This is a genomic window from Gilliamella sp. wkB308, from assembly GCF_001690185.1.
Classification (GTDB): domain Bacteria; phylum Pseudomonadota; class Gammaproteobacteria; order Enterobacterales; family Orbaceae; genus Gilliamella; species Gilliamella apicola_I.
Map to the genome: position 1 here is coordinate 173,014 of NZ_LZGN01000037.1, position 57,671 is coordinate 230,684.

Below are 57,671 nucleotides of genomic sequence, written 5' to 3' on the forward strand. Positions count from 1 at the left end.
GTTCATCAACAATATTATCAAGCAGATAATATGACGGATACCATCGCTGCATTAACGGTTGCTGTTAAAGCTCAGCTTGATTGTCATCAAGAACTTCTAGCCGATTTTGATAATAAATGGCATCAAGATGGATTAGTGATGGATAAGTGGTTAGCTTTAAATGCATCGAGTCCAGAAAAAAATGTACTTTCAACGGTGAAAAAACTTTTAACGCACCGATCCTTTTCACTCAGTAATCCCAATCGGATTCGCGCTTTAATCGGCGCTTTTGTTAATAATAATCCTGTAGCTTTCCATGCAACTGATGGTAGTGGATATCAATTTTTAGTCGAAATATTAATGGAATTAAATCAAAAAAATCCGCAAGTTGCGGCAAGATTGATCGATCCATTAATAAGATTAAAACGTTATGACCAACGACGTCAGCAACAAATGCGTCAAGCACTTGAAACCTTATTAAAACTGGATCATTTATCAAAAGACTTATATGAAAAAATTAGCAAAGCTTTAGCTGCATAACACTCAACACATCATCCTGTTTTCCTCGAACAGGATGATGTTAAAATTATTTGAAACTTGATATGTTTTTGCTTTATATTCAGACACAAATAAAATATCCAACTTTTTACCATTACTTAACAATATTAAAAATCATGATCAACATAAAATCTATTACACCGACAGAAGTTGCAGAAAAATTAAATCAGAAACATCCTCTATTTTTACTTGATGTACGTGAATCTAACGAAGTAGCCATATGCCGCCTTGAAAATTCCGTCCATATTCCAATGAATCTTATCCCACTTTATTTAGATAAAATACCCGATGAAATCGATATTGTACTTTACTGTCACCACGGAGTTCGGAGCCTTAATGTTGCCAATTATTTAGCTGAAAATGGTTTTGATACTGATTATCTTTATAATCTTAGTGGTGGGATTGATGCTTGGGCATTAACCGTTGATACGCAAATGCCAAGATATTAAATGCCCGCCTTTACAACGGGCACATTTTGGATTTTATTCTTGTGGCATCACCCAATAACCATTTTGATTGTGAGCTTGCATATAATCCTTAAATTGTTGGGATTGATAAATACGTTTAACATCCTGCGCCCATTGGCTGTTTTCATTACCTTCATTCACCACAACCATAATTTCTAAATCGGGGACAATGGTTTCCAAAAGCAATGCTTTGCTTGAATCAATGTTGGCCGAATAAACTATACTCCCCGGAATGACAGCAAAATCAAGCTCATTAAGAACTCTTGGAATATTTGCCGAATCCATTTCGATAATATCGATACCCACTAAGTTTTCAGCAATATCATTTTTACTCGCTAAAATGGGATTAGTATTCGCTTTCAATTTAATCCATCCTGCTTTTTCGAGTAAATTATAAGAACGTGCAGCATTTGAAGCATCTTGAGGAATTGCCACTTTAGCTCCAGAAAAAACCTTATCTAATGATAGATACTTATTAGAGAAAATCGCCGCGGGTACCGATGGCACATGCACAACTGGCTTTAAATTAGCTTTGCGTTGGGCATTAAATACATTCATATAAGCAGTATGCTGTGCAACGGTTAAATCAATGCTTCCTTCACTCAATGCCACATCTGATTCTAATAAATGTGGAAAATTAACCAATTTAACTTTATATCCTTCTGATTCAAGAATAGGTTTTACCGCATCTCTAAAAAGATCATTATACGGGCCGGGTGATACCCCCATACTAATCTCTTTTTTGGTTTGATTATTAGCTTGTTTTGAGGAATTATCACAAGCGCTCATTAAACATGCAGAACTAAATAAAGCCACAATAGCAATATGTTGTAAAAATTTATGTTTGATAAAACCATTTTTCATTTGAGTTACCCTTTATCGGCTATCGACATTTGTTTTACTCTAGCACAGAAATAATGGTTTATTTATTCCAAGTTATTCTATCTTATAACTTTTTGGAATAAGATATAAAAAACGATTATTAGGTTGAAAAATTAAGCTGTGCTAACGTTAAAAACATCTGATAATCATTTTTTGGAAATATTATGCATCAGCCCATTGCAAAAACTATTCATCAGCTTTTTGTTACATTACATCAAAACCCTGAGCTTTCAAATCAGGAGTTCAATACCACTAAAATATTGAAAACATATTTAGAAAAAGCAAACATTAAAATTTTAGAATTAGGTGCTAAAACGGGTGTCATTGCCGAAATTGGAACTGGTTCCCCTATTCTGGCTTTACGAGCTGATATTGATGCGTTACCCATCCATGAACAAACAAATTGTGATTATCGTTCCCAAAATAAAAATGTTATGCACGCTTGTGGGCATGATGTACATGCCTCAATTTTGATGGGAGCGGCTTATCTTTTAAAAGAACACGAAAAAGATTTAATTGGGACTATTCGTTTACTATTTCAACCTGCGGAAGAAAACTTTAGTGGAGCCCTACAATTTATCAAAATTGGGGCATTAAAAGGGGTCGATGCCATACTCGGTTTACACAACAACCCTAATTTAACCATTAATCAAATGGCATCACGAGCTGGCCCTTTTTCAGCTAATGTCGATCGTATCGAAATTACCATAACCGGTGTTGGAGCACATGCAGCAAGACCTGAATCGGGTATTGATCCTATTGTTATTGGTGCACAAATTGTAAACGCTATACAAACTATTTCAAGTCGTTCCGTAAGTGGTCTTGATGCTGTAATTGTCAGCATTACTAAATTTGAAGGTGGAAATACTTGGAATGTGATACCTGAAAAGGTTGAAATGGAAGGCACGGTAAGGACCCTTACACCGCAAATCAGAGCTAAAGTCAAACAACAGTTAAGGTCTATTATTGAACATATTGCTATTGCAATGGGCGCAAAAGCTGAATTAAAATGGTTCGAAGGCCCTCCTTCAATCATAAATATAGAAAAATGGGTCGAGCTTGCAAAAAATATTGCGAGACAAGAGGGTTATGAAGTCATTGATTTTCAGCCTCAATTAGGCGGTGAAGATTTTGCCCATTATTTACATCATGTACCGGGCGCATTTATTAACCTTGGTTCTCAAAGCCCTTATGCACTTCACCACCCTAAATTTCAAATTAATCCTGACATGATAATACCTGCAGCAAACTATTTAGCTAAACTTGCCAAACAAGCGCTTATCCAAATAGACCAAAGTTAATAGGGACACCAAATGATTAGATTTGAAAATGTATCCAAGCAATATGAGCGAAACGGCATCACCACTCAAGCCTTAGATAAGATTAACTTAACCATTGATAAAGGCGATATTTTTGGCATCATTGGTTATAGTGGTGCAGGCAAAAGCACCTTAGTTCGTTTAATTAATTACCTTGAAAAACCGACACAAGGTCAAGTGATCGTACAAGATCAAATTTTAAATCAACTTTCCGGTTCTGAGTTACGCCAAGTTAGGCGAAAGATCGGCATGATATTTCAGCACTTTAATTTACTTGAATCAAAAACCGTTTATGAAAATATTGCTATTCCTTTAATTCTAATCAAAAAAGATAAATATACAATTAAACAAAAAGTAAAAGAATTATTAGAATTTGTAGGATTAAGTGATAAAGCAGATAGTTATCCTAAAGAGCTGTCTGGCGGACAAAAACAGCGAATCGGCATAGCAAGAGCGTTAGCTAACGATCCGGATATTTTACTTTGTGATGAGGCGACTTCGGCACTTGATCCTCAAACTACACGAGCAATCTTAGATTTAATCAAAAAAATCAATGAAAAATATAAAATAACGGTAGTTTTAATCACGCACGAAATGCATGTTATTGAACAAATTTGTCATAAGGTAGCCGTAATGGAAAAAGGTAAAATTATTGAACAAGGTAACGTGCTTGATGTATTTGGACACCCACAACACCAAACAACTCGAAACTTTGTTAATTCAGTCATTAGCAATCAAATTCCAAAGGGTGTCGTTGAAAATTTGTTAGAAGTAGAAGGTAAAAAAGACAATATTAAACTATTTAAACTTGAATTTTTAGGACGTTCAGCCTCAGAACCCGTTATCAATTCGCTTATTTTAAAACAAATTGTTGTGGTTAACATTTTATTTGCCCATATGTCAGAAATTGAAAAAACAGTTTTAGGCAGTATGTTTATTCAGTTAAAAGGTAACGATAGCAATATCCAAGAAGCTGTACAATTCCTTCGAAAACATGGCGTACAAGTTACTGAAATAAATCACTGGGAGGAAAACTAAATGCAATTTTTGACCAATACTCTTGAATATTTCAAAGCTAATTTTTCAACCACCGTGACAGTTGAACAATTTATCCAAGCAAGTTATGAAACATTTTATATGGTGTTTTTTGCTTTAATATTGGGCTCCGTAATTGGTATTTCACTCGGTGTTTGTTTAGTGACAACTCGCCCAGGAGGATTGCTTGAAAATAACCGAATATACCGAATCATGAATCCTATTATTAATTTAGTTCGTTCGCTACCTTTTATTATTTTATTAGTGGCAATTGTCCCTTTTACAAAATTTATTGTGGGTAGCTCGATTGGTACAACAGCAGCTATCGTGCCTTTAACATTTTATGTCGCCCCTTACATTGCCCGTTTGGTTGAAAACTCTTTGCTTGAAGTAAACAGTGGCATTATTGAAGCCGCTGAATCAATGGGGGCATCACCAATCCAAATCATTTGGTACTTTATTTTACCTGAAGCATTTAGTTCATTGATTTTGACCCTAACCACCGCCACTATCGGCTTAATTGGAGCGACAGCAATGGCAGGTGCTGTTGGCGCAGGTGGCATTGGTGACTTAGCCATTTCATATGGTTATCAGCGTTTTGATACCACAGTTACCTATATTTGCGTGGTCATTTTAGTTATTGTGATTCAGTTGGTACAAAGCACAGGTAATTTTTTAGCTCGCAAAGCAAGGCATGAGTAAATCAGAATATGTGTTTATTATTTGAATCGATTAGAAAAACAGCTTAATACCAGACTAAAAAAATGTCTTAACTCGCTAAAACCTCAATTGGTTTTTTTTGACTATTACAAATCAAGATTCAGTGATTTTTAATTAAAAAATGCTTTTTATCTTAAGCATTACCATAATATAAGGATTGACAATATGTTTTATCGATTTCATTATTCGCCATTATCAAGTAAAATAACGTTAATTTTAATTAATTAAGGTAGTGTAGGAATCATAGTGACTGACTCATTACAGCAAAATTTGGTTGAAATTCATGATATGTCTTTTTATCGAGGAACAAGACCAATTTATAAAAATATGAGCTTGAATGTCCCAAAAGGCAAAGTGACAGCGATTATGGGGCCTTCAGGTATTGGTAAAACCACGCTACTGCGTCTGATCGGTGGTCAATTAAAACCACAATCAGGAAAAATATTATTCGATGGTGAAGATATTCCAAGTATGTCTCGCTCCCGACTTTATGAAGTTCGAAAACGCATGAGCATGCTATTCCAATCTGGCGCACTATTTACCGATCTTTCTGTTTTCGATAATGTTGCCTATCCGATTCGTGAACACCTTGATTTACCTGAACCTGTATTACATAATTTAGTATTGATGAAACTCCAGTCTGTTGGTCTTCGAGGCGCTGCACGTATGATGCCGTCAGAATTATCCGGAGGTATGGCAAGGCGAGCCGCGCTAGCCAGAGCTATTGCCCTTGACCCTGATTTAATTATGTTTGATGAACCTTTTGCCGGTCAAGACCCAATCTCAATGGGCGTCATTGTTAAATTAATCTCAGAAATCAATCAATCGCTAGGATTAACCTGTATTGTTGTCAGTCATGATGTGAATGAAGTCCTTAGTATTGCTGACTATGCTTACATCGTTGCTGAACAACACATTATTGCAGGCGGAACATCAAAACAATTACGCGAAAATGACGACTTGCGTGTAAAACAATTTCTTGAAGGCTTAGCTGATGGACCAGTCCCTTTTCATTATCCCGCTGATGACTATAAATTAGACCTAAGCCGAGGTATATAACATATGTTTAATCTGCTTGAAAGATTGGGAAAATGGTTAATTAATCTTATCGCTTTAATGGGGCGTTCAGGAATGATGCTTTTTGGAGCACTCATTGGACGTCCACAATTTGCAAAACAATTCCCATTACTGGTCAAACAATTTTATTTTGTTGGCGTACAATCTCTAACAATTATTATTGTATCTGGACTTTTTATAGGTATGGTGCTTGCACTACAAGGTTATTTTATCTTAACCACATTTGGTGCTGAAGCAAGTTTAGGTATGATGGTTGCGCTCGCTTTATTGCGTGAACTAGGCCCTGTTGTTGCCGGATTATTATTTGCTGGACGTGCTGGCTCGGCGTTAACAGCTGAAATTGGTCTAATGAAAGCTACCGAACAACTATCAAGCATGGAAATGATGGCAGTCGATCCATTACGGCGTATCATTGCCCCTCGTTTCTGGGCTGGATTTTTCTCAATGCCGTTTTTAACGGCTATTTTTGTTGCGGTCGGTATTTTAGGTGGTGTACTAGTTGGCGTTGATTGGAAAGGTATAGATGCAGGATTTTTTTGGTCTTCCATTCAAAGTAATGTTGACTGGTGGCATGATTTAGGCAACTGTTTTGTTAAAAGTTTTGCCTTTGCAATTGCCAGTACTTGGATTGCACTTTTTAATGGTTACGATTGCGTGCCAACATCTGAAGGAATTAGTCGAGCAACTACCAATACAGTTGTTTATTCATCATTAGTTATTTTGGGGTTAGATTTTATTTTAACCGCATTAATGTTTAGTCATTGAGGTCATTAAACATGAGTCGTAAAGTCGAAATTACAGTTGGATTATTCATGGTACTAGTCATTTGCTCGGTACTATTTTTATGTTTTCGCGTTACCGATCCTACATCTTTTACTAGCCATAATTCATATCGAGTATACGCCGTATTTGACAATATTGGCGGATTAAAAGTTAGATCACCAATCAAAATTGGTGGAGTGGTAATCGGGCGAATAAGTAATATTAGCTTAACATCATCAGGAAGTGATATTTATAAACCTTATGTAACAATGGATATCGATAGTCAATACAATAAAATTCCAAGCTCCAGCTCGCTATCAATCAAAACCTCAGGCATTTTAGGTGAACAATTTATTGATATCAATTTGGGGTTAGATCAATCAACCGAATTCGCCATTGACGCATTAGATGCCCCTGATGCCACTAATACAACGGCTCAAAAAAATGACAAACCACCTTATTTTCAAGAAGGATTTGTTGTTAGCAATACTAAACCAGCAATGGTGTTAGAAGATTTAATTGGTCAGTTTCTTTATAGTATGGGTGATTCATCAAATAAAGAAAAGAAACAAAATACGCAAGATACAAATGAACAGTAAGGAGTTGTCATTATGTTAACCAAATTTAAGCAAACTATTTTTTTAATTTTCGCTTTAGCAGTTAGTATGTCAGCTTTTGCTGAAAATAATCCTTATGATGAAATGCAAGTGGCCGCTGACAAAATTTTTAGTACCATGAAAGCACAACAATCAGCAATCAAATCAAATCCTAATTTGCTCAAAGATATTGTGAGATCTGACCTATTGCCTTATGTACAAGTCAAATATGCGGGTGCGCTAATTCTAGGCAACGCCTATAAAGATGCGACCGATGCGCAACGTACAGCCTATTTTAATGCTTTTGAAAACTATCTCGTTCAAGCTTTTGCGCAAGCATTATCTATGTATAATGGGCAATCTTACCAAGTTGAAAAAGCGAAAGATTTAACTGGAAAAACATTAATTTCTATTCGAGTATTATTAAATCAACCAGACAAAGGTCAACAACCATTACGTATTGATTTTCAATGGCGAAAGAACTCGGTGACGGGTGAATGGAAAGCTTACGATTTAATTGCCGAAGGGGTAAGTATGATTACTACCAAGCAAAATGAATGGTCAACTATTTTAAGACAAAATGGTATTGATGCATTAACGAAGCAATTAAATGATCTTTCCAATCGTAAAATAGACCCGAATCAAAAACCTAAAGGTTAACTTAACATGTCACGAATCACAACCGAAAAGCAACAAGATATATTATATCTAAAGGGTGAGCTTGATGCTCACTCCTTAAGTGATATATGGTCAATACAAAATACACTATTAAAAGAGGTGAAAAAAATTGATGTGGCACAGCTGATTCGTGTTGACTCTTCGGGACTTGCCACACTTGTCTATTTTTGTAATAAATATAATGTTACTTTAGACAGTGTGAATCCTCAGTTACTTACTTTAATTGCGCTTTATGATTTACAACCAGTGATACTAAAATAAGTTACGCTCATCTTTAATCAAAAGACAAATTAAGATAATATGAATAATATTCAACATAAAATCACAAAAAATAATGAGTTTTAATAATGGACAAACAGCAAATAATAGATAAATTAAAAAGTTCACTTAATCTTGAGGAAGTGCATGTCATGACTAATGATGGTAGTCATTTTCAGGTCATTGCTATTGGTGAATTATTTGCAGATCTAAGCAGAGTTAAAAAGCAACAAGTTATTTATGCTCCTCTCGCAGAATTTATTAATGATAACCGTATTCATGCCTTATCAATTAAAACTTATACTCCAACAGAATGGCAACGTGAGCGGAAATTAATGGGATTATAGCGCCCTCTTCATCAAAACTAAATGAACGGCTATTTCCATAACCTGATGTTCTATAAAACAACTATATCATTGTACAAAGGTATCGCAACATGACAAACCCATTACTAAAAACTACACCACTTCCTTTATTTTCACAAATCAAGCCTGAACATGTTTTACCTGCAATCCAAGAGGCTTTGAAAAATTGTCGTCATACGATTGAAACCGTATTAACTAAAAATAGTCAATATACTTGGGATAATTTAATTCAACCCATTGATGAAATGGACGAAAAATTTAGTCGAGCATGGTCTCCCGTTAGCCATCTTAATTCTGTAAAAAATAGCCCTGAACTGAGAGAAGCTTATGAAGCTTGTTTGCCATTATTATCAGAATACAGCACTTGGGTTGGACAGCATAAACCGCTTTATCAAGCCTATAAACAGATCAAAGAAAGTGAAGAGTATACCAAACTGACTAAAGCGCAAAAAAAGGTGATCGATAATGCATTACGTGACTTTGAGTTATCCGGAATTGGATTACCTGAAGATAAACAAAAGCGCTATGGTGAAATCGTTGCTAAACTTTCGGAACTCTCCTCTAAATATAGTAATAATGTTTTAGATGCGACCATGGGGTGGACAAAATTAATCACAAATTTAGATGATCTTTCAGGCATGCCAGAAAGTGCATTAGCAGCAGCTAAAGAGCAAGCCAAAGCCAAAGGTCAAGAAGGCTGGTTACTTACGCTTGATATCCCGAGTTATTTACCTATTATGACTTACGGTGACAATCGTGATCTACGTTTTGAGCTTTATCAAGCTTATAATACAAGAGCATCAGACCAAGGACCTAACGCCGGTAAATGGGATAATACTGAAATAATAAAACAAATTTTATCATTGCGTGATGAGCTAGCACATTTATTAGGCTTTGAGACTTATGCTGATAAATCCTTAGCAACTAAAATGGCTGAATCTACACAGCAAGTCATCGAATTTCTAACTGATTTAGCAAGTAAGGCAAAACCGCAAGGCGAAAAAGAACTCGCCGATTTAAAACGTTATGCTTACGAATTTTTTGGCGCTAGTGATATTAAACCTTGGGACATAGCTTATTACAGTGAAAAGCAAAAACAATATCTTTATACCATCAATGATGAAGAGTTACGCCCTTATTTTCCAGAGCAAACTGTTATAAATGGTCTATTTGAAGTTGTTTATCGTGTATTTGGCATTACGGCAAAACAACGACAAGGCGTCGAAGTTTGGGATCCTGAAGTTAAATTTTATGACCTCTATAATACCAATGGTGAATTGAAAGGTAGCTTTTACCTTGACTTATATGCTCGTGAACATAAACGAGGTGGCGCATGGATGGATGATTGTATTGGTCGTATGCGTTTTGCTGATGGTCATGTGCAAAAACCAGTTGCTTATTTAACCTGCAATTTTAACCGCCCTATTGGCGATAAACCTGCACTATTTACACATAATGAAGTCACAACGCTATTTCATGAGTTTGGACATGGACTTCATCATATGCTGACTGAAATTGATGTCTCTTCAGTTGCAGGAATTAATGGTGTGCCATGGGATGCAGTTGAATTACCAAGCCAATTTTTAGAAAATTGGTGCTGGGAACCGGAAGCATTAGCGTTTATTTCAGGACATTATGAAACAGGTGAACCTTTACCTGCTGAAATGCTTGAAAAAATGTTAGATGCTAAAAATTATCAAGCAGCACTATTTATTTTACGTCAGTTAGAGTTTGGACTATTTGATTTTAAACTTCACAGTCAAAAAGATCCTGATATTTTAGAAACATTAAAGCAAGTTCGAGAATTAGTCGCTGTGGTGCCAACTGTTGAATGGGGACGATTCCCTCACGCCTTTAGCCATATCTTTGCTGGAGGTTATGCTGCGGGTTATTATAGTTACCTTTGGGCTGAAGTATTATCAGCAGACGCTTTTTCTCGTTTTGAAGAAGAAGGCATTTTTAATACGAAAACAGGAAATGCTTTCCTTGATAATATTTTATCGCAAGGTGGAAGCGATGAACCTATGACACTGTTCAAAAACTTCCGAGGTCGTGAACCCCAACTAGAGGCTTTACTTCGTCATTATGGTATCCACTAGTACTCATTCTGCTCAGCTAAGTCAATTAGCTGAGAAGTGGTTATCCACACATGCAGATCTTCCATTTGTCCTACTTAATCAAAATGATCAGCTAGCGTTACAAAAAACAGATGAGCCTAAATTAGGTGCTATCACGGTTGATTTTACCTCTGGCGCCATGGCGCATCGCCGTCAATTTGGCGGAGGACGCGGTGAAGCGATAGCAAAAGCTGTTGGGGTAAAAGGTGATTACTTACCTACCGTCGTGGACGCAACAGCTGGGCTTGGACGTGATGCATTTGTATTAGCGGCGATAGGTTGTCATGTCACTATGTTTGAAAGGCATCCTGTCGTTGCGGCTTTGTTAAAAGACGGTCTACAACGTGCTTATCAAGATGCCAATATTGGCAATTGGCTCCAGCAGCATTTACATCTTATCTATCATTCGAGTATTACTGGACTTGAGTCCTATTCAGATAAACCAGATGTTGTCTATCTTGACCCGATGTTTCCACATCGTCAAAAAAGTGCGCTAGTCAAAAAAGAAATGCGTATTTTTCAACAATTGGTGGGTAGTGATAGTGATGCTGATAGTCTACTAGAACCGGCAAGGCGCTTAGCTAAAAAACGGGTTGTCGTAAAAAGACCGGATTCTGCACCTTTTCTAGCCAATGAAAAACCAACCGCAGAAATTAAAACCAAAAATCACCGATTCGATATATATACCCCTGTCAGTGCACTATAGGAATGTTAATATTATGCGATTAGATAAATTTCTCGCTCACCATTTAGGCATTAGCCGTACAATTGTCAATAAAGAATTAAAAGCCAAAAAAGTTACTGTCGATGGTGAGATCATAAAATCAGGGGCTTATCAACTTAGTCCGGAACAACTTGTCGAATACGATGGTTATGAAATCACCCCTATCACCCAAAACCGCTACTTTATGTTGAATAAACCTCAAGGCTATGTCTGCTCGACAGATGATCCTGATCATCCAACAATTCTCTATTTTATTGATGAACCTATGTCTGAAAAACTTCATGCAGCAGGACGACTGGATCTGGATACGACTGGACTTGTGTTATTAACCGATGACGGTCAGTGGTCACATCGCATTACGTCACCTAAACACCATTGCGAAAAAGTTTATCAAGTGACGGTTGAACACCCATTAACCGATAATTTAATTGAAATATTTCACAATGGCATTCAGTTAAAAAGTGAAAAAACACTGACAAAACCCGCTAAACTCACAATCATCGATGAATATCATGCGGAATTAACTATTAGCGAAGGACGTTATCATCAAGTTAAACGGATGTTTGCGGCGGTAAACAATCATGTTACTGCATTGCATCGCAAACAAATTGGCAATATTATTCTCGATGTTCCTGAAGGCGAATATCGTCCGCTTACAGAAGATGAGATTGAATCATTTTGTTAATAGCCAATATAAAACCGTCATTAACTGGTGAATTTAATGATCAAGCAAAATTAAACGTGCCATTATTATCAAAAAGTGACAAGTTAATAACTTATGAAAGCAAACAATCCATGAAGGAATCGCTACGTGCAGCCCTATGACAAACCAGTAGAGATCAACATCTCGAAAAAGGCACTTATTTTTATTCTTGGATTATTATCTATGTTAATGCCACTATCCATAGATATGTACTTACCAAGTATGCCAACAATCGCCGAAAATTTTCATGTTTCTGATGCAACTGTGCAACTCACCATTAGTTGTTATTTATTAGGATTTTCATTTGGTCAACTCATATTTGGTCCTTTAACTGATAGCTATGGGCGTCGTTATGTCTTGATTTTTGGATTAATTATTTTCATATTAGCAGCTGTAAGTTGTGGTATTGCTGCCAACATTCATCAATTGATTACAGCTCGGTTTTTTCATGGTATAGCTGCTGCCGCAACAGCTATCGTTGTGAATGCATTAATGAAAGACATTTATCGTGATCGTGATGAGTTTTCTAAAATGATGTCTTTTGTTATGTTAATCTCAAATGTCGCTCCGTTACTTGCGCCGATTATTGGCGGATTTGTATTATATTGGTTTAATTGGCAAGCCAATTTTTTTGCCCTTGGGTTAATTGCATTGTTGTGTTTGGTATTCGTTTTGACGGCTATTCCAGAAACATTAAGTCAATCTAAACGAGATAAATTTAGTTTAACGCGCATTCTCAGTAATTTCATAACGTTATTTCGGCATAGACAAGTATTGACGTATATGATGATCGGCGCATTTTCAGGTGCTGGATTATTCTCATTTCTTAGTTTAGGGCCATTTGTCTATATGAACTTGCACGGTGTCGAATCGATTCATTTTGGTTATTATTTTGCCCTCAATATTACCGTAATGATTATAATGAATACGATTAATAGCCGTTTTGTTCGCCGTGTCGGTTCAATCAAAATGATGCAATTTGGGCTTTTAATTCAATTTATCATGGCTATCGCACTTGCAGTGGTAACAATAACAGATTTAGGCTTTATCTACTTAGTTATCTGTGTAGCAGGTTATATTGGTTGTATATCAACGATTGGTGGAAACAGTATGGCGGTGGTGTTAGATTTCTATTCTCATATTGCAGGCACGGCATCTTCGCTGGCTGGCACACTTCGATTTGCGGTAGCGGGGGCTATTGGTGTAATACTTTCTACGTTAGTCTCTAATCATACGACGGCAACTGTCAATCATAATATGAGTGAATGGTTTATGGTTGGTTCAATGGTAATTTGTAATTTTATTGCAGTCATTTTATTTTTGCGTATAAAATCTTTCAGAAGGAATTAACGATGATCTATCAATTGGGTGATTTAAAACCACAAATTCATCAGCGCTGTTTTATAGCAAATTCGGCGGATATCATTGGTAATGTAGTTTTAGAAGAAGGCGTTTCAATTTGGTTTAATGCCGTTTTACGAGGTGATATCGCACCTATTCACATTGGCAAAAATAGCAATATACAAGATAATTCAACGATACATATTGAAACGAATATTCCGTGTATCGTAGGTGAATACGTCACCGTAGGTCATAACGTTATTCTTCATAGCTGTACTATTGACAATAATGTTCTAATTGGGATGGGCAGTACCATTTTGAATGGTGCTAAAATTGCCAAAAACTGTTTAGTTGGTGCCAATTCCCTTGTTACGCATAGCTTGCCCTATGAAGAAGGTTGCTTAATTCTTGGCTCACCAGCTAAAATCGTACGTAAATTAACGCAAGCAGAAATCGAAGCCAATATTGAAAATGCACGACATTATGTTGAAAATGGCGAAAGATTCAATAAAACGCTCTATCTTGTCGATTAATTGCAGCCCAATAAATTGTGATTTAAACATATTCACTCTGTGAGAGATTGCAATTTATGGTAAAATACCAACCATTTACTGCGATATTTTTAAGGTACATGTTTGAAAAAGCAAAAAATCACAGGAAAACAGATAATAATTGAACTTATTCTATTAGCTTTAATAGGATTATCCGTTTGCTTGTTTTTATCACTATCGACTTATAACTCATCGGATCCGGGTTGGTCACGTACGGCTTGGCATTATCCAGTCAGTAATTTCGGCGGTTTGATTGGTGCGTATGCCTCGGATATTTTGTTCCAATTTCTAGGCTATATTGCATTTAGTTTACCTGTCATTATTGCATTTATTTGTGTACAGTTAGTTGGTTATTTTTATCGACATGCTAACGAACCAATTAATTATTTCAGTGTTTCTTTTCGGATAATTGGTATTTTAGCCTTTGTTTTTAGTAGTACAGGTTTTTTTGCATTAAATATTAGTGATCCAAGCGAATTTGAAGCGGGTGGTTATCTTGGTTCAATCGTCATAGAAAATCTTTTACCTATGATGAATAACTTTGTCCTTTCTTTGATTCTTCTTGCTGTCTGTTTTGCTTGTGTTACTTTGTTAACGGGACTATCTTGGCTTTACATAATTGAAAAACTTGGTGCTTTTGTAATGTTTTTGCTTACGCCAGTAAAATGGTTATTGCTATCCCGTCGTGTCAATCACGTTAATCAAATCGATACTGAACCCAAAAATCAAAAATTATCTCACGACCAAGAACCTCAAATAACATTATCAATCAATTCAAATAGTAGTCAATTAGATACTATGGATGATTTTCAAACAAATATAGGCAGTGAAAATAGTGAGCCGTCATTAGAAACAAGCATTAATACAATATCCGATAGTTCAACAACAACTTTAGTGGCTAACGAAAATGAACAACTCATCAAAACAGCAACAGAGCTACTACAAACATTAGAAACATCCAAACAAACGCAATCATCCAAAAAAACATTGAGCAAAAAGAGTAGCAATGAACTTAATCAGAGTGATATCTTAGCTCGTATGGAATTGATTTTGAAAAACATCAGTGAACAACAAAATCAAGACCAGTTAATTCAAGCTGACGATCAAGACATTCAAGCTAAAAAGCTTGAAATAACAGAGCCTTTTGAAGAAGATAAATACACGATCACCGATGCGCCGAGCAAACCGTTATTTACCTTAACGCATAATGCGCACGAAGCTAATCCTGATAGTCCAATCGTTGCAACACAAGATGAACTAACGAGAGAAATATCATATTTCAAAGAAATAAATACACCTTATACCACAAAAGTTGAAACTCAGCATAATTTTGAGGTTGAAAACCAAGTAACACAACCACCTGAAGATGTCGATATGGACATTCTTAAACAAGAAAACCCAATTATAGATGACATTTATCCAGAAGAGGTAAGGCTTGATGAGCCTCAAGTACACACTTTAACTTTGCGTGATAGTGATAGTGACAGCGAAGAAGAAGAAAATGATGAGGGTGAAAGTTTGATTCACCCATTATTAAGACGTGATGATAAACCATTACCAAAACCAACCACACCGTTGCCGTCATTAAACTTGCTTACTGCACCACCAACAACACGCATTGAAGTGGATCATGCAGCCTTAAATGCGATGGCAGAATTGATCGAAAAAAGCCTTTCTGACTATCGAGTCAAAGCGAAAGTTGTCGATTATATGCCGGGTCCGGTTATTACTCGTTTTGAAATTGAGCTTGCACCGGGTATCAAAGCTGCTCGTATTTCTACGCTAGATCGGGATTTGGCTCGTTCGCTTTCAATGCCATCAGTCCGTGTGGTAGAAGTCATTCCAGGCAAACCTTATGTTGGCATAGAGTTACCGAATAAAAATCGACAAACAGTCTATTTTAGAGAAGTTTTAGACAGCCCACAATTTAGAAATGCCCAATCGCCACTTACGGTAGTGTTAGGTAAAGATATCTCAGGGCAATCTGTGGTTGCCGATTTAGCAAAAATGCCACATTTACTGGTTGCCGGTACCACGGGGTCAGGTAAATCTGTTGGTGTCAATGCCATGATTTTAAGTATTTTATATAAATCATCACCGGAAGATGTTCGATTTATTATGATCGACCCTAAAATGCTTGAGCTGTCAATTTACGAAGGAATCCCTCATCTATTAACACAAGTCGTCACCGATATGAAAGACGCTGCTAACGCCCTTAATTGGTGCGTTAATGAGATGGAAAAGCGTTACCGACTAATGTCAGCTTTAGGTGTACGCAATATCGCTGGTTATAATGAAAAAATTAAACAAGCAGAAGAAATGGGTAGACCGATTCCCGATCCACTTTGGAAACCAACCGATAGTATGGATCTCAATATGCCAACATTGGAAAAATTACCTTATATTGTCGTTATGGTTGATGAGTTTGCCGATCTTATCATGGCGGTGGGTAAAAAAGTCGAAGAATTAATTGCAAGGCTTGCTCAAAAAGCACGGGCTGCCGGTATTCACCTTGTTTTAGCAACCCAGCGCCCATCCGTAGATGTAATTACAGGTTTAATCAAAGCCAACATTCCTACGCGTATCGCTTTTACGGTATCGAGTAAAATAGATTCACGCACTATTTTAGATCAAATGGGGGCTGAATCGTTACTTGGTATGGGAGATATGCTTTATCTTGCACCTAATAGTTCAATTCCAATACGTGTTCATGGTGCGTTTGTCCGTGATGAAGAAGTCCATGCCGTCGTTCAAGATTGGAAAGCGCGTGGTACACCAAAATACATTGAAAATGTCACCGTAGCTACCGATGACGGTGAAAGCGGTAGTTCAGATAGTCTGGACGAAGAACTGGATCCCCTATTCGATCAGGTTGTGGAATTTGTTGTTGAAACTCGCCGAGCTTCAATTTCAAGCGTTCAGCGAAAATTTAGAATTGGTTACAACCGAGCAGCAAGAATTGTGGAGCAAATGGAAGTCGAAGGCATTATCAGTGCGCCAAGCCACAATGGAAATCGTGAAGTACTTGCTACATCATCGCATAATGATTACTAGTTCTCCAATTACCAATCTATTTTTAAATAGATTGGTAATGTGACGGTTTAACTCATGCAATTACATTTTCTAAAAATTTCAACAAGATAACCAAGTTTGACATTTCATATAGGTATTAATCAATAATGAACGATTATTCAAAGCAAGTGGCATTCATAGAATCAAAACTGATTAAAGATCAGCAATCTTTACCAGTCCAATTTGCCATTAAAGCTTTAATCAGAGAGATATGTTTATCGCCCAAACCCGGGCTGGTTGATATGAACAATAACGGCGCTCACCGTGATATGAATTTTCAAACTTTCATTGCAAGTATTGAGGCAATATCCTGTTGGTTTGAACCCTTCTATCAATATGGAATAGATTCAGCAAACAAAGATCCTCATCTTTTTCTAACTGATATAAGACCTATCGGGATACAGTGTGAACAAGCAATGTACCATGCCACACATCAAATTAATACCCATAAAGGCGGGATTTTTGCTTTTGGTTTGTTACTTGGCGCTATCGGTAGACTAACGAAACAACAACGACAACTCAATATTCAAAGTATCAGCCACGAAGTGTCGACAATTTGCCAAGGTATTGTTGATCATGAGCTTAAACAGAATCATCAAATAAAATCTGTTGGTGAAAAGTTATTTAAACTACACAATCTATCTGGCGCACGAGGAGAAGCAGAATCCGGTTATGCTACAGCAATAAATATCTCGCTCCCTATTTACAAACAGATGCAACAAAATGGTTATAGTGAAGAAGATTCGCTATTACAAGCATTATTGTATTTGCTTGCCTATAATCAGGATACCAATTTGGTATCAAGAGGTGGGCTTGAGGGTTTAAACTTTGTCAAACAACAAGCTAAGCAGATTATTTTGCAAGGTGGCATTACACACCCAGATGGCATTCAGCTGTTAACTCAACTTGATGATAAGTTGATTGAACGCAATTTAAGTCCTGGTGGTTCTGCTGACCTTATTGCAATAACCTGGTTTTTATCTCAATACTAGCAGAAAATGATATTAATCAAAAAAAATTTAAAATAATATTGATTATCATTACTAATAATATATTATTTCACCTCCAAAGTATTAAATTAATTTAAAAAAACAATGAAATTGAAATCAATATCTTTATTAGTAATCAGTGCTTTTAGCGCCAATTGTGTACAAGCTTACAATCATGATGTGACTACAGACACCGTCTTCCCTTTCAACCAAATCGATGAACGTTATTTTTTAACAAATAGCAGCACTACGCCAGTGAATATTATTGCAGAAAATGGTTTAACGATTAAAGATGAAGCATCTTTCCATTTGGGTTTTAGTGGCAAAACAGCCACCGAATCCGCCTCAAATGCACAAGGTGACATTAACATGTTCATCAAAGGCAATTTTCAAATTTACAATGACACGTGGATTGGTAAATTTGATACCAAATTCTTCACCCAATATTTAGGATTACACAAGGATTTTCCTTTTGATCCTATAGAGCACGATATTAACGTTCATGTTTCAGGTGATATTAATGTTGAGTTAGGGGCAGATAAAAAACGAGGTGGTTTGATGATTTTAGCCGGTAACGTTATGCGCACCGGTACAAATGCCACAGGAAAAACAACGGTTATTGTTGACGGTGATACGAATATTCGCAGTGGTGATAATCATCTAGCGGGCACCGCCTCTGCCCCAGCCAGACTGACCACCCGTACCTTTAATTTAACGGGTGGAGACATTGAAATTATTGGTGCAAAAACAGTATTAGAAACGACAAACAATGATTCAAATCGCTCTTCTGTTTTAATTGGTAAAACAGGCAAAATGATTGTCATGCGTGAAGGAACGGTTGATGTCAGCCGTGGTGGTAATTTTGATGTCGTAGATCAAGCCATATTGAGTGCAAGTCGTGGTAATGGTTTTATAAAACTGGCATCAGATGGAAAATTAAATGTTGGTAAAAATGCGACAATAGAATCGTCTAAAGGATCACTATCAATTAGTGATCAAACCACTAAAACATCTCAACTCAATATTGATGGTATGGTTAGTTTTGGTATTTCAGATACCAAACAGGTCAATGTAATACGCGGTGATAACATCAATCTTTCATCTAATGCCAAATTTTCAGCAACAGATGACTTTATCAAAAATGGATTGAAATATACGACGACTGATGTAAATGCGACAGTTTTAGCCGCAAATAATAAATTAACTATACACTCTATTCAAAACGGACAACTAAAACCACTTATTCAAAATATTTATGGAGACTTGAACTTTAAGCAATCGGGAAATGAACTTGTATTTGTCAATGCGAGTAATGTCACCAATTTCGATGATGTCAAAAATGCAAAAAATGCGGCTAAACGCCAAATCTCACGTTATTATCAACAATCAGGTACTACATCAAAAAATGTCGCTAAACGCTTTACTGATAATTTAGTGAAAGTCGCTTATGAATCAATGTATAACACAAATAATAATGAAATGATAAGTAAAACTAATACCAAAGCTGGGGAATTAAATTGGCAAATACTCAGCAATATGGCACGTGGTAATTTAGCCATTGAATCAAAAGGAACGACACTATTTTTTAATCAAAATATAGCCGGACTTTATAATAATAATCATGGTTTACATTTAACTGAAATCGCAATGAATTCACTGAATGATACCAAAGCTATTTTAGATAAACGAGTTCACCAATTTCATCTAAACCAAGATGATGAAAATAATTTATGGGTTAATCTTACTCGCCATTATGAAAATACCGATAATAATCAGGGCATTTCTGGATATAAATACACCTCTAATGGCTTTATGCTCGGGTTTGATAAAGAAGTTATCGATAACCTTTTAGTGGGTAGTGCCATTGGTTATTCCACAGGTAAATATAAGGATAAAGCAGCTTCATCAAATAATTCTGATATCCAACAATATCAAATTCAGTTATACACCAGTTATAAATTTGCTAATAATATACTTGGGTCAACATTCGCAGGTTATTCCTTTGGCAAAAATGATTTAAAAACTCACGATAGTTTTAATATTATTAAGGAAAAATTTAATAACAGAACGTGGAATTTTGGTGGTGCTGTTGGCTATCATTGGCAAAATACCGAAGAATTTGCAATGATTCCAAGTATTGGCTTAACTTATATTCATACCGAAAACAGTGCTCACAATGTTAGCTATAATCAGATCAATTTAGTCAAATATGGTCAAGTAACAAATTCTGCTATATTGATGCCATTAGATTTGACCGCAACCTATTCTTTCTTCAAAAATAAGGACAGTCAATTAACCTTAACGGGCCAAACCGGCTATACTTTTAATTTTAATCGCAATAAATTTGACAGTGATATTACCCTTAATGGTATTAATGGATTATCTAAAATGCATAGCTATTCATCAAACAGAACGAAGAATCAGTATAATTTAGGTGCTGGAATAACTTATCAATATCAGTTGATAAATTTAAATCTTGATTATCAGTACTTTGGTCAAAGTAAAAAGAATAGTCGTTATATAACAGCAGGTGCTAAGATAGATTTTTAAAAAATTCAAACTTAATTGTATAAAAGTTCGCAATATAAAACTATGGTGATAAAATGTATCACCTTAGTTTTAAACTAAATAATGTCTTTCTAATCGCTCTCAATATTCAGTGTCATTTGTAAACTAACTTCTAATGACAAAAACGTATATTTATCAATGATGTCTTTAATAAAAATTAGCTTTTTACTTATTTACTCTTCTGATTTTAGCTCTTAACACTATTATCAAACATAAGGAATGCGTTATGACAATCTTTGAAGAAAAAGCGTTAGCATTAAGTACAAAACGACAGTGTAAATTTAATCATATTTTAGATAATCAGCCTCAATATACCACTTTAGCTACTAATAAGGTTTTATTTAATATTCAATACTGATGATAACCTTGCTGTTGAATCTATTTTACCGAATGCATTTGGATCCAAGTTTGCTAACGTGTTAATGAATAAGTCAACAATACAACCAATAGCCCCAAAATCATTAATTAAATCCATAGAGTATGAAATCTGTTAATAGCGTATTTAATGAATGATTTTTTCACCTGCATTCTTATTGTTGAACCGTCAACTTTATTGCTAAAGAATAAAATATGAAAACTATATTTAATCAATTAACGCTTAAAACTAAGCTTATCAGTTTGATTTGCGCTGCATTTATATTTTCAGTGGTTGTTGAATATGTTTATACTATCCATATGATAAAAAAAGAGTTTTATCATCTATCTTCTCAACGATTTAAAGATATTGCCGAATTAGTATCAACTAATCATAATCTCATTAATCAAGTCAGTAATCCTACATCAGACAATTTAAAAGCAATTCAATATTATACCGAACAAGTTCGCCAACTTGCATTAGTTGATTTTGTCGTAATATTCAATATGCAAGGTGTACAGTATTCACACCTAGACAAAAGCAAAACAGGACAACAGTTTGTAGGGGGAAATGAACAAAAGGCATTACAAGCAACATCATATCTTTCCACTGCTAGAGGTGCATTAAGCGATTCGATCACAGCATCCAGCCCTATATACAACGATAATAAGCAACAAATTGGTATTGTTTTGGTTGGACAAACACGCCATAAAATGAATTATTTAGCTTTAAAGTCAAGTCAACCTGTCTGGTCCTTATTAGTGTCATTTACTCTAGCAGTGATTTTTGTCTGTTTATTGTCTCGTCATATTAAGATGCTTTTATGTGGATTAAAACCCAACCAAATAGATCAACTTTTTGAGGAACATAATGCCATTATTAGAGCCGTCAAAGAAGGCATAGTCGTGATTAACCGAAATGGATTAATTTCACAAATTAATGATGAAGCCATTAGAATATTACATATGGATAAGAGTAAGGAAAACATTATCGGCAAACCCATTAGCACACTTATTCCTAATGCACGTTTAAATGAAGTTATGAACAAGGGGATTGCTGAATATAATTGTGAACAAAATATTAATGGTATGGTGATTTTAACTAACCGTATTCCATTATTTGTAAAAAATAAATTAGTCGGAGCCATTGCCTCTTTTCGTGATATAACAGAAATACGCCAATTATCAAATAAATTAACAAGTATTAATCGTGATGCCGATGCTTTACGTTCGCAATCTCATGAATTTAATAATAAATTGCATGTAATTTATGGACTGGCATATCAAGACAACAAACAAGAACTAGTCAATTATCTTGAAGAAATTATTGGCAATAAACAACCAGAATTAGATGAGATTAGTCAATACATTAAAGACCCCATTATTACAGGTTTTCTCAATAGTAAATTGAGTCAAATAAAAGAATTAGGGGTATCGTTAACTTTTAACATTAATGGAATGCTCGCCCCTATTTCAAATCACTTAGTCATTCATCATTTAATCACTATTCTTGGAAATCTGATCGATAATAGTTTAGATGCCGTTCACAGTTTAGCTGATAAAAAAATAGAGCTAAATTTTACAGTCCAAAACGGCTATTTTTACATCGAAATCATCGATAACGGGATAGGTATTTCTGAAAAAGATGTACAACATATCTTTCAAAAAGGGTATTCAACTAAAGGAGATAATCGTGGTATGGGATTATATTTAGTTTTATCTTGTGTTGATGAACTTGGCGGTAATATTCAGTTATTCAATCTTAGTAAGAAAAAAGGAACATGCTTTAAGATATCACTGCCATTAGCTGTGCTTTATCGAGAAGCATCATAATAGTGATGATCTAATAATTTTTAAATATCTCTCATGAAAATAGAAGTTAATAACACATAAGTTACCTAATTGTGTTAACTGCAATTAAGCTTCAACATTTATTATTTATCTAACGTGATTTCATCCAACGATAAACTAAAGCTTGGCACAAATATTTCTAAAAAATAATCCATTTCAGAGCTTCCACGTTCAGACAATGTCTTTTTCAAACGCTGCTCAGCCAATCTAAACTCATTATTGCCGGCACTGAGTTCTTCGATCGTTTTAAGATAAGCGCATAACGCATCGGCCTGTTTGACAATATTTTTTTCTGTTTCATCATAAAAATCATCATCAATAAGAGGTCTAAAATCATCTTGTAACTCTTTTGGTAACATATTAATTAGCTTGTTTTGGGCTATTTTTTCAATTTTTTTGTATTCTGTTGTAATTTGAGGATTATAGTATTTTGTCGGTGTAGGCAGGTCGCCTGTTATCACTTCGGATGCATCATGATACATAGCTAATAAAGCGATTCTTTCCGGATTAACTTTTCCATTAAAATGTTTGTTTTTGATGATTGCTAATGCATGTGCAACAAAAGCAACTTGAAGACTATGTTCAGATACATTTTCTGTTCTGACATTGCGCATTAACGGCCATCGATTAATTAATTTTAATCGTGAAAGATGAGCAAAAAAATGGCTTTTATTCATATCATCATCTCATGAGTTATAAAAACAAAAACGCTCCCATTAAAAAATGGAAGCGTTTAAATTCATTTTTAAAACAAATTGTTAAGCTAAAACAAGCTGTTTTGTACCCAATGCGAGCGGAACAGTTTGATCATCAGCAAATGTAACATATTCCCATGCACTTTGTTTAGCTAACAACGCTTGTAATAGTTGATTATTTAATGCGTGTCCTGATTTATAACAAATCACTTCACCTATCATATTATGACCACTCATATACAGATCGCCGATAGTATCTAGCATTTTATGACGAACAAACTCATCCTCAAAACGTAAACCATCTTCATTGAGAACTTTATAATCATCCACCACAATGGCACAATCTAAACTACCACCTAAGCACAAACCTTTAGATTGTAATGCTTCGATATCTCGCATAAAACCAAACGTTCTCGCACGGCTAATCTGACGAATGAAAGATTCAGATGAAAAATCCAACTGATAACGTTGAGAACTATTATCAATTGCTGGATGATGGAAATCAATTGTAAAATCCAATCTGAATCCACTATATGGTCTCACTTCAGCCCATTTATCCCCATTTTCAACACGCACTGTCTCTTTAACGCGTAAAAACTTTTTAAGCGCATTTTGTTCAACGATGCCAGCATCTAGCAGCAAATAGACAAACGGACTTGCGCTACCATCCATAATAGGAATTTCTGGTGCATTAACCTCAATAATAATATTATCAATACCCAGTCCTGCTAATGCTGAATTGATGTGCTCTACCGTCGAAATACGCACATTATCTTCATTAACCAGACAGGTACAAAGCATTGTATCGCGAACCGATTTAGCATCCACAGGAAAATCAACATAAGGATTCAAATCAGTACGACGATATATAACACCCGTATTTTCAGGAGCAGGACGCAACGTCAAAGTAACTTTTTTGCCAGTATGTAAACCGACACCAGTTGCTTGAATTGTCTTTTTTAATGTTCTTTGTTTCATTAGCACCTACTGTTTTTTTATTTGTTTCTATTGAACTATGACAATAAAAAATCAAATAAGTTCACTTTTAATTCGCTTGTTTACGAATAAAAGCAGGAATATCTAAAATCTTATTTTCTTCAAGCGGAGAAATTGCTTGTTCATTCACAACTTTAGCTAATTTCTCTTCTTGTTGACCCAAATTGTTATTTTGGCTAAACAATGAGTTTTGTTGAATTGGCTTGGTTATTTTCGCTTCAGGACGTTTATCCATACCAATACCCGTTGCCACCACAGTAACACGAATTTCATCAGACATATCTGGATCGAAAGTTGTACCAACAACTACTGTTGCATTATCAGAAGCAAAAGCTCTTACCGTGCTACCCACGGTTTCAAACTCTTCCAAACCAAGATCTAAACCAGCGGTTACATTAACTAATACACCACGTGCGCCAGATAAATCGATGTCTTCAAGTAGTGGGCTTGAAATAGCCATTTCAGCCGCCTCTTCAGCTCGATTATCACCACTTGCACGTCCAGACCCCATCATAGCATATCCCATCTCTGACATCACTGTTCTAACGTCAGCAAAGTCAACATTGATATGTCCTGGTTTGGTGATTAATTCTGCGATACCTTGCACAGCACCTTTCAGCACGCCATTTGCTGCTGCAAAAGCATCTAATAATTTAACACCACGACCTAAAACCTTTAATAGCTTATCATTTGGAATAGTAATAAGCGAATCGACGTGTTTTGCTAACTCAGCGATGCCTTGTTCAGCAAAAGCCATACGCTTTTTACCTTCAAATCCAAATGGTTTGGTCACAACAGCAACCGTCAAAATACCCAATTCTTTAGCAATTTCGGCAACAACTGGCGCAGCGCCCGTACCGGTACCACCGCCCATACCAGCGGCAATAAACACCATATCAGCACCTTCAATTGCACTGCGGATGACCTCACGATCTTCCTCGGCAGAGTTTCTACCCACTTCCGGATTAGCACCTGCACCAAGACCTTTAGTCACATTCGTGCCGATTTGGATAGTTTGACCTACCTTAATTCTTTTCAATGCTTGCGCATCAGTATTTGCCGCAAAAAATTCAACACCTTCAATATGCTCAGCAATCATATGTTCGACAGCATTACCACCGCCACCACCGACACCAATAACTTTAATGACTGCTGCTGGTTCATCATCTGCAACCATAGGCTCAAACATAACTTATCTCCAAATATACGATCTAAGGACATTGTACATATAACCGCCAACAATGTCCACGAAGTTCTTGAAATATATTAGCTAAAATTCTTTTTTAAACCAACCGGTCAATCGTTTAGCTATCCCTTTTAATGATGACTTATGATTATCTTTGCCATCATCACTTAATAAACTTTGTTTCCCGTAATGTAATAATCCTACTGTCGTTGAACAATAAGGCTTTTGTACATAATCAGTTAATCCTGAAATATTTAACGGTTGTCCTACACGAACTTGATTTTGAAAAACTTTTTCAGCACACTCCACCATTCCTTTTATTTGTGCTGCACCACCAGTTAATACTATACCTGCAGCTAATTGATATTTTACATTTTGTTTTTTTAATTCATCTTGTAGTGATAATAATTCTTTTTGTACTAACGATAATAATTCTGAATAGCGAGGTTCAATGACATCAGCCAGTGTTTGACGTTGTAAAGAACGAGATGGTCGACCACCGACACTTGGCACATCAATAACTTCATCTTTACCAATTAATGAACCAACAGCACATCCATAACGAATTTTGATATTTTCAGCATCCATTGGAGGAGCACCAAATGCATAAGCGATATCGCTCGTCACGACATTTCCTGCATAGGGGATGACAACTGAATGACGTAATGCTCCGCCTGTGTAAACTGTAACATCCATCGTTCCACCACCAATATCAATGACACATACTCCTAACTCTTTTTCATCATCAGTTAATACCGCATAGCTGGATGCTAAACCCGAAAAAATAAGCTGATCAACTTTCAACCCACAACGTTCAACTGCTTTTACTATATTCCTTGCCATATCATTATGACACGTGACTAAATGCACTTTCGCCTTCATCCGAACGCCAGATAATCCTATTGGATTTTTAATTCCTTCTTGCAAGTCAATGGAATATTCTTGCGCAATTACATGTAATATTCTGTGTTCATCTAGTATTCTTACTGATTTGGCAGTATGAACAACATTCTCAACATCTTCAGCAGTCACTTCTTCATCGGCAATTGGCACCATGCCTATCTCATTTTGACAACGTATGTGTTTGCCAGAAAGACTTAAATAAACAGAGGAAATCTGGCAATCAGCCATCAATTCAGCTTGATCAATTGCACGTTGGATTGATTTAACCACAGACTCAAGATCGTTTACACCACCTTTATCAACACCCTTTGATGGGCAATGTCCAACGCCGATGATATTAACAATACCATCGGGGAGAACTTCGCCAACAAGAGCGAGTACTTTTGATGTACCTACTTCTAGTCCAACCACCAATTTTTTTTCTGTTGCTTTCATATTTCAGCCTTAAATTATTCCCTACTGAGCCATTTTTTCTCTTTGTACTGAAATGCCATTCTCATAACGTAAATCAGCGACCGTTATCCTTTCATCTGCTGGTATTCTTGATTGAATTTCAGGAAATAATTTGATAAATCGTTGATAACGTTGTTCGATATGTTCGTTACCTAACATCAATTTTATTTCATGATTTTCTTCACAAAAATCGGCTATACACTGTTTCACCATTAGCTGCCAAGCATTTCGCTCATCAGCTATCGCAGATTGAATATGCAAAGCTAATTGATTACTAGCTAATTTTTTTGAAAGATCATCTAATTTATAATACGTTTCTAATACTGGTTTTGCTTTACCTTCCGGACCATAAAGTCTGGGTAATTTTAACTCGCCAATACGATCTAGCGGCACACTAAATACATTTCCATTTTTATCTAGTAAAAATAAATCATTCCAATAAAAGACCGGTTTGTACTCTTCGACATAAACAATTAATTTATCTGGCCATTGCTTACGCACACTAACCTGCTTTACCCATGGAAATCTTAATATTTCTTGTTGTATATCATTTACATCTTGACCAATGTAAGTATTAGGTAATCCTAATCCCAGAATCGCTTGTCTAAGGTCATCTTCGGTCGTATAAGTATATTCGCCACTAAAATTTAACTGTGACAATACCATCTGCTCTGGATCATCCATCCAATTTTTAACACTTTGAATAACCCAAACGCTAATAACAATAATTGTTAGTAGAAACAAAAAACCAATCAATTGCTCTTTGCTACTAAAAATAAGCAAGCGCCTAGTTTTTAGGTTTTCCCTTCTATGAGCAGCTTGCCGAATTTGTTTCATAAAAATAAGGCCAGTTATATTGTTGCTAAATTCAAGATTCGACTAACAAGCTCTTTAAATGACCAGCCATGTTGTTTTGCAGCCATGGGGACTAAACTATGATCCGTCATTCCTGGCGCGGTGTTAACTTCTAACAAATAAGGGGTTTGATTAGCATCAAACATAATATCAACTCGTCCCCAACCACGGCAACCAACCGCTTTATAAGCATCAAGTGCTAACTTACGGATCTCTTGCTCTTTTTCATCAGATAATCCACTTGGGCAAAAATACTGCGTAGAATCTGACAAATATTTTGCATCGTAATCATAAAACTTTGTCGCCGGTTTGATATGAATTGACGGTAAAACGTCTTCTCCAACAATAGCAACGGTAAATTCTGGGCCAGATAAAAATGATTCTACCATAACAGAATTATCATATTTAAAAGCATGTTCGAGAGCAGTCTTAAGTTCATTAGCTTGATTAACTCGCGTCATCCCTACACTTGAACCTTCATGACTTGGTTTTACAAATAGAGGAAGCCCAAGCTTTTGCACAATGGCATCAGTATCAATCGAGCAGCTCTTTTCCACCATAACATAATCAGCAACAGGTAAACCCAACGCTTTCCAAACTAATTTAGTTTTCAACTTGTCCATGGTTAGTGCAGACGATAAAACATCACTACCGGTATAAGGAATATTTTGATAAGTCAAAATTGCTTGAACAATACCATCTTCACCACCGCGACCATGAAGAATGACAAATGCTTTCGTAAAGCCATCTTCTTTTAAGTTGGTAATTGGTTGATCTTTAGTATCTATAAGATGGGCATCAACTCCACTAGCCAATAATCCTGCTAGTACAGCTTGACCTGATTTAAGCGATACTTCTCGCTCTGCAGATGTTCCACCATACAATACCGCAACTTTATCAATCATTATAGACCTTCTCCTGAAAAAATTTGAGCATCGGCTAACTGACGTGCAATACGACCTACACTACCCGCGCCTTGAGTTAATAACAGATCTCCACCTTTTAAAATTTCTTTCATTATTTCAGGTAAGAGATCTAAATCTGAAACATAAATCGGATCCACTTTGCCCCGATTACGAATTGAACGGCACAAAGAACGACTATCTGCTCCGGCAATTGGTTGCTCACCAGCAGAATAGACGTCTAACATTACAAGCGCATCAACCTGAGATAGCACTTGAGCAAAATCATCAAATAAATCACGAGTACGTGTATATCGATGAGGTTGGAATAGCATAACTAAACGACGATCCGGCCATCCATTTTTAGCCGCTTGTATCGTTGCATTCACTTCGCTTGGGTGATGACCATAATCATCAACCATCATAATGTCTTTACCATGAGCATGCGGAAAAACGCCTAGTAAATCAAAACGACGACTTGTACCAGCAAATTTTGCCAATGCATTAATGATCGATTGATCATCTATGCCATCTTCTGTCGCCGCAATAATTGCGGCGGCTGAATTTAAAGCGTTATGTTTACCGGGTGCATTTAATTCGATTTCTAAATCATTACGATCTGGACGACACACAGTGTAATAACTGACACCTCGTTCTTGACGATAATTTTTAATCACCACATCCGCATCTTCACTAAAACCATAAGTAATAATTTTACGTCCAACAATCGGTAATAATTCACGATTAATTGGATCGTCATAACACATCACCGCTAAACCATAAAAAGGTAAATTACGCAAAAAAGAGATGAATGTTTGCTTAAGATTTTCCACACTACCTTGATAGGTGTCCATATGGTCTGGTTCAATATTTGTAACAATAGAAACCATAGGTTGTAAGTGTAAAAATGATGCATCACTTTCATCTGCTTCAGCAATAAAATAACGGCTACTACCTAATTTGGCATGCGTGCCTGCCGCTTTAACTAAACCGCCATTAACGAACGTTGGATCAAGTTTCGCTTCGGCATAAATAGCGGTGACCATGGCTGTTGTCGTTGTCTTTCCATGCGTACCCGCAATAGCGATACCATATCGGAAACGCATAAGCTCGGCTAACATTTCAGCCCGCTGAATAACAGGAATGCGAGCTTCCCGCGCAGCTACAACTTCAATATTATCTTGTGAAATTGCGGAAGAGATTACGACAACGCTCGAATTAATCACATTTTCAGCTGCATGACCAATCACAATTTTCGCACCTAATTTTTTTAGATGCTCAGTAACAGCATTTTCTGCAATATCTGAGCCACTAATTTCGTAACCTTCATTAGCAAGAACTTCAGCAATTCCTCCCATACCTGCGCCACCAATTCCAACAAAATGGATATGTTTGACACGTTTCATTTGAGGAATAATTGCTCTTAATTCTGCTAATTCCTTTGTATTCACAATCTAACTCCTAAATATTCTGTAGTTGAGTATTTTGTTTATTTTTTATTGAGCTTTTTTAATTTTGTAAAAATGTAATTATGCATTTAAAGCTATTATTACCTAAACATTGATCTAACCTGCAACATCTTGACACGATTATTACATAAAGTTATATCAAAAACTAATTATTTTATCACTGATTTTATCGTATCTGCCACTCTTTCGGTAGAATTTGTAATAGATAGACTTTTCGCCTTAACCGCCATTTCGATTAATTTATCTCTATTTAAATTTCTTAACACACTCATTAATGATTCGCAATTAAAGTCGGGTTGTTCAATAATCTTTGCAGCATCAATATCTGAAAGCGATTTAGCATTCCAAAATTGTTGGCGATCTTTATGCATAAAAGGGACAAAAATAGCACCAATGCCGACAACTTCGATTTCACTTACCGTTAATGCCCCACTGCGACAAATCACAATATCCGCCCAACGATAGGCTTCTGCTACATCAGTAATAAATTCAGTCACTTTATTTTTTGTCATATCACAATCTTGATAGGCTCGCATAACAGGTTCTAGCATGCCTTTACCTGTCTGATGCCAAACAACAAATTTATCGGACAATTTTGTTATCACATGAGGAATTACTTCATTAAGGACTTTTGCTCCTTGGCTTCCACCCATAACTAATATGCGAATAGGTCCTTGATGTTCTTTTAAACGCTCATTAGGTTCTGTAATAGTTAATAAATCATCTCGAACAGGATTACCAACTACTTCCGCTTTCGGAAATGCAGTTGGGAAGGCTTGTAAAACTTTAGTTGCAATTTTTGCAAGCCACTTATTAGTTAAACCCGCAACACCATTTTGCTCGTGTAATACGACAGGAATACCTAATGTCTTTGCTGCAATGCCTCCTGGTCCAGAAACATATCCCCCCATACCCAATACCACATCAGGTTGATAAGATTTTAAAATTTTTCTGGCTTGTAAAACTGCTTTTAAGATTTTAAAAGGTGCTTTTAACATTGCACCAATTCCTTTACCGCGTAGACCCGATATTTGTATAAAATCAATCTCGATACCATTTTCAGGGACTAAGTGCGCTTCCATACGATCTGCCGTGCCAAGCCATCTGACTTGCCAGCCTTGTTTCATTAAATAATGCGCAACGGCAATACCTGGAAAAACATGTCCACCTGTACCACCTGCCATGACTAATAATTTTTTCATTACTTTATTGACCTTATTCTTGCTTGCGCTTGTTGTTGTCTGAATTCAAAATCTATTCTAAGTAGGATTGCAACAGCCACACTCATTACAATTAGACTCGATCCACCATAACTAATGAATGGTAGCGTTAATCCCTTAGTAGGTAACATTCCAGATGTTACCCCCACATTAACAAAGGTTTGAAAACCAAACCAAATACCGATTTGGCAAGCTAAATAACCAGAAAATTGCAATCCTTCATTTAATGCTCGATACCCAATTGCCAATCCCTTAAAAGCCAGAGAAAAAAGTAATGTCAGCAGGAAAATGACGCCAAGATAACCGAATTCTTCCGAAATAATAGCAAAAATAAAATCGGTATGCCGTTCGGGTAAATAACCTAATTTTAGAATTGAATTACCCATACCTTGTCCAGCAAATCCTCCATTACCGATTGCTATTAATGAATTGACTAACTGGTAACCTACACCATTAGCATCTTCCCAAGGATTAAGAAATGTTAACAACCGTTTTAAACGGTATGACTCAAATAATATTAAACTGACAACCGCTGCAACACCTGTCGATAAAATAGCGATAAATTGCCACAACTTTGCACCAGCGATAAATAGGATTCCGATAGTAACAATAAATAATACAATCACTGTGCCTAGATCGGGTTGAAGTAATAGCAAAATAGAAAGCACAGCCATAACAACCATTGGTTTAAAAAACCCCCAGAATCCGCTTTGTACTTCATCTGACTTTCGAGTCAAATAACTGGCTAAAAATACAAATAATGCCAATTTAGCAAGCTCGGCCGGTTGAAAATTAAATACGCCTAGCGGAATCCATCTTGCTGCACCATTAATAGAAGACCCCACGCCTAAAACAGCAACAAGCATGATAATTGTCATAATGAGTAATACTGTTCCAAATTGCTGCCAACGTTTCATTGGGATCGATAACGTTATACACATTAAAACAAGTGAAATACCCAGCTGTATAAGTTCACGCTGAGTATAGAAAAAAGGATTATTATCGTTCGATGACATTGACGCTGATGTCACCATAACTAATCCGAATATCATCAATCCAAATACCGTCCAAAGTAATTGATTATCAAAAGGGACGTGAGGATTAACTTGCTTTTTTATGGCTAACGAGATCATTTTTCACTCCTTTGCGCATATTGCTTAGCCAGAAGTGTAAATTGATTTCCTCGCTCTATATAGTTTTTAAATTGGTCTAAGCTTGCACAAGCTGGTGAGAGTAAAACGACATCATTAGCTTCCACTTTTTGAGCGATTATTTGCATAGCCTCAGCTAATGTCACGGTCATTGTTGTGATGTTGGGTGCTAATTTTGCTAATAATTCACGATCTCGACCAAAACAAAAAATTTCAAGATGACTATTTTTTAGATAAGGAATTAATGGAGAAAAATCCGCTGATTTTCCATCACCACCAAGCAATAAAAATAATTTTCCATGACATACGACACTTTTTAAAGCAGCTTCCGTACTACCCACATTGGTTGCTTTAGAATCATTAATCCATTTAACCCCATTTTGTTCCAAAACTAATTCAAAACGATGAGGTAAACCACGAAAGTTGGCTATTGTTGCTAAACTAGATTGTCGTGATATTGATAATTTATCTGCAATAGCTAATGCTGCTAACGCATTGAGATAATTGTGGCTTCCCGTTAGTTTCATTGTTTTAGTCGATAAAACGGGGGTTTCCTGCGCAATTAAATGTGCGTAATCAGTATCCAGATGATAATCGCCTGCATGTAATCCAAAAAACACATTATGACTCTCTTTTTCTTTTGGAAAAGTTAATTTATCATCATGATTTACTACACAATATTTTGCGTTCGAATAAATTCGTTGTTTAGCCTCTACATATTGCTTGAGTCCTAAAGGATACCTATCCATATGATCTTCTGAGATATTCAGAATCGTTGCAACCGTTGCATGCAAACTGTGCGTGGTTTCAAGTTGGAAGCTAGACAGCTCAAGTACATACACATCGCAATCTTGGGCTAGTAAAGATAGTGCAGGTTGACCTATATTGCCACCCACACCCACTTTGATACCTGCAGACTTTACAATTTCACCAACTAATGTTGTCACCGTCGTTTTGCCATTAGCGCCGGTGATTGCCACAATTTTTTTATTAGGTAGTTGATTAACTTCACGACAAAAAAGTTCTATATCGCCAATGATTTCGATACCTTTATCAGCAGCTTGTTTGAGTTCAGGGGTTGATAAAGCGATACCAGGGCTAACAATTATTAAATCAGCATCAAATAACCAATCGACATTTAAATCGCCTAAATGATAGGCTACTCGTTGATCTAATTGTTCTAATCCTGAAGGTAATAAACGGGTATCAATCACTTTAGGAACAACATTTTGCGCAAGAAAATAGTCAACACAAGAAAGCCCTGTGACACCTAATCCAATGATAACAACATTTTTACCCTGATAGCGAATCATGATTCAATCCTGATTTAATTAACGTAATTTCAAGGTTAATAACCCAATTAAGACAAGCATTAGCGAAATAATCCAAAAACGTACAATAACTCGAGGTTCTGGCCACCCTTTTAATTCATAATGATGATGAATTGGAGCCATTCTAAAAATTCGTTTGCCACGCAATTTAAATGAACCTACTTGTAAAATGACAGATAGGGTTTCAATCACAAATATTCCCCCCATAATGAGTAATAAAAATTCTTGGCGTAAAAGTACGGCGATAATTCCAAGTACTCCACCTAAAGCCAATGAACCGACATCACCCATAAATACCATTGCGGGATAAGTGTTAAACCATAAAAAACCAAGCCCTGCACCAATGATAGCAGTACAGACAATCATTAATTCACCACTAAATTTGATATAAGGTATATCCAAATAATCTGCAATGATTGTATTTCCTGTCGCCCACGATACCAGCGCTAAGCCTGCTGCCACAAATACTGTTGGCATAATTGCAAGTCCATCAAGTCCATCCGTTAAATTAACAGCATTACCCGACCCAACAATCACAACATAAGTGAGTAAAATAAATCCTAATCCCAACTGAGGCATGACATCTTTAAAAAAAGGGACAACCAACACGGTCACAGCGCTATCTTTTCCATATACATAAAGACCGAAGGCAACAATTAATGCAATAACAGATTGCCAAAAATATTTCCATCTGGCGATAAGACCAGCCGTGTTTTTTCGAATAACTTTCAAGTAGTCATCAGTAAAACCAATAATGGCATAACCAATCAGGACAAATAACGCCACCCAAACATAAGGATTACGTAGGTCTGCCCAAAGAAATACTGATAACGAAATCGACGCAACGATTAACGTCCCGCCCATTGTTGGTGTTCCCTTTTTGCTTAAATGGGATTCTGGTCCATCATTACGTATTACTTGTCCAATTTGTAATTTCTGTAACCAATCAATGACTTTTTGCCCCATTATTAACGAAATCGTTAACGAGGTTAATAAACCCAAAATAGCTCTTACGGTTAAATAAGAAAATACATTAAAAAAGGTAAAATATTTCACTAAATATTCTGATATCCAAACCAACATAATTTTAATCCTAATTTATTTTTTGTTGTTTAATTAGTTCTATAACGTCTTCCATTTTAGCACTGCGAGAACCTTTAACTAACATGGTTAAGGTTGGATACTGACGCAATAACGTTATAAGGTAATCTGCTGCATCTTGTTTATTATAAAAATGATGACCGACTTCACTTGCTTGGCTAATGAATTGGCTCAATTTACCGACACTAACAACACAATCCAATTTTTGTTGTTTAGCTAATGTACCAATTTGTTGATGATATTTTTGTGCATCTTGCCCTAATTCACCCATATCGCCAACGACGAAAACTTTATAGCCCGATTGTTTTGCCAGAACATTAATTGCAGCAGACATTGAACCCACATTAGCGTTATAAGTGTCATCTAAAATTAATTGATTTTGGTTTAACTTAATTGGAAAAAGTCTTCCTTTAACTGGTTTTAATGTTGATAATCCTTGTTGAATGCGATCTAAACTTGCTCCGACAGAAATCGCTAAAGCTGAAGCTGCAATTGCATTTGAAACATTGTGTAACCCTATTAATGGTAATTGGATTTCACATTTACCAAACGGCGTATGTAACTTAAATGTGGTTAAGTCTGCCATTTTAATCTGACTTGCATAGAAATGGGCTAACGGATTCTCTAATGCAAAAGTCCACACAGTTTTATCTGTTAATTGCTTGAACCATTTATCTGAACAGCTGTCTAAATTAATGATAGCAATGCCATCTTTAGCCAATCCTTCAAAAATTTCACCTTTTGCGGTAGCGACACCTTCAAGTGAACCAAAACCTTCAATATGCGCTTCTGCAATATTATTAATTAATGCAGTTTGTGGATGAACTAACTGAGTTGTATAAGCAATTTCACCAATATGATTGGCGCCTAGTTCTATCACAGCAAATTGATCATCTTTTGTTAATCTCAATAGTGTTAATGGCACGCCAATGTCATTATTGTAATTACCTTGAGTATAAAGCGTTGTTCCACAATTTTGTAGAATGGCTGCCGTCATTTCTTTAACTGACGTTTTACCCGATGAACCGGTCAAGGCAACAATTTTAGCGGAACTTTGTTGACGATTGAAACCAGCAATTTGCCCCAACGCTTGACGTGTGTCTTTAACCACTATTTGTGGAATAGAATTATCCTCAATTGGGTGATTTACGATCACGGCAACGGCACCATCTTTAATCGCTTGTACGGCAAATTGATGACCATCAAAATTCTCACCAACAAGTGCAATAAAAAGCGATTGTTTTGTGATTTTACGTGAATCAGTACTAATAACATCAATCGTTAAATTATCATTTTGAATATTTAATAATTCACCGTCTACAATTGTTCTGATTTGCTTAATATTTAATGGAATCATGATTGATTCTCTACCCCTAAAAGCTGTTTCACTGTTTCTTGGTCTGAATAGTGATGTTTCGTGTGACCCACGATTTGGTAATCTTCATGACCTTTACCCGCAATTAATATCACATCATTTGGTTTTGCTTCTGTAAATGCTTTTTTGATTGCTTGTACTCTGTCAGCAATAACCTGAACATTCGAATTTTTCATTGTACCTTGCTGAATATCATCAATAATTTTTGTTTCATCTTCTGTTCGTGGGTTATCATTCGTCAAAATAATTTTGTCAGCATATTGCGCAGCGATTTCTCCCATTAAAGGTCTTTTGCCTACATCTCTATCACCACCGCAACCAAAAATAACCCATAATGCCCCCTTACAGTGAATACGACTTGCTTGGAGTGCTTTTTGTAAAGCATCTGGCGTGTGAGCATAATCCACAATAAACGTCGGGCTATTATTGGCATGTAACACCTCCATTCGCCCACAAATAGGTTTGAGAAATGAAGCCATATTCACAACAGCGAAAAATGGGTAATCAAGCGTTAATAGCGTTGCCACACATAATAATAAATTTGAGACATTAAACTCACCCAGTAAACGACTGTGTATAATGGTATCGCCCCAACTAGAATGCATATGAATTTTGGCACCCTTATCATGATATTCAATCATCGATACACCAACATAAGGTATGTTTAAGTTTTTTAATTTACTTAACGATTTGGGTTGGCACGATACGGCTGTTACCTGAGAAAGCTTTTCAATCCAACGTTTCCCATAATTATCATCATAATTAATAATTGCTTTGCCTGCACTTTCGACTTGTCTTTCTTTATCATTAGGCGTAAATAACGACCATTTTGACTTAGCGTATTTACCCATTGTTTTATGATAATCAAGATGATCTCGACTTAAATTAGTAAAAACGGTTGCAGCAAACGTAACACCTTTGACACGATTCATCACTAAACCATGCGATGAAATTTCCATGGAAACCACTTTGACATGTTTTTTAACAAAATCGGCTAAATATGTTTGAATTTCAACGGATGAAGCCGTTGTATTGTTTGACGGTTGAAGATGATTATAAATACCATTTCCAATCGTTCCTAAAAGTGCAACTTTCTGATTTAACAGATTAGCACATTGGGCAATAAGCTGGGTGACAGTTGTTTTACCATTAGTACCTGTCACACCAATAACAGATAATTTTTTAGAAGGTGAATGATAAAAATGATCGGCAATGCTAGAAAGTTTTTTAGATAGTTGAAAAACTTTAACCTGAGGAATATTTCTTTTGCCATGTTTGATATAATTAATACGTAAATCTTCAGATTTTTTATTTGTTTCAATTAATATAGTCACCGCACCAGCTTCTAAAGCTTGAGGAATAAATGATTTACCATCAACGACATTTCCCTTGATAGCGACAAACACATCATTTTTACTGACCATACGGCTATCAATACATATATGATTGAGCGAAAAATCTTTGATCGATTGATCTTTGTTTCCACCTAATAAACTAAATAAAGTTTTAAATGTGCATGTAGCCATTAATACCACCTATCAATAAATAATCATTTGGCCATCAACTTGGCGATCTGGTTTGACATTCATAGTTCTTAAAACTCCCCCCATAATTCGGCTGAAAACAGGTGCTGATACAGACCCACCGTAATACTGACCCGCTTTAGGATTATCAATCACAACAACCAAAGAATATTTTGGTGCGGTTGCTGGCGCAATGCCTGCTGTATAGGCTAAATATTGATTAACATAGCGCCCACCAGATAATTTTTTAGCCGTACCTGTTTTAACAGCAACACTATAGCCAGGTACAGAAGCTTTTGTACCACCACCTGTTACCGCAACAGCTTCCATTAATTGAACTACCGTTTTAGCAATTTTTTCGGGTACAACTCGTTCACCTTGCACCGGTTCAGTGACTTTTAATATCGAAACAGGTCGATAAATCCCATAATTCCCGATAGTTGCGTACGCTCTTGCTAATTGTAATGGCGTGACACTTAAACCATAACCAAATGAAAAGGTAGCTCGTTCAATATCTGCCCATTTTCGCGCTCTATCAGCGGCAATTGAACCACTGACTTCACCGCCTAAACCCAGTGATGTGGGTTGCCCCAACCCGAAACGACTATAATATTCGACTAGTTCGGCGGGTTGCATTTGTAATGCGAGTTTACTGACACCGACATTACTTGATTTTTCTAAAATTCCTGCCAAATTCAGGGATTTTTGATATGACACATCTTTGATTTCATAGCGATTGACATAAAAAGGTCTGGTATCAACTATCGTATTAAGATCTGCAATCTTTTTTTCTAAAGCAGCCATTACAACCAGCGGTTTTACGGTCGAACCCGGTTCAAATGCATCAGTAACCGCACGATTTCGCAATGAATTATAATTAATTGATGATCGATTATTAGGGTTATACGATGGACTTGTTGCCATCGCTAAAATCTCCCCTGTATGAACATCAACTAAGACCGCAGTACCACTGTCAGCTTTGTTAAACTCAACAGCCTGACTAAGTTCGCTATAAACCAAAGACTGCAAGCGTTCATCAATACTTAATACTAAATCCGATGCCTTTTCACTTTCAGTGCGCTCTAATTCCTCAATAACGCGTCCAAATCTATCTCGTCTTATTATTCGTTGACCTGATTCACCGGTTAACCATTTATTATAACTTTTTTCAATGCCTTCAGAGCCTTTCTCATTACGGTTTTCATCGGTATCCGTTAAACCGATTAATTGGGCAATACTTTCAGCTGCTGGATAAAAACGCTTCGAGGTTTTAGCAAATGCAACTCCTGGTAACTTTAATTTTTTTAAATAATCCGATATTGTTGGCGTAACTTGTCTTGATAAATAAACAAATCGCATCGATGGATTACTTAATTTTTGCTCTAGTGTGGCTATTGGTATATTCAATGCTTTTGCTAATCCTTGCCATCTTGCATCATTCGTATTCACGCCACCTTTTTGAATAACTAATTTTGGATCAGCCCAAACATCATACATCGGTACACTCACAGCCAATGCTCGCCCGTTACGATCGGTTATCATAGCCCTTGGCGCATCCATATCCTGACGACGTAAAGAACGTTTATTACCTTCAGCAATCAGTTTATCTGGATGAATTATTTGTAAAATTGCCATTTGAATAATGAGCGCAATAATGGCAGCAATAATTAAACCGTAAACAACATAAAATCGACCGGGTGCAAAAAACTGCTTTTTACTATTCAATTTATTAGTTTTAACCGTTTTCTTGTTTTTAGTGAGAATTTTCATTATTTACTCTTTATCACTATCACGGTTTCATTTTCAGGCGTCACGTAAGACATCCCTAGCTGATTTTTAGCTTTAGCTTCTACACGTTTTGGATCGGCAAGTACATTTTCTTCAATAACTAAATTACGCCATTCACTTTCTAATACATCTTGCTCTAACAAAAGCTGCTCACGTTCAAATAACTGCTTGCGAACTTGTTGAGTTGTAATTAACACTGCACCAGCTGATACGACAATAAGTAACAATAGAAATAAGGACAATTTTTGATGACCAAATAAATCACCAATAATTAAGCCAAACAAGCTTTTATTCGGTTTTCTTTGACTATCTACTTCAACGTAGATATTGTCTGGATAACTTTCACTGTTTGGGTTAGTGTTCATTTTTCTTTTCTGCTATCCTCAGTATTGCGCTTCGAGCACGTGGATTATGATCAATTTCATTAGGACTTGGTTTAACTTTTCCAAGTGACTTTAATTTAGCGCTGCCATATTTTTTTATTTGTTGCTCTGTTAGTGGCAAACCCGCTGGTAAAACAGGACCTTTACTTTGTTTATTGATAAACTGTTTTACAATTCTATCTTCTAAAGAATGAAAACTAATCACAGCAAGTCTTCCTTCATTGGCGAGAATTGACAGACTACTATTTAACGCATGTTCTACTTCTTCTAATTCGCTATTAATATAGATACGAATTGCCTGAAAGCTGCGTGTTGCAGGATGTTTATTTTTATCTTTTCTTGGTGTCGCCTTTTCAATAATATTCGCCAATTCCAATGTTCGGGTTATAGACGAAACTTTATTCTGTTCAACAATTGCTTTTGCGATTCGTTTCGCAAATTTTTCTTCTCCAAATGTTTTTAACACCCAAGCTATATCATCTTCATCACTTTTTAGTAACCATTCACTTGCGGTCACCCCCTGATGAATATTCATACGCATATCGAGAGGGCCATCACGCATAAAAGAAAAACCCCGTTCAGGGTCATCCAGTTGTGGCGAAGACACCCCCAAATCTAATAAAAACCCATCAATCTGACCTAATAGACCTAAATTATCAATGTATTGATATACATTGGAAAATTCTCCTCGAATAAAACTAAATCTAGGGTCAACCACTTTTTTTGCTGCTAATTCTGCTCGCTCATCACGGTCAATAGCGATTAATCTACCTTGTTCGCCAAGTTGTTCAAGTATGAGACGTGAATGTCCACCTCGACCAAAGGTTCCATCAACATAGATGCCATCTTTTTTAATATTTAATGCGTTTACCGCTTCGTTTAATAAAACTGTAGTATGTTGATAATCCATCAATTTTTACTCATATTAAATTGTTAAGCTTTTCAAATTACTGGATAAATTTTCCATATCGGTAGGCAAAGCGGCAATATCCTCACCAATTTGTTGATACCATATTCCTTCATCCCAGATTTCAAATTTATTGGATTGTCCAACAAACATTGTCAGTTTTTCTAACTTAGCGTAGGTACGTAACGTTTGTGGTAATAATATTCGACCGGAATTATCCATTGAACACTCCGTTGCATAACCTAACAATAGGCGTTTGATCCTTCGTTCCGCTTCAACAATAGAGGATAAAGTCGAAAGTTGTTGTTCAATCATTTTCCACTCTGTCATTGAATAAAGGGCAAGACAAGGATGATATAAACCAATAGTGCACACCATGCCTTCAGACAATAATTCTCGATAGCGAGTGGGGATAGCCATTCGCCCTTTACTATCGATATTGACTGAAATTGCACCACTAAACATTCAATCGCCCTTATTCATGAAAATTTTGCTAATTTTTAGTTGTTATAAATCAAAATATTAGATAATTTGTAGTTTATTACCACTTTATCCCACTTTTTACCACAAAAATTTACAAAATAATAGATATTTAATTAATTAATTTTTTAATAATTGCAGTTGGATTTTTTCATTATCGTGTTGCAAATTAACTATCGGTTTTATATTAAGTTAATTAAAAAAAGGTCATCGCTATGTAAAATTTAACATTATTTGAATGTTCAACTAAATTTATCTTTGATAACCAAGATTATTAACATGTCTAAAATGTAAACATTGCAGATATTAAGAAAGGTAAAACAGTATTTATGACAATAAACGGATAACAACTTTGACAAAATAATGAATACACAACTGCTAGTTATGTATTAATTTCATTAAAATTAAAGTAATATTAGACAGATATTTGCCAACCTGTTGGTTGGCAAACAAAATTTAATTAGCGAGGAGCCCAAAATCCTATCACATTAACGTTGTCTTGCTGTATCACTGCCCTTATTGGCATCTGGTTAAAATCCGTACCTTGTTCAGCTTGTTCCAACACATTAATTTTACTTTCACCGACTAAATGTAAATAAATATTTTTACTACTTAATATGATAGGTAGTGTTAGAGTGATACGGTCAAGTGGTGCCGTTAAGGGTGTCATACCAATCACTTTTCGATTTGAGTGCATATCCAAGCCCAATTTTAAATTATCAGCTCCCGGAAACAGCGAAGCAGTATGACCATCTTCACCCATACCTAAGATCAAAACATCAAAAGGCATCGGTACTTTATCTAAAAGCTGTTCTGTAACTTCTGCACCATCAAACGGATTATCACAACTGTTTTTTAAACCAACAAAATTAGCAAGTTTTGCTTTATTTTGTAATAAATAAGTCATGACTAATTTTTCATTACTGGCATCATCCGTATCATCGACCCATCTATCATCAACTAAAGTGATATAAACGCGATTCCATGCTAAGTCTTGTTGACTGAGCAAAATAAATAAAGGAATAGGCGTTTTACCACCCGAAACCGCAATAGATGCATGACCTTTTTGTTCAATAGCCTGCTTAAGATCATTCACTATACGAGCAGTAAGTTCTTCATTTAAAACCTGACTATTTGCATATCTATTAAGTGTAAACATATTGATGTTCCTTTATTCAAATTCGTGCCAAGAATGCCCATCTTTTGTAATTAAAGCAACAGAAGCGACAGGCCCCCACGTACCAGCTTGGTAAGTTTTCGGCGGCTCTTTTTCCGAATTCCAAGCACTAATAATCGAGTCTACCCATTTCCAAGCCGCTTCGACTTCATCACGATGAACAAACAATGCTTGGCGACCTCGCATTACTTCAAGCAATAGTCGTTCATAAGCATCGGCACTATGCTGTTGAAAAGCCTCATTAAAGCTTAAATCAAGTTTAGTCGTTTGTAAATTATGTGTGCTATCTAACCCCGGTACTTTGTTCAGAATTTCAATGTCTAAGCCTTCATCAGGTTGCAAGCGAATGGTTAATTTATTTTGTGGTAATGCTGGATAGGATTCACTAAATATATTCAAAGGCAATGATTTAAAATAAACCACGACTTCCGCACATTTGCTTGCTAAACGTTTACCTGTACGTAAATAGAAAGGCACACCAGCCCAACGCCAATTGTCAATATCAACTCGAATAGCAACGAATGTTTCTGTGCTACTTTCTTTATTAGCGCCATCTTCTTCTAGATAACCCGGTACGTTTATGCCATTAACAAATCCTGATGTATATTGACCACGAACAACTTTATCATGAAGGTTTGTCTTATCAATAGGTCTTAGCGCATTGAGCACCGCTATTTTTTCATTACGCAAACTTTCATCTTTCAGATTAGCAGGTGGAGACATTGCAATCATTGTCAAAATTTGTAACAAATGATTTTGAACCATATCACGCATTTGACCCGCTTTATCGAAGTAACCCCATCGACCTTCAATACCAACTTGTTCAGCAACGGTAATTTCGACATGATCGATAGAATTACGATTCCATAAAGAGGCAAAAACCGGATTGGCAAAACGTAGAGCTAAAAGGTTTAAAACCGATTCTTTTCCTAAATAATGGTCGATACGATAAACCTGTGATTCATCGAAAAATTTTGCAACAGAATCATTAATATCACGAGATGATTGCAAATCGGTACCAAGAGGTTTTTCCATTACAATTCGATTGTGTTTTTGGTTTAATCCAGCATGCGCTAAACCTTTACAAATTGTACCGAAAGTCCCCGGATGCATTGCAAAATAAAAAATAGCGGTACGATTCTGCTCAAGTTTATTTTTTAAATCGTTAAAACCAGCGATATCATTAACATCTAACTTATGAAAATTAAGACGTTGACTAAATCGTTGCCAAATATCTTCATCTAATGGTTCCGACATAAATGTTGTCAGTGCTTCTTTAGCCACTTCACTGTAAGCAGATTTATCCCAATCTGCACGACCAACTCCTAATATTTTGGTTTCTTCAGGCAGTTTTCCATACTTTTCTAATTGATATAAAGATGGTAATAATTTACGCCTTGTCAAATCCCCTTTAGCGCCAAAAATGACTAAATTGCAAACTGGGACATCAGACATGGTTTTCTCCTAACTAAAATGATATCAATATGTTTTATTCTATTATGTTGAGTTGTCAGTGTCACCCAGTTAATGCTATAAATCATAACAATAGGCATTTGCCTAATTTAATCTAACACAAAAACAAAAAGGTCACCGTCTGGGTGACCTTTTGTTACAAGCATTATTGGATGATACACCAATGCGTGAATCTAAACGCGCACAAAGTCCATATGAACTAATTTAGGCTTGAATGGATGACGTTGTACAGCTTGTACTTTTGCTTTAACAGCTTTACCGTCAACTTCAATAGTGAGCACTTCAGAATAAAATTCTGGTTTTTCTTGCATATTGAAAATATGGTTGTGATCAAGCACAACAGATATTGCCGGTTCAGTTCCACCATAAATAATAGCTGGGAATTGACCAGCGTGACGCAGGCGGCGGCTCGCACCCTTACCATGCTCTTTTCTAACTTCTGCTTTTAATGTAAACATGTTTATTTCTCTATGTTATTTAAATAAAAAACCAATTACAGGCGACCCAGTAGTTGGTTATGAAATTGGCGCTTTAAAAAAGCTTGAGGATTATAAAGCGTTATGCTTGTAAACGCAAACAATTAATCAACTGCTGTCAATAAAATGGATTGCGTTTAAACATCACTTGCTTTGCAAAATTAGACCAATTTAATTTTAAAGCCATATGACGTTTTTTGTGTTGGTGATAATTTGAGTGTTTGATTAATACATGCACTTTCAACACACACCATTTTTTTATACTCTTGGTCATCAAAATCAGCCATCGCTTTAGCTTTATCTGTCCATGGATTCCATGTAACAACATCACTAACATTAATGTTTGTGAGCTCAATTGTTCGACAAGTATCATTTATGGTTAGGGTGTTTTCAGCATGGGTATAAATGCGATCGACTTCTTGATTGAAAGTTAACTCCCCTTTAATTTGGGGTTTATTTTCAACAGACAAACGATCTTGATAAATATCACCTAAACCTTTGACTATTACATTGTCGATATCGCTAATACCAAAATAGGTATGTAATGCACTTGTCACCTCAAAATCACCTTGACAACTTAATGTGATTTCACAGCTATTTCCGACATGAATCGTTAACCAAATTTTAAACGGTTTTGTAAAATAAGATTCAGTTTGTGGGTTATTGGTTAATGACAAGATGATATCGACACCATTAGCGTCTTCTTGGCAAGAATCTAACGTCCACTCAACAATACGAGCAAAACCGTGTGAAGGATTACCTAATTGTCCAAACCAAGGCCAACAAATAGGTACACCGCCACGAATAGCTGTTCCTTTTTTAAAAAAGGTTTTTTCACTTAACCATATGACTGGGGATGTTTCGGTTGAAGGTTGCCAAAATAATAAATGCGCACCTTGCAGTGATATCGCTGCCGTGCATGTTTTATGGTTAACCGTTAAAATGGGTAATTCACCAAAATGCGATTGTTTTACTGAAGGGCTTATTGACGCTGCTGACAAACCATTATCCAAAATGTTGTTAACAATACTCATACTTTCTCCTACAAAAAATAGTTTTATCGATAATTAATATCGAAAAATTAATGGTGATTGTACGCTCTTTACACGAAATTTAAAAATACCAAAATAGTAAAAAAAGCTTTTTTTTATGAATTGAAGTAAAATAGTGCAACATTTATATAACCATTCATCAACCACTATTAAGTTTCAGGATAGGCAGATGTTTTCATATAAAATTCCACTTAGCTTATATATACATATGCCTTGGTGTGTACAAAAATGTCCTTATTGTGATTTCAATTCTCATACCATCAAAAAAACACCTGATTATCGTGCTTATATTGATCATTTGATTAAAGATTTACAGCAAGATATAGCACTTTGTTCTGAACGCTCGATCCATTCGATTTTTATCGGCGGTGGTACGCCAAGTTTATTTTCAGCCGAAATGATTGATCATCTGTTAACCAAGATTAATGAAGTGATTCCAATTGAAAAAAATGCCGAAATCACCATCGAAGCTAATCCAAATTCTGTTGATGCTGAAAGGTTTGTAGGCTATCAACAAGCCGGAATAAATCGTATTTCAATTGGGGCTCAAAGTTTTCAAACTGATAAACTCATCAGATTAGGACGCGTTCACAATCCCCAAGAGGCAATCAATGCCGGGAAATTAGCACATAAACTAAAATTGGGCAGTTTTAATTTAGATCTAATGCATGGACTTCCCAATCAAAGTTTAGATGATGCCTTGTTTGATCTTAAACAAGCCATAGTCATTAATCCACCCCATTTATCCTGGTATCAATTAACTATTGAGCCTAATACACTTTTTGGGTCTAAACCACCTGTTCTTCCGGATGATGATAAGCTTTGGGAAATTTATCAACTTGGACATCAATTGTTAACTCAACATGGTTATCAACAATATGAAACGTCGGCTTATGCAAAACCTGAATCGAAATGCCAGCATAATTTAAATTATTGGCGATTTGGTGACTATTTAGGAATTGGATGTGGCGCACATGGTAAAATAACCCAACCTAATGGGGATATTATTCGTACCGTAAAAACACGTCATCCCAAAGGGTATCTTGAAGGACGTTATATCGAAAAATCTTATTCCGTACCAAAGGAAGATCTTGCATTCGAATTTTTTATGAATCGTTTTAGATTATTTGAAGCAACACCTAAAATTGAATTTGAGCAACGGACTTTTTTACCTTTACATACAATTGACGGGCAAATTCATTTAGCAATTGAAAAAAATTACCTTACTGAGAATAAAGAATATTGGAAAATAACTGAACAAGGAAAATTATTTTTAAATTCTTTACTTGAGATTTTCTTATAAATATCAAGTTGATTTATAATGATTTTTTTACATTTTACGCAAATTTAACATTATAAATACAAACATTTTAGAAAAAAATTTACATCGAGTTACATACATTTACTAAAAAATAGTGCATAATGTATTCGACAATGTATTTATTTCATTGTTTTCCTATTCCTTATGTTTTCCCAATAACCTAGTTATTGGGACTTTTTTTATCTGCCACCCACATTAAAAAAGTTTACGATATTTAATTAACTTTGGAATTAAAAATAAATCTTTCTAATTCTGTTAAGGTAGAGGTGCCTTCCATTGGACCTTTTTGTGAAACAGCTAACGCGCCACTTGCATTTGCATATTGCAAAGCTTTTTCAACACTAAATCCCGCAAGCATTAAACTGACAAATGTTGCTGAAAAACAATCTCCTGCGCCTGTTGGATCGATTGATTGCGTTGTAAAACTATCGACATGAATCTTTTTAATCGTATTTTGTTCATCATAACCATAATAAGTTGCCCCCTTCACTCCACATTTTACAACAATATGTTTGATCCCTTTTTGAAGCAATTTTATTATGGTTTCTTGTTCGTTTTCATTATTATTGTCTGCAAAATAATTCACTTCACTTTCACTAGGTAAAAAGATATCAGTATATTCCATGATATAACCAAAAGATTGCTCCATCTCTTGAATATTAAACATTTCTTTGCGTAGATTTGGGTCAAAAGAAATAGTCCCTCCTTTTCGCTTGATGATATCTAATGCTTTGCGCACCGCATCAATTGCACGAAACGAATACAACGATGAACCCATAACATGTAAATGAGTACAATCTTTCAACAGATTTTCGTTGATATGGTTGAATGAAAGAAGACCACAGGCACTATTAGGGATATTGAAAATAAAATCTCTTTCATTAAAATTGCGGTATGATACGAAGGCGCTACCCGTATTTGCTTTATTATGAAAAGTGATACCATCGGTAATGACACCATCTTGTTTAAGCCGATTGACACACATTTTGCCAAAGGTATCTTTACCAACACAGCTAAAAAAAACGACCGGAACCCCTAACTTTGCCACTTGGTCAGCAAATATAGCTGGCGCACCACTTGGAAAAGGGCCTATAAATTCGCCTGTTTGATCAAAACGCTGATTTTGTTCCTTTGCTAAAAATTCAACTAGTAGCTCCCCAATAGAACAAATCTTAAAATTCACATTATGCTCCTAATTCATTTTGGTAAATGACACTAAATTTATTTGCGGCAAATTGCTTGAAATTAGAATCTAATAATTGCTGATGATATTCGGTTACAGCGGGTCGGGATAAGATCATCACATCCATATTTTTTAGCTTTCCAATGCTATGATCATTATTATAAACAACACGCTGAGGTAAAATACCAATGATGTGATGGGCTTTTTTGATTAATTGTTGATATATACTGATTTGCTCAGTATCTTCAATTATTATTTGGTTATCATGATTAATGGCGGTTAATTCAACAATAAAATGTGAAATTGAATAATCATCTAAAATTGAATCGTTAATATCATTATGCAAAATATTATTTTTTAATAATACACCACCAGTAAGAACAATATTAGCATCGGTGAACTCTTTCGCTAATTGTGCATTATTAATATCATTCATGATTAATTTTAATGATTTTTTAACATGCAAATAGGGAATAAGCTTTCTTGTAAGTCTGCCATGACTTAAAAAAATGGTATCGCCATCATTAATATAATTTAAGCAATTCTTTACTAAATCAATATCATAAACATCATCGACAGGTAATGAATTATTCGCCGCTACAATTTGCGTTTTATTATTTGTTCCTTCTGGTGACAAATAAATTGCCCCACCAAAAGAACGCTTTAAATATCCTTGTTGTTCTAAATAGGTTAAATCTTGACGAATAGTAACAGTTGAAACTTGAAGCATGTATGATAACTCTTCAACTTTAATTTCGCCTTTTTTTCTTACTATTTCCGCAATGTCCAATCTACGTTTCAAAAGGGCTGAAGACACTTTAGCCAATTTTAATGTCCTGTATTACATAAAACCAATTAAGATTAATGATAATAGAATTTATCATACAAGTGGTCAACAATAATTAATAAGCGATGTTTCATCGAAGATACCACATCTTAACATTATCAAAATCACAGGGTTACATGTTAACCATTTAAATTTATCTTTATCAATTTAAATTACTTTCATTGTTGAATAAATATTCAGTTTTGTGATCCAACTCACGGTAATGACACTGGCGTAACTTTCGTTTTGCAATCATAATTTAATGAAAATACTTTCATTTTAAAATTTAGTTCTGGTTGCAAATTAATTTAAGGGGTTATTGTATGTCTATCATTACAAGTCACAATATGTTAAAAAAAGCACAGCATGAACATTATGCCGTTCCAGCTTTTAACATACACAATTTAGAAACCATGCAAGTTATTGTTGAAACGGTTGCCGAATTACAGTCCCCTGTAATATTAGCCGGTACGCCAGGTACATACTGTTATGCTGGTACAGAAAATATTATTGCCATTGCCGAAGCGCTATCTAAAAAACACAAAGTACCATTAGCCGTCCATCTCGATCATCATGAAGAATATGATGATATCGTTGAAAAAATTAATTCAGGGATACGCTCAGTCATGATTGATGGCTCTCATTTTTCTTTTGAAGAAAATATTGCGTTAGTAAAACGCGTTGTTGATTATGCTCACCGCTATGATGTGAGTGTTGAAGCTGAATTAGGTAGGCTTGGTGGAGTTGAGGATGATCTTGTGGTGGATGCTAAAGATGCTTTATATACCAATCCTAAACAAGCAATTGAATTTATTGAACGAACAGGAATTGATTCACTTGCCATTGCAATTGGGACTGCTCATGGTCTTTATAAATCGGAACCTAAATTAGATTTTGATCGACTTTCTGAAATTCGTTCTATGGTTGATATCCCACTGGTATTACATGGAGCTTCAGGTGTTCCAGACAAAGATGTTCGTGAATGCATTCAACGTGGTATTTGTAAAGTCAATGTAGCAACAGAACTCAAAATCGCCTTTTCTGATGCGCTAAAACACTATTTCATCGACAATCCAAATGCTAATGATCCTCGACATTACATGAAACCAGCAAAAGCAGCAATGAAAGAAGTAGTTAAAAAAATCATTACAACATGTGGATGTGCCGGTAAACTCTAAGAGGTCAATCCTATGATCTATACTTTAACACTTAATACGGCAATTGATATGAATATCCGTTGCCAAGGTCTAAATCCCAATTCAGTGAATCGTACTTCACATACAGAATATAGTCCCAATGGTAAAGCCGTTAACGTTTCAATTGTTTTAAAAAAGTTTAATAAACCAACATGTGCATTGGGCTTTTTTGGTGGATTTTCAGGAAAATATATTATTGATGAACTCACCAAAATGCAAATTGAAATCAAACCTTGTTTTATCGATGATATTACTCGCATTAACGTTTTTATTAATGATGGACAAAATGAATATAAGCTAGTTGGAAAAGGGCCTTTTGTGCCAGATAAAAAGAAAGCTGAAATGCTAAACATCATTGATTCTCTTGATCACAATAGCTATTTAGTCATCAGTGGTAGCCTACCTAATAACATCGAGCCTGAATATTATCAATCTGTTTTAGCCATATGCCAAACCAAAAACATTCAAGTTATTTTAGATATCAGTCATCCTAAACTCGCTCAATTACTTACTTATAAACCGTTATTAATCAAACCCAATAATGATGAACTAAAAGATATTTTTGGATTAGAAACCCAAACAAAGGAACAAGTCATTGCTTCACTATCAACGGTACATTCAATTGGTGCTCAAAATATTTTATTAACTATGGGGGAAAAAGGTCTTTACTTTTCAAATGGTCAGCACATATGGTTTTGTAATGCCATGGCTATCAAATTGGTCAGTTCTGCTTGTGCAGGTGATGCGTCACTTGCCGCATTTCTTAGTGAATGGCTACCAACACTAGGACACGTTGAAAAAGCAATGAAAAAAGCCTCTGCAACAGGGGCTAATGTTGCAGAATCAGATGGATTAGGTCTACTCGATAAAATCAGTGCCTATATGGAGAAACTTGTAGTTACCCAAATTAAATAAAGGGGGCGTTATGAAGAAGATACTCGCTGTAACAGGCTGCCCAACCGGTATCGCACATACCTATATGGCAGAAGAAGCACTAAAATCAGCTGCGCAAAAAGCTGGAATTGAAATTAAAGTAGAAACCAATGGTGCAAGTGGTGTTGATAATGCAATAACCGAAGCTGATATGGCTAATACCATTGGGGTGATTATTGCGGCAGATAAAGATGTTAATCCTGATCGCTTTAATGGTTTACCTGTTATTGAAGTTCCCGTTAAAGAGGGTATTCATAAAGCTTCAGCATTAATAGAAAAAATAACTTCGGGAAGCGTTCCTGTTCGCAAAGGTGTACAAAATAGTGTTAATAATGCAAGTTCAAACCAAATGGAAGTCAAAGAATCGATTGGACGCCAGCTCTATAAACATTTAATGAGTGGTGTGTCAAACATGCTGCCTTTCGTTGTCGCTGGTGGTGTACTCATTGCTTTATCCTTTTTATGGGGTATTTATTCCGCAGATCCTAATAATGAACAATATAATGAATTTGCAGCAATGCTTAAACAAATCGGTGGAAAAGCATTTGACATTATGGTACCCATTTTCACCGCTTTTATAGCCAATTCCATTGCAGGTAAGCAAGGGATGGTTGCCGGTTTTGTAGGTGGATTAATGGCTACAGCTACTGGAGCAGGTTTTTTAGGCGGTATTCTCGCTGGATTTGCTGCTGGCTATTTAATGCTATATGTTAAAAAATGGTTAGATCATCTTCCTCGCTCTTTCGAAGGACTGAAATCTATTTTTATCATGCCATTAATCGGTGTATTTGTTATTGGAGCAGGGATGTATTATCTAGGTAAACCAATCGCCATAGCCAATAACACAATGGCTGTATGGCTTGGTTCATTACAACATACTAATCCAATTTTACTCGGTATTGTTATTGGCGCTATGTGTTCCTTTGATTTTGGTGGCCCTATTAATAAAGCAGCTTATGTGACAGGTACTATGTTATTGGGTGAAGGAAACTACTATTTTATGGCTGGGGTTTCAGCTGCTTGCATTGCACCGCCTTTTGTTATTGCCTTCTCAACTACCATTTTCCGTAATAAAGCCTTTACAGAAGAAGAACGTGCTGCGGGTATTGTCAATTATATTCTCGGTTCTACTCATATTACCGAAGGCGCAATTCCATTTGCAGCAAAAGATCCTTTGCGAGTCATTCCAATCATGATGTTATCGTCGGCAATTGCTTCAGTATTGACATTTTTATGCCAAATTCAAGTGCCTGCTCCACATGGCGGCTTTTTAGTATTGCCTTTGGTTAATAAACCGCTTTTATGGGTAGCTTGCATTTTTATTGGTGCACTAATTGGCGCTGTGTTACTGGGTTTACTGCGTATGCATGAGAAAAGAAAATCAACATCAATAACAATGCGTTAATCAATTAACAGCTAGTTAAACAATTATTCAGGATAATTTTTAAACAGGAACGCCATATGAGCAATTTAACCCTATCAACCAATGATATATCGATTTTAAATGGTAACTATTCCAAACAAGAAGCCATTAAGTTAGTCACAGAAAGTATGATAACAGCCAATTTAGTCACCAATGACTATACTCAAGCAATGTATGATAGAGATGCGCAAATATCGACTTTTTTAGGTAATGGTATTGCCATTCCTCATGGTACCACCGATAAACGTGATAGCGTATTAAATACAGGTTTGAAGATTATCTATTTTCCGCAAGGCATTCACTGGGATGAAGATGATAATGTTGCTTATGTTGTTATAGGCATTGCTGCAAAAGCTAATGAGCATCTAAATATACTGCGCCAACTCACTCGATCGGTGATTGCCGAAAATACCTTAGCACGCATACATGCCGTTCAAACTCCTGAGGAGTTATTGACTATTTTACAAGGGTAATTAATATTTAATCCTATGAGTTTGGATCACCTTAGCTCATAGGAGATAATCACAATCAAGTGGAATTGTGATAACTATTGAGTCCCATAAATTTGCATTTATCAGACTTGCAAATAGTCACTAGAACTTGAATCTTTGTTAAACATATTTAAATGAATATTGGAAATGAAGGTTATTTTCGTTTAAGAATTACTCTCAAATCTTCGTCAATCATTTCAACTGACTCAAATTGAAATTGTGGTGCGAATGCAAGCTTTTGCAGATTGGGTAATATACACATATTTAACGCATTATGTCCCAATAATTTAGGGGCATAATAGATAACAAGTTCATCCACTAAATCTTGTTCGATTAATGCACCTGCAAGATGAGCACCAGCTTCAACCCAAACCGTATTCATCTGTTTTTCAGCCAATAACGAAAATAATTTAGATAAATCTATTTGTTTGTCATGCGTTGGTTCAATAATTATTTTGGTATTTGGCTTTTGTAAGGGGGTATCGTTTTTTCGTATCACCCATGTTTCACCGGATTGATTAAAAATATTTTCAGTTCCTGTTAACTCATCTTGACTGTCGATAATGACGCGAATTGGTTGTCTGACATCTTCTAACGAATATATTTTTTTTATGGCATCCGGCAATTCATTATATCTAACCGTTAAACTTGCATTATCTGTTTGTACTGTTCTACGGGTACTTAATATACAACTGGCTTGAGCACGAAACTGCTGTACATCTTCTCTGGCTTTGTTTGAGGTTATCCACTTGCTTTCACCCGATGCCATAGCGATTTTTCCGTCTAACGAAGCAGCCAGTTTAAGTTGGACAAAAGGTAAGCCTGTGCGCATACGTTTTAAAAAACCTTGATTAATTGCTTCCGCTTGGTCAGCTAAAATCCCTAGGGTTATCTCAATACCTGCATCTTGTAAACGTTTAATGCCCTTACCTGCAACATTAGGGTTGGGATCTTGCATGGCGATAACGACACGTTTAACCCCTGATTGAATTAATGCATCTGCACAAGGTGGCGTTCGACCAAAATGACTACAAGGCTCTAAGGTAACATAAGCGGTTGCACCTTTTGCTTGTTGTCCCGCCATTTGTAAGGCATAAACTTCTGCATGTGGTTGACCCGCTTTTTGATGATAACCAGTACCAATAACTTGATTATCTTTAACGATGACACACCCGACATTAGGATTAGGCGTTGTCGTGAAACGACCAAGCTTAGCAAGCTCAATCGCCTGATGCATGTAAACGTGATCTTGATCAGAAATTGTTGTCATATTATTGATTATTTTTGTTGTAATTTAGCAATCTCATTACTAAATTGTTCAATATCATCAAAACTAAAATAGACAGAAGCAAAACGAATATAAGCGATTTTGTCCAAATTTTTAAGCTCCTCAATAACATAGTCACCAATTAATTTTGCAGGAACTTCTCGCTCACCCGTTGCTCGCAGTTTAGACTTAATACGTGTAATGGCATCTTCAATAGCATCGAAACTAACAGGACGCTTTTCAAGTGCACGCTTAATGCCATTACGGAGTTTTTCTTCGTTAAATGGTTCACGAACTTTATTGCTTTTGATGACATTAGGCATGATTAATTCAGCAACTTCAAATGTGGTGAAACGTTCATTACATTCCACACATTGACGACGGCGACGGACTTGGTATCCTTCACCAACCAAACGAGAATCAATGACTTTAGTATCTTCAGCATTACAAAACGGACAGTACATAAAACATCTCTATAATGACATAATGTACATTACAATATCTGAAAATGTTAATTTAAACAAGGTTTACCTTAAGAAAGTCAATTTGTTTTTGAAAATTAGCTTGAACACTTACTTACCCAGCCAAACAGACCGTCGCCAATTCAGCGACGGAAAGCCAATTACCAATCTAACTGAATCAAAAAATCACGTAATTTGACAAAATCATCAGGCATATTATGTGAAAGTAACGGCATATCTGCACGCTCAGCTAATGCTTTAGGTAATGGAATGGTTCGCCCCAAAATATCTTCAACCACTTCTTTAAATTTTGCAGGGTGTGCGGTACCTAAAAATAATCCATATTCACCAGTTTGTAGTTGGTCACGAAGCGCACGATAAGCAATAGCGCCATGCGGTTCAGATAAATAACCTTTTTTATCCAGTTCACGAACGGCTTGTTTAGAAACTTCATCGGAAATAGCGGCATGTCCAAGTGTTTTTAAAACCCAACCTTCACGGTGATAAATTTCTTCTATACGTGGCCAGTTATTAGGTTGACTCACATCCATTGCATTAGATAGCGTGGCAATAGTAGGATGAGGCTCCCATTTACCCGTTTCTAAATAACGAGGAACGGTATCATTAGCATTAGTCGCAGCTATAAAGCGTTTAATCGGTAACCCCATTGTTTTAGCTAATAATCCGGCAGTTAAGTCACCAAAATTACCACTTGGCACCGAAATGACTAATTGTTCTCGTTGCTTTGGCGTGAGCTGGGCATAAGCTTCAAAATAGTAGCAAATTTGGGCGAGTAACCGGCTAATATTAATTGAATTTGCTGAATTTAAACCAATTGCTGTCTTTAACTCTTCATCATCAAAGGCTTTTTTAACCAAAGCCTGGCAGGCATCAAAATCACTTTGAATAGCAATAGTATGAATATTATCGCCCAATGTACAAAAGAGTTTTTCTTGTAGCGGGCTGATTTTTCCTTGTGGATATAAAATTACCACCCGAATATTAGGTAGATGATAAAAAGCATGGGCAACCGCAGCACCGGTATCACCCGACGTCGCCGTTAAAATAGTGATTTTATCATCGGCTGCAACTTGAACTAATGCTTGCGCCATAAAGCGCCCACCAAAATCTTTAAAGGCAAGTGTTGGGCCGTGATATAACTCTAAAGTACCAATATCATTTTCAACTGCTTTGACTGGCGCAGGAAATTGAAAGGCATTGTTAACTAAACGTTGCATATCTTGATGACTAATTTCATCGCCAATAAATGCGGATAAGATTTTGGCACTTCGCGTGACAAAATCGAGTTTTAATAGCGATTCAATTTCGTTTTCAGAAAATTTTGGCAATGTTTCTGGAAAAAAAAGCCCTTGGTTTCGTCCTAATCCTTGCTTAACGGCCTGAGCAAAGCTAACTTGCTGAGCGTGATCTTTTAAATTATACAATTTCATGATATTTTCCAATAATCTTTATACTTTAATTGGTTACACTTTTTGACAACCTTTTTAGCGGTTAGTCAATAATAAATTAGAATAGGTTTAAGTCTAACTCACGTTTCAAAAAAGGATAAACTTAAATTACTCTTGCCCCTTGTTGATCAATTTTACAAATATGCGTAAACCCGTCACTATTTTGTAAATAGCGACTTTTAAGAAGTAGTTCGATTTGCTGTGCAGTCTCAAATTTATCCGCAATAACAAACATAGTTGGTCCAGAACCTGAAATACCTGAAGCTAACGCACCAAGTTGTTTTACACGTTGCTGTGTTTCATCAAAGTTTGGTAACAACTGTTTGCGATAAGGTTCAGCGATATTATCGATCAGCATGGCGGCGGCTAATTTAGATTGCTGCGTATAACAGGCATGCACAAAGCCGCCTACATAACGACCATGAGCGACACAATCTGATTTTTGATATTGTGCAGGTAAAATAGCCCGTGCTTCAGCCGTTGAGACTTTGATCCCCGGATAAGCCATAACCCAATACCAATCTTCAAAATGAGGAATAGATTCACTGATTATGCCCATTTCATCCAGAATCAGTTGCATGCCACCTAAATAGCAAGGTGCAACGTTATCATAATGCACACTACCCGAAATTCGTCCTTCTAGTTCCCCCATCATTTTAAGCATTTCAATTTGATTAAAAGGTTGACCAAAATACTCATTTAAGGCAACAAACGCCCCCACGACTGAACACGCACTTGACCCTAAACCAGAACCAATAGGCATATTTTTTTCAAGTGTGATACTAACCGGCAACGTTTTACCTATTGCTTTACAAAAACGCTGCCAACATTGATAAACAATGTTGTATTTAGGGTCTCGTGGCAATTTTTTAACAAATTGCCCTTTACTAACCAGTTTAAACTCAGTTGATGATTCAACAGTGATACAATCACCAAGCATCGTTCCACTTATTGGGCTAATTGCTGCACCTAAAATATCAAATCCCACACTGATATTTGCCATTGATGCAGGAGCATATACTGTTATGGATTGATGTGTCATTTAACCTCCGATTTTTCCTGATGTTGTACGCAAAATATCGGCAAACACACCCGCCGCAGTAACATCATTACCTGCACCATAACCTCGCAAGACTAATGGGATTGGCTGATAGTAGCGAGTATAAAATGCTAATGCATTTTCACCATTTTTAACTTTATAAAGTGGGTCTTCACTATCGACGGCTTCAATTTTAACAC

At 36.0% G+C, this 57,671-nt stretch carries 54 protein-coding genes and 2 pseudogenes (2 of these 56 only partly in view); 27 read left to right on the forward strand and 29 right to left on the reverse strand.

Features of this window, described 5'->3' with window-relative positions; all coding sequences use genetic code 11:
• Nucleotides 1-519, forward strand: the final stretch of a protein-coding gene (pepN, locus tag A9G10_RS07190; protein WP_065558867.1) for an aminopeptidase N. 2,118 nt of this gene lie to the left of the window's left edge; only the last 519 of its 2,637 coding nucleotides appear in the window; the start codon falls outside the window, past its left edge; it ends in the stop codon at nt 517-519.
• Between the two features lie 137 nt (nt 520-656).
• Nucleotides 657-986, forward strand: a complete 330-nt coding sequence (locus A9G10_RS07195) for a rhodanese-like domain-containing protein (protein ID WP_065559023.1) — start codon at nt 657-659, stop codon at nt 984-986.
• 33 nt (nt 987-1,019) lie between these two features.
• Here A9G10_RS07195 and A9G10_RS07200 read toward each other — a convergent pair whose 3' ends face one another.
• Nucleotides 1,020-1,868, reverse strand: coding sequence for a MetQ/NlpA family ABC transporter substrate-binding protein (locus tag A9G10_RS07200; RefSeq protein WP_143425977.1), 849 nt, complete (start codon nt 1,866-1,868; stop codon nt 1,020-1,022).
• 182 nt (nt 1,869-2,050) lie between these two features.
• Between A9G10_RS07200 and A9G10_RS07205 the strand changes: the two genes are divergently transcribed.
• The 20 genes and pseudogenes from A9G10_RS07205 to A9G10_RS07290 all read left to right on the forward strand — a co-directional run bounded on the left by A9G10_RS07205 (nt 2,051) and on the right by A9G10_RS07290 (nt 22,948).
• A complete protein-coding gene (locus A9G10_RS07205; protein ID WP_065558868.1) occupies nt 2,051-3,187 on the forward strand; it encodes an amidohydrolase in 1,137 nt (378 codons plus the stop codon).
• Nucleotides 3,188-3,199: 12 nt separating this feature from the next.
• The gene (locus A9G10_RS07210; protein WP_065558869.1) at nt 3,200-4,243 is read left to right on the forward strand and encodes a methionine ABC transporter ATP-binding protein; all 1,044 of its coding nucleotides are present in this window, start codon (nt 3,200-3,202) and stop codon (nt 4,241-4,243) included.
• Nucleotides 4,244-4,942 carry a methionine ABC transporter permease gene (locus A9G10_RS07215; protein ID WP_065558870.1) on the forward strand — a complete coding sequence of 233 codons (699 nt, stop codon included), beginning with the start codon at nt 4,244-4,246 and terminating at the stop codon, nt 4,940-4,942. It begins immediately after the preceding gene.
• A 264-nt stretch (nt 4,943-5,206) separates the two neighbouring features.
• Nucleotides 5,207-6,019 carry a phospholipid ABC transporter ATP-binding protein MlaF gene (gene mlaF, locus A9G10_RS07220; protein WP_143425978.1) on the forward strand — a complete coding sequence of 271 codons (813 nt, stop codon included), beginning with the start codon at nt 5,207-5,209 and terminating at the stop codon, nt 6,017-6,019.
• Nucleotides 6,020-6,022: 3 nt separating this feature from the next.
• On the forward strand, nt 6,023-6,802 hold the full coding sequence (mlaE, locus tag A9G10_RS07225; protein WP_065558871.1) for a lipid asymmetry maintenance ABC transporter permease subunit MlaE: 780 nt from the start codon (nt 6,023-6,025) through the stop codon (nt 6,800-6,802).
• An 11-nt stretch (nt 6,803-6,813) separates the two neighbouring features.
• The gene (mlaD, locus tag A9G10_RS07230; protein WP_065558872.1) at nt 6,814-7,398 is read left to right on the forward strand and encodes an outer membrane lipid asymmetry maintenance protein MlaD; all 585 of its coding nucleotides are present in this window, start codon (nt 6,814-6,816) and stop codon (nt 7,396-7,398) included.
• A 12-nt stretch (nt 7,399-7,410) separates the two neighbouring features.
• Nucleotides 7,411-8,055, forward strand: a complete 645-nt coding sequence (gene mlaC, locus A9G10_RS07235) for a phospholipid-binding protein MlaC (protein WP_065558873.1) — start codon at nt 7,411-7,413, stop codon at nt 8,053-8,055.
• Between the two features lie 6 nt (nt 8,056-8,061).
• Nucleotides 8,062-8,334, forward strand: coding sequence for an STAS domain-containing protein (locus tag A9G10_RS07240; protein ID WP_065558874.1), 273 nt, complete (start codon nt 8,062-8,064; stop codon nt 8,332-8,334).
• A gap of 86 nt (nt 8,335-8,420) precedes the next feature.
• Nucleotides 8,421-8,678 carry a BolA family protein gene (locus A9G10_RS07245; protein WP_065558875.1) on the forward strand — a complete coding sequence of 86 codons (258 nt, stop codon included), beginning with the start codon at nt 8,421-8,423 and terminating at the stop codon, nt 8,676-8,678.
• 89 nt (nt 8,679-8,767) lie between these two features.
• Nucleotides 8,768-10,795: an oligopeptidase A gene (gene prlC, locus A9G10_RS07250; protein WP_065558876.1), complete on the forward strand. Its 2,028-nt coding sequence runs from the start codon at nt 8,768-8,770 to the stop codon at nt 10,793-10,795.
• On the forward strand, nt 10,782-11,519 hold the full coding sequence (locus tag A9G10_RS07255; protein WP_065558877.1) for a class I SAM-dependent methyltransferase: 738 nt from the start codon (nt 10,782-10,784) through the stop codon (nt 11,517-11,519). Before prlC ends, A9G10_RS07255 begins: the two co-directional genes overlap by 14 nt.
• 13 nt (nt 11,520-11,532) lie before the next feature.
• Nucleotides 11,533-12,222, forward strand: coding sequence for a 16S rRNA pseudouridine(516) synthase RsuA (gene rsuA, locus A9G10_RS07260; RefSeq protein WP_065558878.1), 690 nt, complete (start codon nt 11,533-11,535; stop codon nt 12,220-12,222).
• A gap of 126 nt (nt 12,223-12,348) precedes the next feature.
• Nucleotides 12,349-13,590 carry a Bcr/CflA family multidrug efflux MFS transporter gene (locus A9G10_RS07265; protein WP_065558879.1) on the forward strand — a complete coding sequence of 414 codons (1,242 nt, stop codon included), beginning with the start codon at nt 12,349-12,351 and terminating at the stop codon, nt 13,588-13,590.
• Nucleotides 13,591-13,592: 2 nt separating this feature from the next.
• Nucleotides 13,593-14,114, forward strand: coding sequence for a gamma carbonic anhydrase family protein (locus A9G10_RS07270; protein ID WP_065558880.1), 522 nt, complete (start codon nt 13,593-13,595; stop codon nt 14,112-14,114).
• 102 nt (nt 14,115-14,216) lie between these two features.
• Nucleotides 14,217-14,753, forward strand: a pseudogene (locus tag A9G10_RS12935) (DNA translocase FtsK 4TM domain-containing protein); the annotation flags it as partial.
• A gap of 891 nt (nt 14,754-15,644) precedes the next feature.
• Nucleotides 15,645-17,186: pseudogene (locus A9G10_RS12940) on the forward strand (DNA translocase FtsK); the annotation flags it as partial.
• Nucleotides 17,187-17,311: 125 nt separating this feature from the next.
• Nucleotides 17,312-18,196: a triphosphoribosyl-dephospho-CoA synthase CitG gene (citG, locus tag A9G10_RS07280; protein WP_081299129.1), complete on the forward strand. Its 885-nt coding sequence runs from the start codon at nt 17,312-17,314 to the stop codon at nt 18,194-18,196.
• Nucleotides 18,197-19,225: 1,029 nt separating this feature from the next.
• Complete coding sequence (locus A9G10_RS13010) at nt 19,226-20,743, forward strand: autotransporter outer membrane beta-barrel domain-containing protein (RefSeq protein WP_442903219.1); 1,518 nt, start codon at nt 19,226-19,228, stop codon at nt 20,741-20,743.
• A 244-nt stretch (nt 20,744-20,987) separates the two neighbouring features.
• On the forward strand, nt 20,988-21,119 hold the full coding sequence (locus tag A9G10_RS12945) for a hypothetical protein (RefSeq protein WP_257006726.1): 132 nt from the start codon (nt 20,988-20,990) through the stop codon (nt 21,117-21,119).
• 212 nt (nt 21,120-21,331) lie between these two features.
• Nucleotides 21,332-22,948: an ATP-binding protein gene (locus tag A9G10_RS07290; protein ID WP_065558882.1), complete on the forward strand. Its 1,617-nt coding sequence runs from the start codon at nt 21,332-21,334 to the stop codon at nt 22,946-22,948.
• Between the two features lie 101 nt (nt 22,949-23,049).
• Here A9G10_RS07290 and yfbR read toward each other — a convergent pair whose 3' ends face one another.
• From yfbR to A9G10_RS07395, 21 genes are all read right to left on the reverse strand, one after another.
• Nucleotides 23,050-23,643, reverse strand: a complete 594-nt coding sequence (gene yfbR, locus A9G10_RS07295) for a 5'-deoxynucleotidase (protein ID WP_065558883.1) — start codon at nt 23,641-23,643, stop codon at nt 23,050-23,052.
• Between the two features lie 81 nt (nt 23,644-23,724).
• The gene (lpxC, locus tag A9G10_RS07300; protein ID WP_065558884.1) at nt 23,725-24,639 is read right to left on the reverse strand and encodes a UDP-3-O-acyl-N-acetylglucosamine deacetylase; all 915 of its coding nucleotides are present in this window, start codon (nt 24,637-24,639) and stop codon (nt 23,725-23,727) included.
• A gap of 67 nt (nt 24,640-24,706) precedes the next feature.
• Entirely contained in the window at nt 24,707-25,846 is a 1,140-nt protein-coding gene (gene ftsZ, locus A9G10_RS07305) for a cell division protein FtsZ (protein ID WP_065558885.1), read from the reverse strand.
• An 81-nt stretch (nt 25,847-25,927) separates the two neighbouring features.
• Nucleotides 25,928-27,181, reverse strand: a complete 1,254-nt coding sequence (gene ftsA, locus A9G10_RS07310) for a cell division protein FtsA (RefSeq protein WP_065558886.1) — start codon at nt 27,179-27,181, stop codon at nt 25,928-25,930.
• Between the two features lie 21 nt (nt 27,182-27,202).
• A complete protein-coding gene (locus A9G10_RS07315; protein ID WP_065558887.1) occupies nt 27,203-28,036 on the reverse strand; it encodes an FtsQ-type POTRA domain-containing protein in 834 nt (277 codons plus the stop codon).
• Between the two features lie 14 nt (nt 28,037-28,050).
• On the reverse strand, nt 28,051-28,959 hold the full coding sequence (locus A9G10_RS07320; protein ID WP_065558888.1) for a D-alanine--D-alanine ligase: 909 nt from the start codon (nt 28,957-28,959) through the stop codon (nt 28,051-28,053).
• The gene (murC, locus tag A9G10_RS07325; RefSeq protein ID WP_065558889.1) at nt 28,959-30,407 is read right to left on the reverse strand and encodes a UDP-N-acetylmuramate--L-alanine ligase; all 1,449 of its coding nucleotides are present in this window, start codon (nt 30,405-30,407) and stop codon (nt 28,959-28,961) included. Before murC ends, A9G10_RS07320 begins: the two co-directional genes overlap by 1 nt.
• A 167-nt stretch (nt 30,408-30,574) precedes the next feature.
• Entirely contained in the window at nt 30,575-31,627 is a 1,053-nt protein-coding gene (gene murG, locus A9G10_RS07330; protein ID WP_065558890.1) for an undecaprenyldiphospho-muramoylpentapeptide beta-N-acetylglucosaminyltransferase, read from the reverse strand.
• Nucleotides 31,627-32,778: a cell division protein FtsW gene (gene ftsW, locus A9G10_RS07335; RefSeq protein WP_065558891.1), complete on the reverse strand. Its 1,152-nt coding sequence runs from the start codon at nt 32,776-32,778 to the stop codon at nt 31,627-31,629. Before ftsW ends, murG begins: the two co-directional genes overlap by 1 nt.
• Nucleotides 32,775-34,109: a UDP-N-acetylmuramoyl-L-alanine--D-glutamate ligase gene (gene murD / locus A9G10_RS07340; RefSeq protein WP_065558892.1), complete on the reverse strand. Its 1,335-nt coding sequence runs from the start codon at nt 34,107-34,109 to the stop codon at nt 32,775-32,777. The genes ftsW and murD overlap by 4 nt, the downstream gene beginning before the upstream one ends.
• 18 nt (nt 34,110-34,127) lie before the next feature.
• Nucleotides 34,128-35,210, reverse strand: a complete 1,083-nt coding sequence (mraY, locus tag A9G10_RS07345) for a phospho-N-acetylmuramoyl-pentapeptide-transferase (protein WP_065558893.1) — start codon at nt 35,208-35,210, stop codon at nt 34,128-34,130.
• Between the two features lie 10 nt (nt 35,211-35,220).
• Nucleotides 35,221-36,585 (reverse strand): UDP-N-acetylmuramoyl-tripeptide--D-alanyl-D-alanine ligase, encoded by a 1,365-nt coding sequence (gene murF / locus A9G10_RS07350; protein ID WP_065558894.1) that lies wholly within the window; start codon nt 36,583-36,585, stop codon nt 35,221-35,223.
• The gene (gene murE / locus A9G10_RS07355; RefSeq protein WP_081299132.1) at nt 36,582-38,129 is read right to left on the reverse strand and encodes a UDP-N-acetylmuramoyl-L-alanyl-D-glutamate--2,6-diaminopimelate ligase; all 1,548 of its coding nucleotides are present in this window, start codon (nt 38,127-38,129) and stop codon (nt 36,582-36,584) included. The genes murF and murE overlap by 4 nt, the downstream gene beginning before the upstream one ends.
• 12 nt (nt 38,130-38,141) lie before the next feature.
• Nucleotides 38,142-39,896, reverse strand: coding sequence for a peptidoglycan glycosyltransferase FtsI (gene ftsI / locus A9G10_RS07360; RefSeq protein ID WP_065558895.1), 1,755 nt, complete (start codon nt 39,894-39,896; stop codon nt 38,142-38,144).
• Complete coding sequence (ftsL, locus tag A9G10_RS07365; RefSeq protein WP_081299134.1) at nt 39,896-40,279, reverse strand: cell division protein FtsL; 384 nt, start codon at nt 40,277-40,279, stop codon at nt 39,896-39,898. Before ftsL ends, ftsI begins: the two co-directional genes overlap by 1 nt.
• Nucleotides 40,269-41,207 (reverse strand): 16S rRNA (cytosine(1402)-N(4))-methyltransferase RsmH, encoded by a 939-nt coding sequence (gene rsmH, locus A9G10_RS07370; RefSeq protein WP_065558896.1) that lies wholly within the window; start codon nt 41,205-41,207, stop codon nt 40,269-40,271. Before rsmH ends, ftsL begins: the two co-directional genes overlap by 11 nt.
• A gap of 15 nt (nt 41,208-41,222) precedes the next feature.
• Entirely contained in the window at nt 41,223-41,669 is a 447-nt protein-coding gene (gene mraZ, locus A9G10_RS07375; RefSeq protein ID WP_065558897.1) for a division/cell wall cluster transcriptional repressor MraZ, read from the reverse strand.
• 475 nt (nt 41,670-42,144) lie between these two features.
• Nucleotides 42,145-42,843: a 6-phosphogluconolactonase gene (pgl, locus tag A9G10_RS07380; protein ID WP_065558898.1), complete on the reverse strand. Its 699-nt coding sequence runs from the start codon at nt 42,841-42,843 to the stop codon at nt 42,145-42,147.
• A gap of 12 nt (nt 42,844-42,855) precedes the next feature.
• A complete protein-coding gene (gene zwf / locus A9G10_RS07385) occupies nt 42,856-44,316 on the reverse strand; it encodes a glucose-6-phosphate dehydrogenase (protein ID WP_065558899.1) in 1,461 nt (486 codons plus the stop codon).
• 191 nt (nt 44,317-44,507) lie between these two features.
• Nucleotides 44,508-44,792 (reverse strand): 50S ribosomal protein L25, encoded by a 285-nt coding sequence (gene rplY, locus A9G10_RS07390; protein ID WP_065558900.1) that lies wholly within the window; start codon nt 44,790-44,792, stop codon nt 44,508-44,510.
• A gap of 179 nt (nt 44,793-44,971) precedes the next feature.
• Nucleotides 44,972-45,844, reverse strand: coding sequence for a D-hexose-6-phosphate mutarotase (locus A9G10_RS07395; protein ID WP_065558901.1), 873 nt, complete (start codon nt 45,842-45,844; stop codon nt 44,972-44,974).
• Between the two features lie 187 nt (nt 45,845-46,031).
• On the opposite strand from A9G10_RS07395, the gene hemW reads away from it, so the two are divergent.
• The gene (gene hemW / locus A9G10_RS07400; RefSeq protein WP_065558902.1) at nt 46,032-47,165 is read left to right on the forward strand and encodes a radical SAM family heme chaperone HemW; all 1,134 of its coding nucleotides are present in this window, start codon (nt 46,032-46,034) and stop codon (nt 47,163-47,165) included.
• A gap of 232 nt (nt 47,166-47,397) precedes the next feature.
• Here hemW and A9G10_RS07405 read toward each other — a convergent pair whose 3' ends face one another.
• Nucleotides 47,398-48,366 (reverse strand): sugar kinase, encoded by a 969-nt coding sequence (locus tag A9G10_RS07405; protein ID WP_065558903.1) that lies wholly within the window; start codon nt 48,364-48,366, stop codon nt 47,398-47,400.
• A gap of 1 nt (nt 48,367) precedes the next feature.
• The gene (locus A9G10_RS07410) at nt 48,368-49,183 is read right to left on the reverse strand and encodes a DeoR/GlpR family DNA-binding transcription regulator (RefSeq protein ID WP_257006727.1); all 816 of its coding nucleotides are present in this window, start codon (nt 49,181-49,183) and stop codon (nt 48,368-48,370) included.
• Between the two features lie 332 nt (nt 49,184-49,515).
• On the opposite strand from A9G10_RS07410, the gene A9G10_RS07415 reads away from it, so the two are divergent.
• Genes A9G10_RS07415 through A9G10_RS07430 form a run of 4 tightly spaced genes read left to right on the forward strand, consistent with a single transcriptional unit; the run spans nt 49,516 to nt 53,217 of the window.
• Nucleotides 49,516-50,370 (forward strand): tagatose bisphosphate family class II aldolase, encoded by an 855-nt coding sequence (locus A9G10_RS07415; protein WP_065558905.1) that lies wholly within the window; start codon nt 49,516-49,518, stop codon nt 50,368-50,370.
• Nucleotides 50,371-50,382: 12 nt separating this feature from the next.
• Nucleotides 50,383-51,303, forward strand: coding sequence for a 1-phosphofructokinase family hexose kinase (locus tag A9G10_RS07420; protein WP_065558906.1), 921 nt, complete (start codon nt 50,383-50,385; stop codon nt 51,301-51,303).
• A 10-nt stretch (nt 51,304-51,313) separates the two neighbouring features.
• Entirely contained in the window at nt 51,314-52,726 is a 1,413-nt protein-coding gene (locus A9G10_RS07425) for a PTS fructose transporter subunit IIC (protein WP_065558907.1), read from the forward strand.
• Between the two features lie 56 nt (nt 52,727-52,782).
• Entirely contained in the window at nt 52,783-53,217 is a 435-nt protein-coding gene (locus A9G10_RS07430) for a PTS sugar transporter subunit IIA (protein WP_065558908.1), read from the forward strand.
• Between the two features lie 172 nt (nt 53,218-53,389).
• Here the strand turns inward: A9G10_RS07430 and ribD are convergent, their stop codons facing one another.
• The 5 genes from ribD to thrA form a co-directional block, all read right to left on the reverse strand.
• A complete protein-coding gene (gene ribD, locus A9G10_RS07435) occupies nt 53,390-54,505 on the reverse strand; it encodes a bifunctional diaminohydroxyphosphoribosylaminopyrimidine deaminase/5-amino-6-(5-phosphoribosylamino)uracil reductase RibD (RefSeq protein WP_065558909.1) in 1,116 nt (371 codons plus the stop codon).
• Nucleotides 54,506-54,513: 8 nt separating this feature from the next.
• Nucleotides 54,514-54,966 carry a transcriptional regulator NrdR gene (gene nrdR, locus A9G10_RS07440; protein WP_065558910.1) on the reverse strand — a complete coding sequence of 151 codons (453 nt, stop codon included), beginning with the start codon at nt 54,964-54,966 and terminating at the stop codon, nt 54,514-54,516.
• Nucleotides 54,967-55,124: 158 nt separating this feature from the next.
• Nucleotides 55,125-56,414 (reverse strand): threonine synthase, encoded by a 1,290-nt coding sequence (gene thrC, locus A9G10_RS07445; RefSeq protein ID WP_065558911.1) that lies wholly within the window; start codon nt 56,412-56,414, stop codon nt 55,125-55,127.
• 121 nt (nt 56,415-56,535) lie between these two features.
• Nucleotides 56,536-57,474, reverse strand: a complete 939-nt coding sequence (gene thrB / locus A9G10_RS07450) for a homoserine kinase (RefSeq protein WP_065558912.1) — start codon at nt 57,472-57,474, stop codon at nt 56,536-56,538.
• On the reverse strand, nt 57,475-57,671 hold the end of the coding sequence (gene thrA, locus A9G10_RS07455) for a bifunctional aspartate kinase/homoserine dehydrogenase I (protein ID WP_065558913.1). 2,260 nt of this gene lie beyond the right edge of the window; only the last 197 of its 2,457 coding nucleotides appear in the window; its start codon lies beyond the right edge, outside the window; it ends in the stop codon at nt 57,475-57,477.

Bases quoted from the DNA above. Each gene is read 5' to 3' on its own strand.
- A9G10_RS07200 (WP_143425977.1), bottom strand. From the start codon at position 1,868: ATGAAAAATGGTTTTATCAAACATAAATTTTTACAACATATTGCTATT.
- A9G10_RS07205 (WP_065558868.1), top strand. From the start codon at position 2,051: ATGCATCAGCCCATTGCAAAAACTATTCATCAGCTTTTTGTTACATTA.
- A9G10_RS07210 (WP_065558869.1), top strand. From the start codon at position 3,200: ATGATTAGATTTGAAAATGTATCCAAGCAATATGAGCGAAACGGCATC.
- A9G10_RS07215 (WP_065558870.1), top strand. From the start codon at position 4,244: ATGCAATTTTTGACCAATACTCTTGAATATTTCAAAGCTAATTTTTCA.
- mlaE (WP_065558871.1), top strand. From the start codon at position 6,023: ATGTTTAATCTGCTTGAAAGATTGGGAAAATGGTTAATTAATCTTATC.
- mlaD (WP_065558872.1), top strand. From the start codon at position 6,814: ATGAGTCGTAAAGTCGAAATTACAGTTGGATTATTCATGGTACTAGTC.
- mlaC (WP_065558873.1), top strand. From the start codon at position 7,411: ATGTTAACCAAATTTAAGCAAACTATTTTTTTAATTTTCGCTTTAGCA.
- A9G10_RS07240 (WP_065558874.1), top strand. From the start codon at position 8,062: ATGTCACGAATCACAACCGAAAAGCAACAAGATATATTATATCTAAAG.
- A9G10_RS07245 (WP_065558875.1), top strand. From the start codon at position 8,421: ATGGACAAACAGCAAATAATAGATAAATTAAAAAGTTCACTTAATCTT.
- prlC (WP_065558876.1), top strand. From the start codon at position 8,768: ATGACAAACCCATTACTAAAAACTACACCACTTCCTTTATTTTCACAA.
- A9G10_RS07255 (WP_065558877.1), top strand. From the start codon at position 10,782: ATGGTATCCACTAGTACTCATTCTGCTCAGCTAAGTCAATTAGCTGAG.
- rsuA (WP_065558878.1), top strand. From the start codon at position 11,533: ATGCGATTAGATAAATTTCTCGCTCACCATTTAGGCATTAGCCGTACA.
- A9G10_RS07270 (WP_065558880.1), top strand. From the start codon at position 13,593: ATGATCTATCAATTGGGTGATTTAAAACCACAAATTCATCAGCGCTGT.
- citG (WP_081299129.1), top strand. From the start codon at position 17,312: ATGAACGATTATTCAAAGCAAGTGGCATTCATAGAATCAAAACTGATT.
- A9G10_RS13010 (WP_442903219.1), top strand. From the start codon at position 19,226: ATGGTTAGTTTTGGTATTTCAGATACCAAACAGGTCAATGTAATACGC.
- A9G10_RS12945 (WP_257006726.1), top strand. From the start codon at position 20,988: ATGACAATCTTTGAAGAAAAAGCGTTAGCATTAAGTACAAAACGACAG.
- A9G10_RS07290 (WP_065558882.1), top strand. From the start codon at position 21,332: ATGAAAACTATATTTAATCAATTAACGCTTAAAACTAAGCTTATCAGT.
- yfbR (WP_065558883.1), bottom strand. From the start codon at position 23,643: ATGAATAAAAGCCATTTTTTTGCTCATCTTTCACGATTAAAATTAATT.
- lpxC (WP_065558884.1), bottom strand. From the start codon at position 24,639: ATGAAACAAAGAACATTAAAAAAGACAATTCAAGCAACTGGTGTCGGT.
- ftsZ (WP_065558885.1), bottom strand. From the start codon at position 25,846: ATGTTTGAGCCTATGGTTGCAGATGATGAACCAGCAGCAGTCATTAAA.
- ftsA (WP_065558886.1), bottom strand. From the start codon at position 27,181: ATGAAAGCAACAGAAAAAAAATTGGTGGTTGGACTAGAAGTAGGTACA.
- A9G10_RS07315 (WP_065558887.1), bottom strand. From the start codon at position 28,036: ATGAAACAAATTCGGCAAGCTGCTCATAGAAGGGAAAACCTAAAAACT.
- A9G10_RS07320 (WP_065558888.1), bottom strand. From the start codon at position 28,959: ATGATTGATAAAGTTGCGGTATTGTATGGTGGAACATCTGCAGAGCGA.
- murG (WP_065558890.1), bottom strand. From the start codon at position 31,627: ATGAAAAAATTATTAGTCATGGCAGGTGGTACAGGTGGACATGTTTTT.
- ftsW (WP_065558891.1), bottom strand. From the start codon at position 32,778: ATGATCTCGTTAGCCATAAAAAAGCAAGTTAATCCTCACGTCCCTTTT.
- murD (WP_065558892.1), bottom strand. From the start codon at position 34,109: ATGATTCGCTATCAGGGTAAAAATGTTGTTATCATTGGATTAGGTGTC.
- mraY (WP_065558893.1), bottom strand. From the start codon at position 35,210: ATGTTGGTTTGGATATCAGAATATTTAGTGAAATATTTTACCTTTTTT.
- murF (WP_065558894.1), bottom strand. From the start codon at position 36,585: ATGATTCCATTAAATATTAAGCAAATCAGAACAATTGTAGACGGTGAA.
- murE (WP_081299132.1), bottom strand. From the start codon at position 38,129: ATGGCTACATGCACATTTAAAACTTTATTTAGTTTATTAGGTGGAAAC.
- ftsI (WP_065558895.1), bottom strand. From the start codon at position 39,896: ATGAAAATTCTCACTAAAAACAAGAAAACGGTTAAAACTAATAAATTG.
- ftsL (WP_081299134.1), bottom strand. From the start codon at position 40,279: ATGAACACTAACCCAAACAGTGAAAGTTATCCAGACAATATCTACGTT.
- rsmH (WP_065558896.1), bottom strand. From the start codon at position 41,207: ATGGATTATCAACATACTACAGTTTTATTAAACGAAGCGGTAAACGCA.
- mraZ (WP_065558897.1), bottom strand. From the start codon at position 41,669: ATGTTTAGTGGTGCAATTTCAGTCAATATCGATAGTAAAGGGCGAATG.
- pgl (WP_065558898.1), bottom strand. From the start codon at position 42,843: ATGTTTACACTTAATAGATATGCAAATAGTCAGGTTTTAAATGAAGAA.
- zwf (WP_065558899.1), bottom strand. From the start codon at position 44,316: ATGTCTGATGTCCCAGTTTGCAATTTAGTCATTTTTGGCGCTAAAGGG.
- rplY (WP_065558900.1), bottom strand. From the start codon at position 44,792: ATGTTTACATTAAAAGCAGAAGTTAGAAAAGAGCATGGTAAGGGTGCG.
- A9G10_RS07395 (WP_065558901.1), bottom strand. From the start codon at position 45,844: ATGAGTATTGTTAACAACATTTTGGATAATGGTTTGTCAGCAGCGTCA.
- hemW (WP_065558902.1), top strand. From the start codon at position 46,032: ATGTTTTCATATAAAATTCCACTTAGCTTATATATACATATGCCTTGG.
- A9G10_RS07415 (WP_065558905.1), top strand. From the start codon at position 49,516: ATGTCTATCATTACAAGTCACAATATGTTAAAAAAAGCACAGCATGAA.
- A9G10_RS07420 (WP_065558906.1), top strand. From the start codon at position 50,383: ATGATCTATACTTTAACACTTAATACGGCAATTGATATGAATATCCGT.
- A9G10_RS07425 (WP_065558907.1), top strand. From the start codon at position 51,314: ATGAAGAAGATACTCGCTGTAACAGGCTGCCCAACCGGTATCGCACAT.
- A9G10_RS07430 (WP_065558908.1), top strand. From the start codon at position 52,783: ATGAGCAATTTAACCCTATCAACCAATGATATATCGATTTTAAATGGT.
- ribD (WP_065558909.1), bottom strand. From the start codon at position 54,505: ATGACAACAATTTCTGATCAAGATCACGTTTACATGCATCAGGCGATT.
- nrdR (WP_065558910.1), bottom strand. From the start codon at position 54,966: ATGTACTGTCCGTTTTGTAATGCTGAAGATACTAAAGTCATTGATTCT.
- thrC (WP_065558911.1), bottom strand. From the start codon at position 56,414: ATGAAATTGTATAATTTAAAAGATCACGCTCAGCAAGTTAGCTTTGCT.
- thrB (WP_065558912.1), bottom strand. From the start codon at position 57,474: ATGACACATCAATCCATAACAGTATATGCTCCTGCATCAATGGCAAAT.